General features: G+C 62.8%; 51 protein-coding genes, 2 pseudogenes and 2 riboswitches (1 of these 55 running past the window's edge). Of the genes and pseudogenes, 17 read left to right on the top strand and 36 right to left on the bottom strand.

What is annotated here, in order from left to right; all coding sequences use genetic code 11:
- Both Q4G32_RS09100 and ureG read right to left on the bottom strand, forming a co-directional pair.
- A protein-coding gene (locus Q4G32_RS09100) for an urease accessory protein UreD (protein ID WP_303350842.1) crosses the window boundary here: on the bottom strand, positions 1-78 show its start. 777 nt of this gene lie to the left of the window's left edge; 78 of the gene's 855 nt are visible here — the first part of the coding sequence; it begins with the start codon at positions 76-78; its stop codon lies beyond the left edge, outside the window.
- Positions 79-91: 13 nt separating this feature from the next.
- Positions 92-712 (bottom strand): urease accessory protein UreG, encoded by a 621-nt coding sequence (gene ureG, locus Q4G32_RS09095; RefSeq protein ID WP_303350840.1) that lies wholly within the window; start codon positions 710-712, stop codon positions 92-94.
- Between the two features lie 97 nt (positions 713-809).
- Between ureG and Q4G32_RS09090 the strand changes: the two genes are divergently transcribed.
- Together Q4G32_RS09090 and Q4G32_RS09085 are read left to right on the top strand one after the other, a co-directional pair.
- A complete protein-coding gene (locus Q4G32_RS09090) occupies positions 810-1,007 on the top strand; it encodes a hypothetical protein (protein ID WP_303350838.1) in 198 nt (65 codons plus the stop codon).
- Positions 991-1,329, top strand: a complete 339-nt coding sequence (locus Q4G32_RS09085) for a type II toxin-antitoxin system PemK/MazF family toxin (RefSeq protein ID WP_303350836.1) — start codon at positions 991-993, stop codon at positions 1,327-1,329. Before Q4G32_RS09090 ends, Q4G32_RS09085 begins: the two co-directional genes overlap by 17 nt.
- Before the next feature lie 31 nt (positions 1,330-1,360).
- Here Q4G32_RS09085 and Q4G32_RS09080 read toward each other — a convergent pair whose 3' ends face one another.
- The 4 genes from Q4G32_RS09080 to Q4G32_RS09065 are packed head-to-tail and all read right to left on the bottom strand — an operon-like array spanning position 1,361 to position 4,947.
- A complete protein-coding gene (locus Q4G32_RS09080; RefSeq protein WP_303350834.1) occupies positions 1,361-2,044 on the bottom strand; it encodes an urease accessory protein UreF in 684 nt (227 codons plus the stop codon).
- A complete protein-coding gene (gene ureE, locus Q4G32_RS09075; RefSeq protein ID WP_303350832.1) occupies positions 2,044-2,532 on the bottom strand; it encodes an urease accessory protein UreE in 489 nt (162 codons plus the stop codon). Before ureE ends, Q4G32_RS09080 begins: the two co-directional genes overlap by 1 nt.
- Before the next feature lie 44 nt (positions 2,533-2,576).
- Positions 2,577-4,301, bottom strand: a complete 1,725-nt coding sequence (locus tag Q4G32_RS09070; protein ID WP_303350828.1) for an urease subunit alpha — start codon at positions 4,299-4,301, stop codon at positions 2,577-2,579.
- Positions 4,291-4,947, bottom strand: a complete 657-nt coding sequence (locus tag Q4G32_RS09065; protein WP_303350826.1) for an urease subunit gamma — start codon at positions 4,945-4,947, stop codon at positions 4,291-4,293. The genes Q4G32_RS09070 and Q4G32_RS09065 overlap by 11 nt, the downstream gene beginning before the upstream one ends.
- A gap of 188 nt (positions 4,948-5,135) precedes the next feature.
- Here Q4G32_RS09065 and Q4G32_RS09060 point away from each other — a divergent pair, with 188 nt between their 5' ends.
- Positions 5,136-6,395 carry an ATP-binding protein gene (locus Q4G32_RS09060; protein ID WP_303350824.1) on the top strand — a complete coding sequence of 420 codons (1,260 nt, stop codon included), beginning with the start codon at positions 5,136-5,138 and terminating at the stop codon, positions 6,393-6,395.
- Between the two features lie 13 nt (positions 6,396-6,408).
- On the opposite strand, the gene urtE is transcribed toward Q4G32_RS09060, so the two are convergent.
- The 5 genes from urtE to urtA form a co-directional block, all read right to left on the bottom strand.
- Positions 6,409-7,101 carry an urea ABC transporter ATP-binding subunit UrtE gene (urtE, locus tag Q4G32_RS09055; protein WP_303350822.1) on the bottom strand — a complete coding sequence of 231 codons (693 nt, stop codon included), beginning with the start codon at positions 7,099-7,101 and terminating at the stop codon, positions 6,409-6,411.
- Complete coding sequence (gene urtD, locus Q4G32_RS09050; RefSeq protein WP_303350820.1) at positions 7,101-7,943, bottom strand: urea ABC transporter ATP-binding protein UrtD; 843 nt, start codon at positions 7,941-7,943, stop codon at positions 7,101-7,103. Before urtD ends, urtE begins: the two co-directional genes overlap by 1 nt.
- A complete protein-coding gene (gene urtC / locus Q4G32_RS09045) occupies positions 7,940-9,103 on the bottom strand; it encodes an urea ABC transporter permease subunit UrtC (RefSeq protein WP_303350817.1) in 1,164 nt (387 codons plus the stop codon). Before urtC ends, urtD begins: the two co-directional genes overlap by 4 nt.
- Entirely contained in the window at positions 9,100-9,984 is an 885-nt protein-coding gene (gene urtB, locus Q4G32_RS09040) for an urea ABC transporter permease subunit UrtB (RefSeq protein WP_303350815.1), read from the bottom strand. The genes urtC and urtB overlap by 4 nt, the downstream gene beginning before the upstream one ends.
- 72 nt (positions 9,985-10,056) lie before the next feature.
- The gene (urtA, locus tag Q4G32_RS09035) at positions 10,057-11,322 is read right to left on the bottom strand and encodes an urea ABC transporter substrate-binding protein (protein ID WP_303350814.1); all 1,266 of its coding nucleotides are present in this window, start codon (positions 11,320-11,322) and stop codon (positions 10,057-10,059) included.
- 492 nt (positions 11,323-11,814) lie between these two features.
- Between urtA and Q4G32_RS09030 the strand changes: the two genes are divergently transcribed.
- Positions 11,815-12,585, top strand: coding sequence for a CPBP family intramembrane glutamic endopeptidase (locus Q4G32_RS09030; protein ID WP_303350812.1), 771 nt, complete (start codon positions 11,815-11,817; stop codon positions 12,583-12,585).
- 88 nt (positions 12,586-12,673) lie between these two features.
- On the opposite strand, the gene Q4G32_RS09025 is transcribed toward Q4G32_RS09030, so the two are convergent.
- The 4 genes and pseudogenes from Q4G32_RS09025 to Q4G32_RS09010 form a co-directional block, all read right to left on the bottom strand.
- On the bottom strand, positions 12,674-14,284 hold the full coding sequence (locus Q4G32_RS09025; RefSeq protein ID WP_303350810.1) for a thiamine pyrophosphate-binding protein: 1,611 nt from the start codon (positions 14,282-14,284) through the stop codon (positions 12,674-12,676).
- 110 nt (positions 14,285-14,394) lie between these two features.
- Positions 14,395-15,789, bottom strand: a complete 1,395-nt coding sequence (locus tag Q4G32_RS09020) for an NAD-dependent succinate-semialdehyde dehydrogenase (protein WP_303350809.1) — start codon at positions 15,787-15,789, stop codon at positions 14,395-14,397.
- Positions 15,790-15,799: 10 nt separating this feature from the next.
- Positions 15,800-17,233 carry a purine-cytosine permease family protein gene (locus Q4G32_RS09015; RefSeq protein ID WP_303350808.1) on the bottom strand — a complete coding sequence of 478 codons (1,434 nt, stop codon included), beginning with the start codon at positions 17,231-17,233 and terminating at the stop codon, positions 15,800-15,802.
- Positions 17,230-18,680, bottom strand: a pseudogene (locus Q4G32_RS09010) (sodium:solute symporter). Before Q4G32_RS09010 ends, Q4G32_RS09015 begins: the two are co-directional and overlap by 4 nt.
- Before the next feature lie 172 nt (positions 18,681-18,852).
- On the opposite strand from Q4G32_RS09010, the gene Q4G32_RS09005 reads away from it, so the two are divergent.
- Both Q4G32_RS09005 and speB read left to right on the top strand, forming a co-directional pair.
- Positions 18,853-19,419, top strand: a complete 567-nt coding sequence (locus tag Q4G32_RS09005; RefSeq protein ID WP_303350806.1) for a helix-turn-helix domain-containing protein — start codon at positions 18,853-18,855, stop codon at positions 19,417-19,419.
- Between the two features lie 44 nt (positions 19,420-19,463).
- Entirely contained in the window at positions 19,464-20,507 is a 1,044-nt protein-coding gene (gene speB, locus Q4G32_RS09000) for an agmatinase (RefSeq protein WP_303350804.1), read from the top strand.
- Here speB and Q4G32_RS08995 read toward each other — a convergent pair.
- The 3 genes from Q4G32_RS08995 to Q4G32_RS08985 all read right to left on the bottom strand — a co-directional run bounded on the left by Q4G32_RS08995 (position 20,502) and on the right by Q4G32_RS08985 (position 23,481).
- A complete protein-coding gene (locus Q4G32_RS08995) occupies positions 20,502-21,683 on the bottom strand; it encodes an aromatic ring-hydroxylating oxygenase subunit alpha (RefSeq protein ID WP_303350802.1) in 1,182 nt (393 codons plus the stop codon). The two genes, speB and Q4G32_RS08995, sit on opposite strands and share 6 nt — an antisense overlap.
- Before the next feature lie 74 nt (positions 21,684-21,757).
- Positions 21,758-23,140 (bottom strand): NAD(P)/FAD-dependent oxidoreductase, encoded by a 1,383-nt coding sequence (locus Q4G32_RS08990; protein WP_303350800.1) that lies wholly within the window; start codon positions 23,138-23,140, stop codon positions 21,758-21,760.
- Positions 23,137-23,481, bottom strand: coding sequence for a bifunctional 3-phenylpropionate/cinnamic acid dioxygenase ferredoxin subunit (locus tag Q4G32_RS08985; RefSeq protein ID WP_303350798.1), 345 nt, complete (start codon positions 23,479-23,481; stop codon positions 23,137-23,139). Before Q4G32_RS08985 ends, Q4G32_RS08990 begins: the two co-directional genes overlap by 4 nt.
- A 138-nt stretch (positions 23,482-23,619) precedes the next feature.
- Here Q4G32_RS08985 and Q4G32_RS08980 point away from each other — a divergent pair, with 138 nt between their 5' ends.
- The 4 genes from Q4G32_RS08980 (at position 23,620) to Q4G32_RS08965 (ending at position 29,200) form a co-directional block, all read left to right on the top strand.
- Positions 23,620-24,432, top strand: a complete 813-nt coding sequence (locus Q4G32_RS08980; protein ID WP_303350796.1) for an IclR family transcriptional regulator — start codon at positions 23,620-23,622, stop codon at positions 24,430-24,432.
- Between the two features lie 136 nt (positions 24,433-24,568).
- Positions 24,569-27,202 (top strand): GcvT family protein, encoded by a 2,634-nt coding sequence (locus Q4G32_RS08975; protein WP_303350795.1) that lies wholly within the window; start codon positions 24,569-24,571, stop codon positions 27,200-27,202.
- Between the two features lie 131 nt (positions 27,203-27,333).
- Positions 27,334-28,542 carry an aminotransferase-like domain-containing protein gene (locus Q4G32_RS08970; protein WP_303350793.1) on the top strand — a complete coding sequence of 403 codons (1,209 nt, stop codon included), beginning with the start codon at positions 27,334-27,336 and terminating at the stop codon, positions 28,540-28,542.
- A gap of 121 nt (positions 28,543-28,663) precedes the next feature.
- Entirely contained in the window at positions 28,664-29,200 is a 537-nt protein-coding gene (locus Q4G32_RS08965) for a VOC family protein (RefSeq protein ID WP_303350791.1), read from the top strand.
- An 89-nt stretch (positions 29,201-29,289) separates the two neighbouring features.
- Here the strand turns inward: Q4G32_RS08965 and pdxT are convergent, their stop codons facing one another.
- Together pdxT and pdxS are read right to left on the bottom strand one after the other, a co-directional pair.
- Positions 29,290-29,859 carry a pyridoxal 5'-phosphate synthase glutaminase subunit PdxT gene (pdxT, locus tag Q4G32_RS08960; protein ID WP_368660383.1) on the bottom strand — a complete coding sequence of 190 codons (570 nt, stop codon included), beginning with the start codon at positions 29,857-29,859 and terminating at the stop codon, positions 29,290-29,292.
- Positions 29,860-29,879: 20 nt separating this feature from the next.
- Positions 29,880-30,797, bottom strand: coding sequence for a pyridoxal 5'-phosphate synthase lyase subunit PdxS (gene pdxS / locus Q4G32_RS08955; protein ID WP_303350789.1), 918 nt, complete (start codon positions 30,795-30,797; stop codon positions 29,880-29,882).
- 97 nt (positions 30,798-30,894) lie between these two features.
- Between pdxS and pdxR the strand changes: the two genes are divergently transcribed.
- A complete protein-coding gene (gene pdxR / locus Q4G32_RS08950; RefSeq protein WP_303350787.1) occupies positions 30,895-32,367 on the top strand; it encodes a MocR-like pyridoxine biosynthesis transcription factor PdxR in 1,473 nt (490 codons plus the stop codon).
- Positions 32,368-32,424: 57 nt separating this feature from the next.
- On the opposite strand, the gene Q4G32_RS08945 is transcribed toward pdxR, so the two are convergent.
- Entirely contained in the window at positions 32,425-33,390 is a 966-nt protein-coding gene (locus Q4G32_RS08945) for a helix-turn-helix domain-containing protein (protein WP_303350785.1), read from the bottom strand.
- 217 nt (positions 33,391-33,607) lie between these two features.
- Here Q4G32_RS08945 and Q4G32_RS08940 point away from each other — a divergent pair, with 217 nt between their 5' ends.
- The gene (locus Q4G32_RS08940) at positions 33,608-35,386 is read left to right on the top strand and encodes a flavin-containing monooxygenase (RefSeq protein WP_303350784.1); all 1,779 of its coding nucleotides are present in this window, start codon (positions 33,608-33,610) and stop codon (positions 35,384-35,386) included.
- Between the two features lie 92 nt (positions 35,387-35,478).
- Here the strand turns inward: Q4G32_RS08940 and Q4G32_RS08935 are convergent, their stop codons facing one another.
- The 4 genes from Q4G32_RS08935 to gcvP form a co-directional block, all read right to left on the bottom strand.
- Entirely contained in the window at positions 35,479-36,906 is a 1,428-nt protein-coding gene (locus Q4G32_RS08935; protein WP_303350917.1) for an L-serine ammonia-lyase, read from the bottom strand.
- Positions 36,907-36,916: 10 nt separating this feature from the next.
- Positions 36,917-37,294, bottom strand: a complete 378-nt coding sequence (gene gcvH, locus Q4G32_RS08930) for a glycine cleavage system protein GcvH (RefSeq protein ID WP_303350916.1) — start codon at positions 37,292-37,294, stop codon at positions 36,917-36,919.
- 95 nt (positions 37,295-37,389) lie between these two features.
- Entirely contained in the window at positions 37,390-38,547 is a 1,158-nt protein-coding gene (gcvT, locus tag Q4G32_RS08925) for a glycine cleavage system aminomethyltransferase GcvT (protein WP_303350783.1), read from the bottom strand.
- Positions 38,544-41,600: an aminomethyl-transferring glycine dehydrogenase gene (gene gcvP / locus Q4G32_RS08920; RefSeq protein WP_303350782.1), complete on the bottom strand. Its 3,057-nt coding sequence runs from the start codon at positions 41,598-41,600 to the stop codon at positions 38,544-38,546. The genes gcvT and gcvP overlap by 4 nt, the downstream gene beginning before the upstream one ends.
- A 42-nt stretch (positions 41,601-41,642) precedes the next feature.
- Positions 41,643-41,760: riboswitch (glycine riboswitch) on the bottom strand.
- Positions 41,761-41,858, bottom strand: a riboswitch (glycine riboswitch).
- Positions 41,859-42,025: 167 nt separating this feature from the next.
- Here gcvP and Q4G32_RS08915 point away from each other — a divergent pair.
- Positions 42,026-42,649 (top strand): PepSY domain-containing protein, encoded by a 624-nt coding sequence (locus Q4G32_RS08915; RefSeq protein WP_303350781.1) that lies wholly within the window; start codon positions 42,026-42,028, stop codon positions 42,647-42,649.
- 18 nt (positions 42,650-42,667) lie between these two features.
- Here the strand turns inward: Q4G32_RS08915 and Q4G32_RS08910 are convergent, their stop codons facing one another.
- Positions 42,668-43,630: a helix-turn-helix transcriptional regulator gene (locus tag Q4G32_RS08910; RefSeq protein WP_303350780.1), complete on the bottom strand. Its 963-nt coding sequence runs from the start codon at positions 43,628-43,630 to the stop codon at positions 42,668-42,670.
- Positions 43,631-43,735: 105 nt separating this feature from the next.
- Here Q4G32_RS08910 and Q4G32_RS08905 point away from each other — a divergent pair, with 105 nt between their 5' ends.
- Entirely contained in the window at positions 43,736-44,356 is a 621-nt protein-coding gene (locus Q4G32_RS08905) for a mycothiol transferase (RefSeq protein ID WP_303350778.1), read from the top strand.
- 10 nt (positions 44,357-44,366) lie between these two features.
- Positions 44,367-44,495, top strand: a pseudogene (locus Q4G32_RS08900) (PepSY domain-containing protein); the annotation flags it as partial.
- A gap of 59 nt (positions 44,496-44,554) precedes the next feature.
- Here Q4G32_RS08900 and Q4G32_RS08895 read toward each other — a convergent pair.
- Positions 44,555-44,812, bottom strand: a complete 258-nt coding sequence (locus tag Q4G32_RS08895; RefSeq protein WP_303350774.1) for a ribbon-helix-helix domain-containing protein — start codon at positions 44,810-44,812, stop codon at positions 44,555-44,557.
- A gap of 101 nt (positions 44,813-44,913) precedes the next feature.
- On the opposite strand from Q4G32_RS08895, the gene Q4G32_RS08890 reads away from it, so the two are divergent.
- Positions 44,914-46,011, top strand: coding sequence for an NAD(P)-dependent alcohol dehydrogenase (locus tag Q4G32_RS08890; RefSeq protein WP_303350772.1), 1,098 nt, complete (start codon positions 44,914-44,916; stop codon positions 46,009-46,011).
- Entirely contained in the window at positions 46,011-47,036 is a 1,026-nt protein-coding gene (locus Q4G32_RS08885; RefSeq protein WP_303350770.1) for an NAD(P)H-dependent flavin oxidoreductase, read from the top strand. Before Q4G32_RS08890 ends, Q4G32_RS08885 begins: the two co-directional genes overlap by 1 nt.
- A 114-nt stretch (positions 47,037-47,150) precedes the next feature.
- On the opposite strand, the gene fbaA is transcribed toward Q4G32_RS08885, so the two are convergent.
- The 9 genes from fbaA to Q4G32_RS08840 form a co-directional block, all read right to left on the bottom strand.
- A complete protein-coding gene (fbaA, locus tag Q4G32_RS08880; protein WP_303350768.1) occupies positions 47,151-48,176 on the bottom strand; it encodes a class II fructose-bisphosphate aldolase in 1,026 nt (341 codons plus the stop codon).
- Positions 48,177-48,452: 276 nt separating this feature from the next.
- On the bottom strand, positions 48,453-49,526 hold the full coding sequence (locus Q4G32_RS08875) for a putative glycoside hydrolase (RefSeq protein WP_303350766.1): 1,074 nt from the start codon (positions 49,524-49,526) through the stop codon (positions 48,453-48,455).
- Positions 49,523-51,445 carry a GT4 family glycosyltransferase PelF gene (gene pelF, locus Q4G32_RS08870; protein WP_303350765.1) on the bottom strand — a complete coding sequence of 641 codons (1,923 nt, stop codon included), beginning with the start codon at positions 51,443-51,445 and terminating at the stop codon, positions 49,523-49,525. Before pelF ends, Q4G32_RS08875 begins: the two co-directional genes overlap by 4 nt.
- Positions 51,446-51,586: 141 nt before the next feature.
- The gene (locus Q4G32_RS08865; protein WP_303350764.1) at positions 51,587-53,029 is read right to left on the bottom strand and encodes a hypothetical protein; all 1,443 of its coding nucleotides are present in this window, start codon (positions 53,027-53,029) and stop codon (positions 51,587-51,589) included.
- Positions 53,030-53,470: 441 nt separating this feature from the next.
- A complete protein-coding gene (locus tag Q4G32_RS08860; protein WP_303350763.1) occupies positions 53,471-54,121 on the bottom strand; it encodes a TrmH family RNA methyltransferase in 651 nt (216 codons plus the stop codon).
- A complete protein-coding gene (locus tag Q4G32_RS08855) occupies positions 54,118-54,765 on the bottom strand; it encodes an Abi family protein (protein WP_303350760.1) in 648 nt (215 codons plus the stop codon). Before Q4G32_RS08855 ends, Q4G32_RS08860 begins: the two co-directional genes overlap by 4 nt.
- Positions 54,766-54,895: 130 nt before the next feature.
- On the bottom strand, positions 54,896-55,477 hold the full coding sequence (gene pyrE / locus Q4G32_RS08850) for an orotate phosphoribosyltransferase (RefSeq protein ID WP_303350759.1): 582 nt from the start codon (positions 55,475-55,477) through the stop codon (positions 54,896-54,898).
- Between the two features lie 57 nt (positions 55,478-55,534).
- Positions 55,535-56,746, bottom strand: a complete 1,212-nt coding sequence (locus Q4G32_RS08845; RefSeq protein WP_303350757.1) for an acyl-CoA dehydrogenase family protein — start codon at positions 56,744-56,746, stop codon at positions 55,535-55,537.
- Between the two features lie 43 nt (positions 56,747-56,789).
- Positions 56,790-57,557, bottom strand: coding sequence for an SDR family NAD(P)-dependent oxidoreductase (locus Q4G32_RS08840; protein ID WP_303350755.1), 768 nt, complete (start codon positions 57,555-57,557; stop codon positions 56,790-56,792).
- Positions 57,558-57,671: the final 114 nt, after the last annotated feature.

Below are 57,671 nucleotides of genomic sequence, written 5' to 3'. Positions count from 1 at the left end.
CACGTTCTGATCCCCGCGCCGCTCCACCTCCAGCCGCAGGCCGCCGGTCAACTGGTCCGCCGTCACCTCAGAAACCACGTCAGGTGCCAAGTCACTGGGCCAGGTCCAGCATCAGCACGTCACGCCGAATCCAGTCCAGCACGGTCTCCAGACCCTCATCTGTCTTGAGGTTGGTGAAGGCAAAGGGCTTGTCCTTGCGGAACACCCGCGAATCCGCCTCCATCACGGACAAATCAGCCCCCACGTAGGGCGCCAGGTCGGTCTTGTTGATCACAAACAGATCGGACTTGATCATGCCCTGGCCTGCCTTGCGGGGAATCTTCTCCCCCTGGGCCACGTCAATGATGTAAATGGAGAAGTCCACCAGCTCCGGCGAAAACGTGGCCGACAAGTTGTCCCCGCCGGATTCCACAAAAATCACCTGCAGATCCGGGTGTTTGCTCACCAGCTGCTCAATGGCGGCCTCGTTCATGGAGGTGTCCTCCCGGATGGCCGTGTGCGGACAGCCCCCGGTTTCCAGACCCACAATCCGGTCTTCATCCAGCACGGAGGTACGCGCCAGAATCTTGGCATCCTCAATGGTGTAGATGTCGTTGGTGATCGCCGCCGTGGACACCTCACCGTCCAGCGCGCGCGTGATCCGCTCCACCAGCTGGGTCTTGCCCGCACCCACCGGCCCGCCCACGCCAATCCGAATCGGCTCAGTTGCCATGTTTGCCTCCTTGATCTGGTTCTTGATTCACGACGACGGCCGCCGCATCCACCGTTCGCTGTAGACCTTGATGTCTACATGCTCTAGGCTCAGCCACATGAGTGACACCACCACCATCCGCGTCACCCGGGCCACGCGGGATTCGTTGAATGACCTGGCCGCCGTGCGTGGCGAATCCCTGACGGACACCATTGATCGCGCCACTCGCCTGTTGAAGCAAGAGCTCATGGGACAGGACCTGTCCTCCCCCCTGCGTGACGATGAACTCGCCTGGCTTGATGCTGACGCAGGGTGACGTGGTCGAACTCAACCTCGGCATGCCATCCGGCCCCGAGGCCGGTCTGATGCGGCCAGCCGTGGTTGTCACCGCCGAACAAGTCTTGCGCGGTGAGCCCAACGTGATCCAGGTGGTTCCGTTGACCCGCACTCTGCGCGAGAGCGGCTCTGAGGTGGTCATCGAGGCGGATTTACACAATGGACTGAGCGCAGAATCGGCCGCACAATGCCAGCACATCCGTTCCGTGGCCACCACGCGGGTCTCAGCGCGCATCGGCAATGTGGGACCGGCGGTCCTGCGGCAACTGCGAGCCACCGTGGCAACTCTGATTGACGCCTGAGCCGAATACTGGGCTGTGGAGGAACCACCGTTCATGACATGAACATCCGGGCTCGTTGCCAGGCATGACGCATTTGGTCGATCTCCAACGCGGGACTGACCGCGCCCACCTGGTCCTCCGTCAAGACCTCCACCCGCTCCACAGCCCGGGCCACCTCCGGGTGCATGGCGCGCAGTACCCTCTGACCTGCGTTTTGACCGATCGGGATGCCCCGCACAGCGTTCTGCGTCAGCGCGGTCAGGGACGTGAACAGGTGCGCAGCACAGGTGTCCTGCCAGTCCGTGCCGTGTTCACGGGCCAACAGGGCCAGCACCACGGGAACGCTGCCCACCGCGTCCCGGGCGGAAACCACCCGGGCGTAGTCGGTCACGGACCGGACGGGAAAGTTCTCCGCCGCAATCTGCACGGCCCGCCGCCCCATGGCCGCATTGGCTTCCCGGATCTGAACCGGAAGGCTCATGGCGTGCAGCATGGCATCCACCGTCACGGGGTCTGCACGGTCGTGGGCCACCGCACGAATTGCCCAGCCATCGGCCGGAACCAGTTGGTGGAGCAGGAAGCGGCGCAGCCATGCGTGAAAGGTCGGTTCATCGTGGACGACGTCGTCGTTGATTGCGGTTTCCAAGCCCAACGACTGGCTGAAGGCACCCGTGGGCAGCGCGGAGTCGGAGAACTGCAGCATGGTCAGCAGCCCGGAATCCAGGGAGACGGTCATCAGTGCGTGTGCTCGGCGTGCCGGAAGGGAACGTCCATCACGCGGTCCAGGCGGGCGAACCGCACACCGTGATCGGTCAGGAAGTGCTCGGCGGTGTGGTCGTACTGAACCACCATCACACCCGCATGCCCGTCAAGCCCCGCGAACTCAGCCTCCGGCCCAAAAAATTGCGCCGGCAGGTGGCGGTTGCCCAGCGAATGCGCCACAAATGCCGCTTCCTCCACAGTTGCCGGGGCTATGGCCAGAACTTCCGTGGGCAGCGTGGACACGACGACGACGTTGCGCCCCTCCCGGTGCAGGATGTCCCCGTCGCGCAGCTCACGGCGTTCGGTCAGCCGCAGTCCCAGCTCATTGCCGTGATCGGTGGTCACCCGCTGAACTCGCTGGCGCAGGGCGGCCCCTTCCAGGGCCACGCGCTCCACGTGCAGGTCAGCCTTCTCTTCTGCGGGGAGTTCGTGCAGGTTGCCTGCAATGGACTCGATGATCAACGGTTCAACTCCTGACAGCTTTGGGGTGCAAGGACGTGGGTGGCTCAGAACAGGAAGTAGCGCTGCGCCATGGCCAATTCCTGGGCCGGTTGCGCGGTGATGAGTTCACCGTCCACGCGCACCTGGTAGGTCTGCGGGTCCACCTCGATGTGTGGCGTCTCCCCGTTGTATTTCAGATCGGCCTTGGTCAGCGAGCGGATACCAACCACGGGCAGGGTGTTCTTGGCCAGACCGAATCGGGTGCGGACGTCGTCGTCGTGAGCGGCTGCGGAGACAAAGTGCACCGAATTGTGGGCGGGCGCTTGCCCCTGGGCGCCAAAAGCGTCCCGCATGAGCTGCGGCTGCGGTGTGGGGATGGAGGCGTTGGGATCGCCCATGACGGAGTGCACAATCTGGCCGCTCTTGAGCACCGCTGCTGGTTTGACCCCAAAGAACGCCGGCTCCCACAGCACCAGGTCCGCAAGTTTGCCCACCTCCACGGAGCCCACGTGCTGAGCAATGCCGTGGCTGATGGCGGGGTTGATGGTGTATTTGGCGATGTAGCGCTTGATCCGGAAATTGTCCCCGTGCTGATCTCCGGCCAGCGCACCGGTGCGCTTCTTCATCTGATCGGCCAGCTGCCAGGTTCGTAAGATCACCTCGCCCACCCGCCCCATGGCCTGAGAGTCCGAGGAGGTCATGGAGAAGACCCCCAGGTCATGCAGGACGTCTTCAGCAGCAATGGTCTCCGGGCGAATCCGGGAATCCGCAAAGGCCACGTCCTCCGGGATGGACGGGTTGAGGTGGTGGCAGACCATGAGCATGTCCAGATGCTCTTCCGCCGTGTTGCGAGTGAAAGGCAGCGTGGGATTGGTCGAGGACGGCAGCACATTGGCCATCCCCGCCATGGAGATGATGTCCGGGGCGTGCCCGCCACCGGCACCTTCCGTGTGGAAAGTGTGGATCACCCGGCCGTTGATGGCCCGGATGGTGTCTTCCACAAACCCGCATTCGTTGAGGGTGTCCGTGTGGATGGCCACTTGCAGATCGAACCGGTCTGCCGCGGTGAGCGCTGCGTCAATGGACCCGTGGGTGGCGCCCCAGTCCTCGTGAATCTTGAATCCAAGCACACCGGAACGCACCTGCTCCTCCAGGGGAGCCTGGGCTGCGGTGTGGCCCTTGCCCAGCAGCCCAAAGTTCATGGGGTAGGCATCCAGGGCCTGCAACATGCGTTCGATGTGCCACGGGCCGGGAGTGATGGTGGTGGCCTTGGAACCTTCGGCCGGGCCGGTGCCGCCACCAATCATGGTGGTGATGCCACTGGCCAGGGCGGTGCCGATCTGATCCGTGCCAATGAAGTGAATGTGGGTGTCCACCCCACCTGCCGTGAGGATCTTGTGTTCCCCGGCAATCACCTCCGTGGCCGCGCCGATCAGAATGTCCACGTTGTCCATCACATCGGGGTTACCGGCCTTGCCGATGGCGCTGATCCGGCCATCCACTATCCCCACGTCCGCCTTGAAGACTCCGGTGTGATCCACGATCACGGCATTGGTGATCACGGTGTCCACCACGCCATCAGCCCGGGTCAACCGACCCTTGTGGCCCATGCCGTCGCGGATGACCTTGCCACCACCAAAGACCACCTCATCGCCGGCATTGGCCAGGTTGCGGTTGGTGAGGTCCTGCTCAATCTGGGCAAAGAGTTCTGTGTCCGCCAGGCGAACTTTGTCACCGACCGTGGGGCCGTAGAGGGAGGTGTATTCGGATCGGGTGAGTTCACGCGCCATGAGTTGCGCCTTCCTGATCGTGTTGCACCCCGGTGCCGATCCGCGCGATCTCTCCTGTGCCGGCAAAGCTGACCAGCTGAACCGTCTTGGCATCCCCTGGCTCGAATCGCACGGCAGTGCCAGCGGGAATGTTCAGGCGGTACCCGACTGTGGTGCCCCGGTCGAACTCCAAGCCGGGGTTGGCTTGGGCGAACGGGAAATGGGACCCCACCTGCACGGGGCGGTCCCCACGGTTGATGACTTCCACTTCCACGGTGGGCCGGTGCGGGTTGATGGTCACGGGTTCATCCCGCAGCACGTACTCACCGGGGGTCATGCTGGTTGCTTTTATGGCATCCGAGCCAGGTCGGATGGGTTCGTGAACGGTCACCAACTTGGTGCCGTCCGGGAAGGTGGCCTCCACCTGCACGGAATGGATCATCTCTGCCACCCCGTCCATGACCTCCTGGTCGGTCAAGATGGTGGCTCCCCAGGACATCAGATCAGCCACCGTACGCCCGTCACGGGCAGCCTCCAGCAGTTCTGCGGAGATCAGCGCCACCGCTTCAGGATGGTTGAGCTTCAACCCACGGTCACGACGACGCCGAGCCAGGTCACCGGCCGTGACAATCAGTAGTTTTTCTTGTTCCCGGGGTGTCAGGTACATGTTTCAACGCTAACGGCGCCACGTTTCAGGCTCGTGTCCGGTGCGCTGGAGTCCACCTTCTGAGGAAAGCCAGTCGATCGACTGAGCAGTCTGTTTACCGGGCGCCAGCTTCCGAAAATCTCCAAGTTTGGCTCCGAAAATCTCCAAGTTTGGCTCCGAAAATCTCCAAGTTGCGGCATGATGGGCTCATGGATGAGATTCCCGACTCCTACCCGCGACATGCACTGTCGCTGGTTCAGGAAGCACTCGCAGACACTCCCGTCGTGGTTCTGCAAGGTGCCCGCCAAGTTGGCAAGAGCACGCTCGCGCAGATGGCATCACAAACCATGGAAACCACAGTCGTGTCCATGGATGACGCCTACAACCGATCACTGGCCACGGAGGATCCGCAGTTCTTCGTAGAGCAAGCAGGCCAGGGCATGTTGGTGGTTGATGAAGCTCAACGCGCCCCAGAACTCATCCTTCCCATCAAGGCCTCCGTGGATCGGGTGCGCCGTCCGGGGCGGTTTTTACTCACAGGCTCCGCGGACTTGCTGCATGTGAAGGGTGTTGGAGATTCCCTGGCTGGGCGGGCTGAGACCGTTGAACTCATGACCTTGAGCCAGGGTGAAATCGCCCGCCGCAACTCCCCTGAAGATTTCGTCTCCTGGTTGCTGAGCGGGGCGCAGTCACCTGGTGCTGTCCTCCCCCTCGCCCCTGACACAGTGGTCACCGGTGGCTACCCGGAGATTCTCTCCCGTTCTGGACGCCGGAGGGACCGCTGGTTTGCCTCCTACACGGACCGATTGGCGGACCATGACGCACGTGATCTGCAATCAGGCGGTTTCGCCGACCACATGGCTGCGTTACTCCGTCTCCTTGCTTCCCAGGGTCAATCGGAACTGGTCAAAGCAAAGGAAGCCAGGACCCTGGGGATATCAGAAAGCACGCTCGACTCATACCTTCGCTTGGCTCACGTCATGCGCTTGGTGACCACCACTCAGCCGTGGCGCCGCACCCCCAGGAGCCGCCTGTCCAAACGACCGAAAATCTCACTCACGGACACAGGCCTTGCAGCCCATTTGGCAGGTTTCACCGCCGCCATGGCCACAACTGTGGGTGGACGGGAGTTCTACGGAACGCTGGTGGAGCAGTTTGTTGCTCTTGAGCTCAAACGACAACGCACGTGGTCGCAACAATCATTCGATCTTTATCATTACCGCGACCACGATGGCCCCGAGGTGGATTTGCTCCTGGAGCTCTCAGACGGACGCTTGATAGCCATTGAGGTCAAGAGTGCGAGCACCGTGAATGACCGATCATGGACTGGGCTCAAACAATTCCGTGATCATGTTCCAGACCGTGAAGTGGTGGGTGTTGTGCTGCACACTGGCACTGACGCGGCTCACCTCAATGATTGGCTTCACGTGTTACCCATCAGCTCGCTGTGGAGTCATCCCGAGCTCTAAGGGCTCACCCACCTCACACCGCCAGCGCCTCCCGGGCGGCATCCACGGCGGCCTCATCTGCACGCCCGGCCCGCACCACCCGACCGGTGGCCAGGACCGCGTATTCGTCTGCGGCGTCCAGGGCAAAGCCCACCTTCTGTTCGGCCAGCAACACCTGGGTTCCCGAACGGGAGGCCAGGCCCACGATCTTCTCTTCGATCTCCTGGACCACGGAGGGCTGGATACCTTCCGACGGCTCGTCCAGCACCAGCAAACGGGGTCCGGTCAACAACGCCCGGGCAATGGAGAGCTGCTGCCGTTGGCCACCGGAAAGCAGTCCTGCCCTACGGTCCATCAGCGGGTCCAGGGCGGGGAAGAGTGCCAGCACCTCATCCATCCGACCCCGCCCACCGGGGTGGGCTTCTGCCACCACCAGCAGGTTTTCGCGTGTGGTCAGGTTGCCAAAGGACTGCTGCCCCTGGGGAACCCACGCCAATCCCGCACGTACCCGCTGATGGGCAGACATCCGCGTGATGTCCTCCCCGTCCCAGGTGATTCGCCCGGAACGCACCGGCAGCAAGCCCATCACGGTCTTCAACAGGGTGGTTTTACCGGCACCGTTGTGCCCCAGGACGGTGGTGACGCCGTCGTCGGGAATGCTGAGGTCAATGCCGTGCAGAACTTCCGTGCGCCCGTACCCGGAGCGCACATCCTCCAGTATGAACATCAGTTCTCCTTGCTCTGTGTGCTGCCGGGAACAGTCACGGTCTCCGGGTCCAGTCCCACAAGCGCAGCTTCCACCCGCGCTTCTTTCAGGTTTTTGGTCCCGGCGGTGCCCAGGTAGATCTCCTGCACGGTGGGATCGGCCTGGACCTGCGCCACCGTGCCCTCGGCAATGACCTTCCCCGCTGCCATCACGGTCACGGACTGGGCGTATTTGCGCAGGAACTCCATGTCGTGCTCAACCACGATCACCACATGCCGTGCAGCCAGTTTTGCCAGCAGCTCCCCCGTGGCATCCCGTTCGTCCTGACTCATACCCGCCACGGGCTCATCCAGCAGCAGCACCGTGGCATCCTGGACCATGAGCATGCCGATTTCCAGCCACTGCTTCTGCCCGTGGGACAGCACCCCGGCTTTGGTTTCCTGATGTTGGGTGAGGCCAATGGTCTCCAGAACCTCCACAATCCGCGGGGAGACACCGTGACGAGCTCGCAGCATTTCCCGGGGGCGTCGTCGCAGACCGGCAGCAATGTCCAGATTCTGCAGCACGCTCAGGTCCTCAAAAACACTGGCGGTCTGGAACGTTCGCCCCACGCCGTAGCGCACAATCTTGTGAGTTTTGCGCCCCACCAGCTCATGCCCGTTGTGGTTGATGGAGCCCTGAGCCGGCGCCAACGCCGTGACAGCATCAATGGTGGTGGTCTTCCCCGCACCGTTGGGCCCGATCAGGAAGCGCAAATCCCCCTGCTCCACCCTGAGATTCACGCCGTCAACGGCCACAAACTTGTCAAACACCACGCGTAGATCGCGGATTTCCAGATAACTGGGGCGGTGGTCGCGGGTCATCGGGCAGCCTCCGGTTGGTGGGTTTCAGATTGACGACGACGCCGCAGCACTCCCGCCACGGAAGCCAACCCACCGGGCAGAAAACCAATGACCAGGATGAACAGCAGACCTTGGAAGTAGACCCAGAAGGACGGGAACGCGGAAGCAAGCTGAGTCCCGGCAAAGGACACCGCAATGGAGCCGAGCACAGGTCCAAGCCATGTGGCCCGGCCACCGATGGCCACGCCAATCAAGAACGCGATGGACGGGATCACGCCAATGTCCGCCGGGGAAATGATGCCCACCACCGGCACGAACAACGCTCCACCGATGGCTGCGAACAGTGCAGCAATCATGTAGGCCACGGTCTTGATCAGGGCCGGGTCATAGCCCAGGAATCGCACGCGCTCCTCCTGATCACGCACGGCCACCAGAAGCTCACCAAAGCGGGACCGGTAGAGCTGCCATGTCACAGCCAACATGGCCAGCAAGACCAGCGCCACCACCAGGAACAGAACGGTGCGGTTGGTGGAATCGGAGAGATCCCAGCCAAACAGGGAATGAAAGTTGGACAAGCCGTTGGACCCGTTGGTCAGCACCGGCTGGCCGATGATCAGAACAGCAAAGGCGGCGGCCAATGCCTGGGACAGGATGGCAAAGTAGGCCCCCTTGACCCGGCGGGAGAAGATGGCCCAGCCCAAAAGTCCCGCGACTGCGGTGGGCACCAGGATGATGGCCACCACCGCAACCACCGGGTGCTGCACGATTCCCCACAGCTCAGGAAGCTGCTCCACACCGTTCTGACGCATGAACGTGGGGATGGATTCACCCTCCAACGTGGTGTCCGCCAAGGTCATGTGCATGGCCATGATGTAGGCGCCCAGCCCGAAGTACACGCCCTGCCCCATGGTGAGCATCCCACCGCGGCCCCAGGCCAGCCCGATCCCAACGGCCACCATGGCCACGCACAGATACCGGCCCAGCAGGTCCAGTCCAAAGCCGCCCAGAGTCAGCGGCGCAATCACCAGCAGCAGCACCGCCCCGATGCCCAGACCCAGCAGGGCACCACGTGGCCCGGTGGTCCACACACCAGCTCCCTCCTTCACCGCCGGAAGGGTTCGGGTTCCAGTTGAGGTGGGCGGCGTCGTCGTTGTGTCTTGTGGTGAAACTGTGGTGGTCATGCCAACCCCCTGGTGCGTGTGGCCACAATGCCCTGTGGGCGAATCTGAAGGAAAGCCACCACAATCACCAGGACAATCACCTTGGCAATGGAGGCAGTGGTGCCGAATTCAAAGAAAACCTGCAGCAGGCCCAACCCTGCGGCGGCTATGACTGCTCCGCGAATCTGACCGATTCCCCCAGCCACCACCACCAGGAAGGCATCAACAATGTAAGTGGTTCCCAAAGTGGGGCTGGTGGAGCCGATCAAGGTAATGGCCACACCGGCCACACCCGCCAAACCCGAGCCGATGAAAAAGGTCAGCGCATCCGTGCGTCGTGAAGAAATCCCGGACGCCTCGGCAAGATCGCGGGACTGGACCACCGCGCGAATCCGGCGCCCCAGGGAGGTCTTGGTCATCAACAGAGAGAGCCCCGCAACCACCACAACGGTGAGCACCAGGATGAAGACCCGCGACGCCGGAACCGGAGTTCCCAAAATCATCACGGGGCCGGACAGCAGCTCAGGCAATTTCACGTCCACGGAAGGAGCGCCAAAAATATCCCGAGCCAACTGCTGCAAGATCAAACTGACGCCAAAAGTCACCAGTAGGGTGTCCAGCGGCCTGTGATACATCCGCCGCAACAACGTGGCCTCAAGAATCAGACCCAGCGTGCCGCCGATCAGGAAAGCCAACGGAAGGCTGACCAGCAAAGAAACACCCGCGCTGCCCAAGATCTGCTGAACCGTGAAAGCTGTATAAGCCCCGGCCATGATGAACTCGCCATGGGCCATGTTGATCACGCCCATTTGGCCGAAGGTCAAAGACAGGCCCACCGCGGCCAGCAATAAGACCGAGCCCAGGCTCAAGCCCGCAAAAAGTTGACTGATCAGGATTTCCACGTGCGCCCCCTTTCATAAGTGGTGATGGTGTGGTGCTCAGGGAAAAACAGAAGTGCGGTCATTCCGGACCCCTCATGCACCGGTGATGGACTCCGCCCAGGGGTAGGTCCCCAAGAAGGGGTCTGGTGTGACGGGTTCAGGGGCCTCCCAGACGGTGTCGATCAAGCCGTCTTCACGGATCTGACCAATCCGAGGGGTCTTGGAGATGTGCTGGTTTTCGCCATCCACCGTCACCTCCCCCTCCGGTGCGTCAAAGGTGATCTCGCCGGTCTCAGCAGCCTCCTGGACTGCTGCCACGTCAAAGGAACCGGCCTTTTCAACCATGGCCTTCCACAGGTAAACCGAGGTGTAGGCAGCCTCCATGGGATCCGAGGTCACCTGGTTCTGGCCGTAGCGCTCCTTGAAGTTGGCCACGAACTCATCATTGGTGGGGGTGTCAATGGTCTGGAAGTAATCCCAGGCCACGTACTGACCCTCAATGTTGTCCACCCCAATGCCCGGAACTTCTTCCTCCGCAATGGACACGGACATCACGGGCATGGTCTCCGGGTCCAGGCCCACTGCGTTGTACTGGCGGAAGAACGCCACGTTGGAGTCCCCGTTCAAGGTGTTGAACACGGCATCCGCATCAGAAGCCAGCGCCTTGTTCACAATCGTGGAGAACTCCGTGGAGCCCATGGGCACGTATTCCTCGCCCACGATCTCCATGCCATGCGCTTGCGCGTAGGCATGGATGATCCGGTTGGCGGTCCGCGGGAAAACATAGTCGGAGCCCACCAAAAAGATCTTGGTGTGGCCCTGTTCCCGCAACCAGTCCAAAGCCGGGATGATCTGCTGGTTGGTGGTGGCCCCCGTGTAGAAAATGTTGGGGGAAGCCTCCAGACCCTCGTACTGCACCGGGTAGAACAGCAGGGAGTTCTGGGCTTCAAAGACCGGGAGCATCGCCTTGCGCGACGCTGAGGTCCAGCCGCCAAAGGTGGCTGCAACGCAGTCCTGACGGATCAACTTGCCGGCTCGCTCGGCAAAAATGGTGGGCTCGCTGGCCCCATCTTCCGTGACGGGTTCGATCTGTTTGCCGAGCACACCGCCGTCGTCGTTGATTTCCTCGATGGCCATGTTCAGCGAGCGATTCACGGTGGTCTCACTGACCGCCATGGTGCCGGACAGGGAATTGAGGAGGCCCACTTTGATGGTGTCGCCGTCGGTGTTCACGCAAGACTCCCGCGGGACCTGCTCTGCGGCGGCCTCGGCCTGCGGGTCATAGCGCTGGCCACATCCAGTCAAGACCAGTGCTGCAATCAGCGGTAGAACTGCGCTCAGGGTGGTACGTGGGGACACGGCGGCTCCTCAAGAACTGGCGGGGAGGGCCCGCTGCGGTCAAGGCGCCTATGACGTTAAAGAAGCCGTGTTTCCGTGTGTGTGCCCGTATGTTTCCGCTCCACGCATGACGTGTTGCAGCTCTGTGTCGCGCGTTAACTCCACGTTTCGCGTCCCGGTGTTCTCCGTAGCGCGCGAGTGCGCCGTCGTCGTGCCCACACCCTCCACCCTCCCGCCCCATCCCGCCTAACCCCTCCTGACCCCGTGAGATCACCGCTTTGTGTTGAGATCACCGGCTACAGGCGGTGCTCTCAACAACAACCGGTGATCTCACGGGAAGGGTGGAGCGGGCCCGGGTAGCTGCAAGTGGTCCTTTAGTTGCCTTCACTCCGGCCGTTCGGACGAGGCGCACGTGCGTGGGTGCCTCCTACGGTTGGACAAAGGCCAGGATCAACAGCACCGCAACACCTCCGCCGTCCGGTCTGGCGCACCACCATCTGTCAGGAGATCCCCGTGACTCGCACCACCTTGGAGCCACCCACCATGAATCACGCTGCCCCTCACCCCCGGCCAGAGGTCAACAGCCCGGGCAAGTTGCCCCCGCTACCCACGCCCACGGGCGCAGACATGTTCTGGGGTGCAACTTCCCTGGTAACGGGGCTGATCGGTGCAGTGGCAGGAGCAATCCTTGCCGACCGGGTCATGGGCCTTGCGGGTGCGGATGTGCTTGCCGTACTGCTGATCGGAGGCGGTCTGGGCATGTGGTTGCCCCTCATCTGGGGCGTGATTCGGCGCCGGGGCTGGAGCCTGCAGGAGATTGGATTTCGCCGCGGTCGCCACAGCTTGCTCCACCTGATCTACCAGATCCCGGTGGCCATCCTGGGCTCCGGATTCCTGGCTCTGCTGGTTGGACCCGCCCTTCAGCTCACACCAGCAGGTGGATCACACACCGGACAGTCATTGGAGGCCTCTCCCCTGCTGGCTCTGGGAGCTGCGGCCATGATCGTGCTGGTTATCCCGCTGGCCGAGGAGTTGTTGTTCCGCCGCATTCTTCTGGACTGGTTGATCTCCAAGATGCCGGTGGTTGCAGCGGGGGCGATCGTCGTCGTGGTGTTTGCGGCAGCCCATCTGTCACCGCCGGTGATGCTCTACATCTTGTTCCTGGGTACGGCCCTGACGTGCATGCGCCTCTGGTACGGCAACCTGTGGGCACCGTTGATCCTGCACATGTGCAACAACGGGCTGATCACCGCCATCACGCTGCTGGTGATTTTCCTCCGGTAACCCAGCCCCCTCCGTGAGGTCACCGGTTGTTGTTGAGATCACCGGCAACAGGCGGTGATCTCAACAACAAGCGGTGATCTCACGGGCATTAGACGGTCGGAGTCTCCACCGCCTTGGAGATTGGCAAGTGAATCAGCGTGGGGCCGTCAGCTTGCAGGGCTTCCAACACAAGGTCGGCCACGTCGTCGCTAGTGGCCGAAACTCCCCGCGCTCCAAAGGCCTGGGCCAGCGCAACCCAATCCGGCTGACGCAAATCAACGGCCAACGGATCAATGGAACGGTCCTCCATGTTGGCCCGAATTTCCCCGTAGCCACCGTTGTCCACACACACGATGGGCAGGGTGATCCCCAACTCCACGGCGGTCATGAGCTCCTGGATGGAGAACATCAGGGCGCCATCACCCACCAGGCACACCACCGGGCGCTCGGGTGCAGCCAGCTTGGCCCCGATGGAGGCCGGCAGCCCGTACCCCAACGTGGCGTATGTCCCCATGTAAAGCAGGGAATTGGGCAGCTGCGCCCGGAAGAACGTGGTGGAACCCATGTAGGTGACCTGGGAGGAATCCCCACCAATGATGGTGTCCGCAGGCACCGCGTTCATGATTGCCTCGTTGAGCTCGGCCAGCTCGGGAGCCCACTTCCGGCCCTCTTCATCCAATCGCGCGAACACCTCAGACAGATCCCGCGCCTCCCGGGGCTCCACATCCCCCAGGGCTTCAATGAGCTGAGGCACCACGGCGGCCGAGTGGCCCGGTAGCTCAATGTCCGGGTCCAGGTTGCACAACATCTGATCGCGCATGATGTCCACGCGGATGATGGGACCATCCGGGGTGATGTCCCCGCCCCACAGCTCGGCTGCCCCCACCTTGGAACCGATCACCAGAAGCGCATCCGCTGAGCGCAGGAACTCATGTGCCGTCTGTAACCGCAGGTCAGCCCCCAGAGACAGCCGATGCCGCTCCGGGATGGCGCCCTTGCCGTTGGTGGTGGTGATGACCGGCGCTTCCAGCTTTTCCGCCAATTCCAGCAGCGACTCACCCGCTGCCAGCGATCCCCCGCCAGCCAGAATCACGGGGCTCTTGGCTTGTTTCAGCGCCACAGCCGCCCGTTCGACGTCGTCAATCGGCGCCGGCTGCGGGGTACCCAGTGGCCGCGGGGCCACCTGATGGTCCGTGTAGTCGAGTTCCGCTTCCAAAATGTCCAGCGGGATTTCAATGTGGACAGGCCGCGGGCGAGAGTGGGTGAAATCGCGCATGGCGTCGTGAATCATGGTGATCGCCTCTGAACCATGCGTCACCCGGCGGCTCTTACCCACAATTGAATTGACTGCACCTGATGGATCCTTGGTTTCATGCAAGTCTCCGATGTCGCGGAAGTCTTGGCCCAGCGGGCGGCCCGGGGAGAGCAGGATCATGGGGCGTGACTCCGCATAAGCAGTGGCTGCCCCGGAGAGAGAATTGAGCAACCCGGGGCCCGACGTCGTGATAACCACCCCCGGCAACCCCGACACCAAGGACCATCCGTCCGCGCCGTAAGCAGCACCCTGTTCATGGCGCGGGGTGACAGCGCGAATCCCCAATTCGCGCATTGGCCGGTAGAACTCCAGCGAGTGGGTCCCTGGGATGCCAAAAATGGTGTCGATCCCGTAGCCCTTGAGGGTTTCCAGAACGGCGCGGCCGGTGGTGCGGTGAGGATTCACGTGTGTTCCTTAATGGTGGGTCAGAGTCCGTGAGATCACCGGTTGTTGTTGAGATCACCGTCTACAGCAGGTGATCTCAACAACAACCGGTGATCTCACGGAAGGGTGCATCAGGCTTCTTGGTCAGCTATGAAGTACAGCCGCTTGTTGACAAACTCGTTCATGCCCAGCGGCCCCAGCTCGCGGCCGTAGCCCGAGCGCTTGACGCCACCAAATGGCATGTCGGCGGTTTCGGCGGACGGTGCGTTGACCGCGCTCATGCCCACATCCAGCAGCTGCGCAATGGCTTCAGCGCGCTTGGTGTCCGTGCTGTGCACTGATCCGCCCAAGCCAAAGGGGGTGTCGTTGGCCAAGGACAACGCCTCCTCGTCCGATTCCACCTTGTAAACCACAATCACGGGGCCGAACAGTTCCTCCGTGTACGCCGCCATGCCGGGCTTGATGTCAGTGAGCACAGCGGGGCTGAAGAAAGCCTCCGGACCTTCGGACAGCTCGCCACCCACATGCAGGGTTGCCCCTTCTTCAACGGCCTGGCGCACCTGGGCGTCAAGGGTCTCCGCGGCGGACCGCGATGACATGGGGCCGTAGGTCTTGGGCTTTTCCGACGCCGGATCGGCCGGCTCCAGTTTGCTGGTCAGGCGGACGAGTTCGGCCACAAAGTCATCGTAAATATCCGCGGAGACAATGATCCGCTTGTTGGAATTACAAGCCTGGCCGGTGTTTTCAATCCGGGTGTCAAAAGCCAACTTGGCCGTGGTGGCAAGGTCTTTGGCATCCAGGACAATGAACGGGTCCGAGCCACCCAGCTCCAGAACTACTTTCTTCAAGTGGCTCCCGGCAATGGCTGCCACCTTGGCACCGGCCCGCTCAGAACCCGTGAGGGACACTCCCTGGATACGCGAGTCACCAATGATCTGTTCAATCTGATCATGCGTGGCAAAAATGTTCTGGTACACGCCCTCCGGGAATCCAGCGTCCCGCATCAGGTCTTGAATGGCCAACGCGGCCTGCGGGCAGGATTCGGCGTGCTTGAGCAACAGGACGTTACCCAGCATCAGATTGGGGGCTGCAAAGCGGGCCACCTGATAGAAGGGGTAGTTCCACGGCATGATGCCCAGCAAAACCCCAATCGGCAGGGACTGGATCACGGCCGTGCCGTCTGCGCTGGAGTTGATGGGCTGCTCAGCCGCCAGCGCCGGCCCCTGCTTGGCGTAGTAGTCAAAAATTTCCGCACAGAACTCTGCCTCACCGCGGGATTCGCCCAGCGGTTTGCCCATTTCCTGGGTGGCAATTGCGGCCAGTTCATCCGCGCGATTCTTGAACAACTCGGCCAGATTGGTCACCAGCCGTGCCCGTTCTTCAATGGGCGTTGCCCGCCACGCCGCGTATCCGGACTCAGCGCGGGCCAGAACGTCCTCGATCTGGTCATCAGCCAAGCCTTCGTATTCGGCCACGGTCTGCCCGGTGGCCGGGTTCACCGTCTTGTACTGGAGTGCGTTACTCATCTGATTCTCCTCAGTGCTTTGCATCACGTACTTCTGGCCATGCTTCTACAGGCTTCCCGGACTCGCCAGGGGCGTTCGCTGCCAGATGGAGCTTCCCGTGGCATACATCGGGGGCGCTCCGGGCGCCTGTGGCCCACGCCCACAGCAGATACCCCGCAGCGGCCACCAGGAAGGTGGGAACACTCGCACCCACGGGGCTCGGCACCCAATAGGTCAGCACCAGTGAGGTGCCAGCCGCCACCACCCACACAACGACGGCGCCCGCGTTGACCCCGTTCCCGTACCAATAGGCACCGCCCTGACCACGCAGAATGTCAGCCGTGTAGCTACGGCGCTTCACCACGTAGTAGTCGATCAGCATGATGGCGAACACTGGGATGAACAGGGAACCGATCAGGGAGAGAAAACTGGTGAATTGGTCCAACAGGGCCAGCCACGTGGAGCCAAGAATGGAAATACCACCCAGAACAAGGGCCGTGGGCAGGAACCGGATCCGATGGGAGGGGGCTGCATTCACCACGGAGGAAACCATCCCGTACACCACCATGGTGTTGGTGGCCATCACGGACAGGAACACCACCAGCGCAACGGGAGCGCCAAAGGCATCCACCAGGACGGTGGGATCAAAACCCACCGCCTCACCGCCGTCCAGCACCACGTATGTGATTGCGGTTGCCCCCAACGTCATGGCGGAGACCGTGGACAGCAGATAGCCCGCGCCGGAGCCAGCCACTCCTGCACGTTGCGACCGGGCCAAGCGGTTGAACTCAGCCGAGAGCACCGTCCAGGAGATGGCTGTGGCAATCACTATGTCCAGTACGCCCACCTGGTCCAGTCCAAGGGAGGGATCGGCTGGCACCGCCAAGAAGTCCCCCAGGGGAAACGCAGTGAGGGCTGTGACAAAAATCCACCCCATGACACCCCGGATCACCAACGCGAACCAAGGTTCCACTCGCGCGATTCCAACATGTCCAAAGATCGCCAGCACCACCACCAGGCTCTGACACAGGACGGAGAACAACACCGGGTTGGAGAATCCGGTGGCTTGGAAGACCAGGTGGTTGACGGTGACCCCAGCCAACATGGCCTGAACCCAACTCCATCCCATGAGGATCACCACATTGGACACCATGGGCAGAATCGAACCCCTCAGACCAAAGGCCCCTTTGGTCAAGGCCATGGTGGGCAACCCTGTGCGGGTCCCCATGTTTCCCACCAGAACCAGTACCACCGCACCCACGGCGGTACCCACCACGATCAGCCCCACAGCGGTGGGCCACGCAACGGCGGGCACGAACAGGGTTCCGGTGAGCAAAGTGGTGACCACCAGGTTGGCGGCCAGCCAGATCATGAAGATGCGCGGCCCGGCCAAGGTTCCCTTGATCGGCCCAAATCCCTCCGAGTTGGCGTCCAGGTGATCGGACAGCCGGGACCAGGCACTCACGTGTGCTCCCCGGGAGTTGGTGCCTGGTTGATTTCGCCCGCCAGTCGCCGGTCCCATGCGGTGAGCACCTGGGCCTCCGTGGGGCGGGTGACCAGAGAAACCACCACGTACACCACCGCGGAGACTCCCAAGCCAATGTAGATGGGGGCGTTGGCCGTGACCCCAAAGACCAGCATGCCGATCACAACGCCAACGGAGCCAGCCACCATGGACCAGGCAGCCCCCAGCGAGTTTCCGCGCCGCCAGATCAACCCGCCCAGAATGGAGACCAACAGCCCACCCACCAGAATGCCGTACGCAATGGTGAGTGCCGTGACCACACTGGTGACCAGCACGGAAGCCACCGTGACCACCACCCCCAGGGTCAGCAGGTAGATCCGGTCTCCCAGCAGGGAAGGCTGGTCATTATTTCTGCCAGTCAGCAGGCTGCGGAGCAGGGGAACGACGTCGACCCTGGCCACCGTTGCGGAGGCGATCAAGGCACCCGAAGCGGTGGACATCATGGCGGCCACACCTGCGGCCAGCACCACACCACCCAAACCTGCGGGGACATGCAGTTGCGCCATCTGAGCAAAAGCGTCCTCGGCATTGTCCAAGGTGGGCAGAACTGCTGCCGCTGCGGTACCGATCAGGGCACCAGCCACACCGTAGAGACCCACGTACACCGCCGCGGCGGTGCCACCCCAGCGCGCCACCTCCGGCGAGCGGGCGGTGAAGACTCGCTGCCAGATGTCCTGCCCGATCAGCATGCCGAACCCGTAGACCACGAACATGGTCATGATCGACTCGAATCCCATGGCTCCCGGGGCAAAAAACGTGGCATCCAACCGTTCAGAGAGACCGGAGAAGCCACCCGCTGCGGCCAGGGAGAACGGGAGCAGGATCAGGAAGATGCCCACGGTCATGAAGATGAACTGCATCATGTCCGTCAGGGTGATGGACCACATGCCACCCAGCACGGAGTAGGCCACCACAACCAGTCCACCCAGCAGGATGGCTCCGGTCCGGTCCACGGGGAACAGCACGGAGAAGATGGAGGCGTAGGCAGAGGTGGAAGTCACCGCCAGCATGAGGGTGTACGCCAGCATGACCACGGAGGAAACTCGGGAGGCAATGCCGGCCCCGTAACGCAATCCCAACATCTGGGAGACGGTGTAAATCTTCAACCGGGTGAGCCGTCCGGCAAACACCAGGCTCAGAATCAACAGTCCAATGGCAATGGCCATGACCAGCCACATACCGGAGATTCCCCAGGTGTAGCCCAGTCCGATTCCACCCACCGTGGAAGCCCCACCGAGCACCACGGCAGACATGGTTCCGGTGTAGAAGAACGGTCCCAGGCGCCTACCGGCCACCCGGTAGTCCTCGGTGCTGAAGGCCCGGCGGGCGGCCCACAGTCCGATGGCCACCATGGCCACCAGTACCCCACGATGATGGCGACGTTCACGGTTACCACTCCTCAGACATTGACTGATTGTTGACACAGACGAAACAAAAGTTTCTCCATAGTGTAGGTACAGTGTGACTCATGGCATAGTTCTTGGCGATGTCCACCGTGTAAATCCTTGAACACGGCACCACCACCCCGGCTGCCACCCGGCCCTCACTGGAGGTCACGCATGAAAGCTCTGCCCGTGCACAGCGGTGCGGGTGACCCAAGGATTGGGATGCGGCTGCGCAACCTCCGGCGTCGTAATCACATGACCGTGGAACAGCTGGCCGCTGCCGCAGAACTGTCCAAGGGGTTTGTCTCCCGTGTTGAGCGGGACCTCACCTCCCCCTCCGTGGACGCGCTGGTGCGACTGTGCCGGGTGCTGCGCGTGGAGGTGGGGGAAGTTTTTGCCCCCGAATCCGCCGTGGACGTGGTGCGATTGGCCGATGCCCCGGAGGTTCATCTGGGGGGAGAAGGCATCCGTGAGCAACTGGTCACTCCCTCCGGGAACCGGGCGCTGCAGATCATCCGCGCCACCGTGGCACCGGCCGGCCGCAGTGAGGACGAGCTCTACAGCATGGACTGTCGGCATGAAGCCCTGCATGTGATCACCGGTCAATTTGTGGTGAGCACCCCGGACCACAGGCTGGAACTTGCCGCCGGGGACACCGTGAGTTTCCCGGGTTCTGAGCCCCACGGGTGGGAGAACCCCGGTCCCGAACCCGCCACCGTCCTGTGGATCATGGCCACCTGAGAACCAGCAACCCGATCACAAGTCCCAGTAGCAAGGAGAATCTGATGGAACCCGAACGCGTGACCCACACCGGAGATGACGGCCGCACCCTGGTGGGCCCGGTCAATGCCGCCAAGACTCCCCGATGGGCGGGGGTGGGCACCTTTGCGCGCTTGCCGAGGACAGACCAGGTGGAACACACCGACATTGCCGTGTTGGGCATTCCGTTCGATGCGGGGGTTTCCTACCGCTCCGGGGCACGGTTTGGGCCCAACCACGTCCGGGAATCCTCCCGCCTTCTGCGCCCGTTCAATCCCGCGCAGTCTGCATCGCCCTTCACCTTGGCCCAGGTGGCCGATGCCGGGGACCTGATTGGCAACCCGTTCGAGATCACGGAGGCCATTGAATCCATTGCTGCGGGCGCCTCCCAGCTGATGGCTGACGGCACCAAACTGGTCACCATTGGGGGGGATCACACCATCGCGTTGCCGCTGCTACGTGCACATCACGCGATTCACGGGCCGGTTGCCCTGCTGCACTTTGACGCCCACCTGGACACCTGGGACACCTATTTTGGTGCCGAGTACACCCACGGAACCCCCTTCCGCCGCGCCCATGAAGAAGGTCTGATCGACCCGGAAGCCGTGATGCACGTGGGCACCCGCGGGCCGCTCTACGGGACACAAGACCTTGACGACGACGCCCGGTTCGGCTTTGGCATTGTCTCCTCCGCCGACGTCATGCGCCGCGGGGTGGACGCCGTGGTGGAGGTGCTGCGCCAGAAGGTGGGGGATCGCCCGCTCTATGTCTCCCTGGACATTGATGTGCTGGATCCAGCACACGCCCCGGGAACCGGCACGCCGGAGGCCGGCGGCATGACCAGCCGGGAGGTCTTGGAAATCCTGCGCGGTTTGCGCGGACTCAACATTGTGGGGTGTGACGTGGTGGAGGTCTCCCCCGCCTATGACCACGCGGAGCTCACTGGTATTGCCGCCGCGCATGTCACCTACGAGATGATCACCCTGCTGGCTCTGGGTGCCGACGCCGAACCGGGCAGCCCCGCCTACGGGATCACCGGCAACACCTATGGGACCCCTGCGGAGTCATGACGCCGGTACGGCCGCCCCAAGGCGCTGCATCCACCAGGCGTGGAACTCACCGATGTGGTGTTCGCTGGGGACCAGTGCGCCTCCTGCCCTGTAGGCGCGGGAGTGCATGGAAGGCTGCGTCAGTTCGCAGGCCTCAAAGTCCTGCTGATTCACACGGTGGAAGAGTTCCACTGATGCGGTGATCTCCACCTCCCCGGTCTCCACACGCTCCACCACCTCCGGCAGGAACAGCCAATCGCACACCACAGTGGTGCGCGATTCCGAGAGCGGAAACATGCGGTGGATGATCACGTGATCGGGCACGGTGTTGATGAACACCTGCGGCTTGACCGTGATGGCGTAGTACTTACGGTCTTGGTCAGGGGCAATGGAAGGTAGCTCGGTGACACCTTGGGAACCATCCACCGTGAAGCCCTTGATCTGCTCCCCAAAGGTGGCACCGTGCACCTCACCGTTCATGCGCTGGGACGCCAGGCCATCAGCGAACTCCGGGATGACTTCCGTGAGTTCGGGGTGGATGGTGGCGCAGTGGTAGCACTCCATGAAGTTCTCAATGATGAGCTTCCAGTTCGCGGCGACGTCGTAGGTCTTGGACTCACCCAACCGCAGGTTTTCGATCCCGTAATTGTCAATGGATTCAACCTCACCGAACCGGGTCTTGACCTCCCCCAGCACGGTTTCTTGGAACGACGGCGGCTGCTCACCTGCCGCTGAATCTGCCAGGCAGACCCACACATAACCCAGCCATTCCTCCACGGCAACAGGCTTCAACCCGTACTCTTGGCGGTCAACATCCGGCATGGAGGTGAGATTAGGGGCTGCAATCAGTTCCCCTTCCAGTGCGTAGGTCCAGGCGTGGTAACCACACTGCAAGGTTTTGTTCTTGCCTTCCGCCCCCGTGCACACCCGCATTCCACGATGCCTGCACACGTTGTAATACGCCTTGATCCCGGCACGGCGGGTGCGCACCACAATGATCTCTTCGCGTCCCACCGTGACGGTTTTCCACTGTCCGGGCGCATTCAGGGAGTCGGCACGCAGGACGCAGTTCCACATTTTTTCAAAGATCTCTGCCTGTTCACGCTCAAAGATCTCCGGGGACGTATAGGCGTCACCCGTCAGCGTGGGGTGCAGTGAGGAGCCGGGAGCGGGGGCATCCAAGTGGTCGATGATCAAGTGCTTCCCCAATCAGTGGATGCGGTCCCGGATGCTGCACGGTGAGCATCCGGGAGCCTGCTGAGAATCTTTGGTCAGGCCATGACCATGTGGGCCCGGCCGGAACGGATACGGCGCTGCTTGCGCCAGCGGGTGACATCACGCAGACGGTTGATGCCCAAGATGCCCACCTCTTCGCCGTCGCGCAGATAGCGCACCAGCAGATTGTGTTCCTCCGGGGTGCCCGCCAGCACCTCAACCTCATTGGCCAGGTGAATCCGCCCCGCGCCCTGAATGCGCAGATCGAATTGATCTGACCAGAAGTAGGGCTCCTGAAGCGCCACTTCATCCGCACCCGTGAGCGCTGCAGCCACCACCGCTGCTTCTTCCACGGCCTCCTGCCAATGTCCCACGGGACGCAAGCCACTGGAATGGGAGGCCCACTGGGCGCAGTCGCCTGCGGCATACACCCCGGGAATCACGGTGGCACCGGAGTCATCGCAGAGCACCGCATGGGTATCGGCGGTGAAGGTCAGTTGGGAGTTGACCAGCCACTCCGTTCGGGGCTTGGCTCCGATGGCGCAGATGACAATGTCGCCCGTGAGCACGGTGCCATCTGCCAGGAGCACCTGATGTCCATCCACCCCGGAACGCACAGCCTGAGCGCGGGCCGGCGGCGCCATCCGGATGCCGCGCTCCTGCAGCGCGGAACCGATGGCTTGCCCTACCGGTAGACCCAGCCGGCGAGCGCCCGGGAACTGTTCGGAGGCGGCAACTGTGACTGAGGCGGCCCCGCGTTGGATGCACGTGGCGGCTGCCTCCAGGGCCAGGAATCCACCTCCCACCACCACAATGTCCGCGTCACTGAGAGTGGCATCCCGCAGGGCAAGTGCGTGTTCCATGTCCCGCAGAACGTAGGGTTCAACGTGGGGGATGGTGGCATCCGGCGCGGCGGGCAGAGTCAGCGCGGAGGCGCCGGTGGTGATCACAATGGCATCACCGGCGTGGAACTGGCCGTCCGCGGTGTAGATGCCCAGGGGCTCTCTGTACTGCTCCTCTGGAAACTGCGGATCTGATGTTGTCCGGGCTGACCCGGAGAGGCCAACCACCTCCACGCCGCTGACCCAGGTGACATCCAACGGATCTTCCGGGTCATCCAGGTGGAGATCTTCTTCCGTGACGGCGCCGGTCAAGTAGGCCTTGCTCAGGGCCGGGCGGTCATAGGCCGGGCGGTTCTCTTCACCAAAGATGGTGATGGGGCCGGTGTGCCCGTGGCCGCGCACACCGCGGGCCACGTGGTACCCGGCCAGCCCAGCTCCCACGATCAGGAGGTGGCCATCGGCCGGCAGAGCAGGTGCTGCCGTGTTCGCCGGCGCGTTCGTCAGGCCAGGATTACTGGCCAGCCCGGCGTCATTCGGCCGCTCAGCGTCACATGTCAGTCCTGCGCCACTGGTCAGGTTGGTGCTGTGTTCGGTCATGCCGTCACCCCCGGAGGCAAGTTGGGTGCGTCCTGAGAAAGCTCGATCAGGACGTCGTCGCCATCAATGACCACACCGTGAACCCGGACGCCGCGCTTGGCCGGCGGCTGATCCACTTCCCCTGTTGTCAGGGAAAAAGTGCTTTCGTGCAGCGGGCATTCCACCCGACAGTCCTCCACCCAGCCAGCCGCCAGAGAGGCGTCCTGATGGGTGCAGGTGTCATCCAGCGCGTGAACAGTTCCTTCTTCGGTCAGGAACACGGCAATGGGCGGGGACACCGAATCAATGCGCAGCCCTTCACCGGGAGTCAGGTCCTGAAGGGAGCAAGCTCTGAAACTCACTTGCGATCACCAACCATTCGTACCTATGTTGCTTTATGTGCAACAGTGGTCACATCCCACAACACGCGGGATAAGGAAAGTATGACCGACCGCATGCAGTGCGCGTCAATAGGTTCAGGGCAAGTGATGGGAAATTTAATGACGGAGAAACAAGACCAAACCACCATCCAGTCCGTGGATCGAGCTGCGCGAATCCTTGAGATTCTGGGTGAAGAAGCCCCCTTGAGCATCAGCGAGATCGCCCGCCGCCTCGGTGTCCACCGCTCCACGGCACTTCGCCTGTTGGCAACACTGGAGACACACAATCTGGTGGAGCAGGTGGCCGCACGCGGCTCCTACCAACTGGGATTTGCCCTCTTGCACCTGGCCAACTCGGTGACCCACCGCATCGACTTTGCCCGGGACGCCCAAATCTGCTGTGACACCGTGGCCGCCCACCTCAATGAGACCGTGAATGTGGCCGTGATGGATGAGGGCTACGCCATGACCATCACCCAGACCACGGGCAACCGCATGGTGGGACTCACCAGGCAGTACGTGGGCCAGCGCGGGCCGCTGCACGCCACGTCCACCGGCAAGATGCTGCTGGCACACGCCGACCCCTCCGCCTTGGAGCAACTTCTGGAACGGGGACTGGAGGGATTCACCAGCATGACCATCACGGACCCGGAGGTGTTGCGTTCGGAGTTGGAGGCGCTGCGGGAACGCGACTGGGCGTCATCGGTAGCCGAATGGGAGGAGGGAATCAACGCCTTGGCGGTACCCGTGCGCAACGCCGATGGGCGCGTGGTGGCAGCGTTGGCCGTCAACGCACCCGCCTTCAGACTGCCTGAATCCAGTTTTGCGGACGTGGCGGAAGTCCTCCACCACCACACCCCGTTCCTGGAATCCCGCCTCAGCCTTGAAACCTCCGTGGCCGGCTCTCCCCGGGCCATGTTGCCGGCGCACTAAATCCCCGTTTTGCACAGTTTTTACCTACCCAATGTGAGTCATCTATTGCTCACAGCGCACCCGGATTCGTACTGTAGTTGCACAATGCACCATACCGTTGCATAGTCTGCAACACATGCGCTGTGGAGGTGTTCTCATGACAGAACTCCAAACGGGGGCTGACTCCCGCGTGGTGATCATCGGCCTGGGTGTGGTGGGGGCCGCCCTGGCGGATGAGCTGGTCCTACGGGGGTGGCGCAATGTCACCGTGGTTGAACAGGGGCCGCTCTACGTCACCGGTGGTTCCAGTTCCCATGCCCCCGGGTTCGTGTTCCAAACCTCTCCCAACCGCACCATGTGTCAGCTGGCTCAGCGCACCCTGGACAAGCTGGATGGGCTGCAGATCAATGGCGACTGGGTGATGAAGCGCGTGGGCGGCTTGGAAATCGCCACCACTGAAGAGCGCCTGCAAGAACTGCAACGCCGTCATGGCCTGGCTCAGGCTTGGGGGGTGCCGTCCAGCCTGGTCAGTTCGCAAGAAGTGGCTCAGTTGTGGCCAGGACTGGATGTCTCCCGGGTGTTGGGGGGATTTCACACCCCCACAGATGCCGTGGTCAAGGGAGTCCGCGCCGTCGAGTTCCAAGCCCGCCGTGCCCAGGAGGGTGGGGCCACCATCCTGGCGAACACCGAGGTCACGGGCCTGCAGTACGACGACGGCCGCGTCACCGGGGTACAGGTCCGTGCCGTGAAGCCCGCCGCGGAGCAATCGGTCTCGGCAACCCCGGAGCCCACACCTTCCAACACACCGGGATCTTCCCCATCCGGTCAGCCCGGTCAGGATCAGCCGGAGGATGCCACCACGGTGATCCCGGCGGACGTCGTCGTTGCCTGCGCCGGACTGTGGGGACCCAAGATGGCGCGGGAGATGCTGGGAGTCGACATCCCCATGCTGCCCGTGGAGCACGGTTTCGGATTCAGCACGCCGGTGGCTTCCCTGGCTGACATGGATGCAGCCACGGAAGTGGTCAAACCCATGCTGCGCCACCAGGACCATGCCATGTACTTACGTGAGTGGGACAACCGGATGGCCATCGGGGCCTACGAACATCGCCCACTGCCCGTGGCGGATGCGCAGATTGCCAGTGCCCAGAGCTTTGCGGCCACGGGAACTCACCCCGCAATTCACGAGTTCACCCGGGAGGACTTTGACCCCACCTGGCGTGAGGCCCAAGACCTCCTACCGGAACTGCGTGGCAGCCAACTGGATGAGGCCCTGTGCTTCAACGGAATTTTCTCCTTCACCCCGGACGGCGGCCCTCTACTGGGACCGGTTCCGGGCGCACCCGGGCTGTGGATGGCCCAAGCCGTCTGGGTCACCCAGTCCGCCGGCGTGGGTCAGGTGATGGCTGAGTGGATCACCACCGGGGACCCCGGGATCGACACCCACAGCGTGGAGCTCACGCGGTTTGACCCCGCCATCACCTCCCAGCAATGGGCTCGTGAGCAAGGTGAAGAGTCCTACGACGAGGTCTACGACATCGTCCACCCCAAAGCCACCACCCTGCGCATGCGCGGTCTGCGGACCTCCCCGTTCCACGACCGGCAACGTGCGGCAGGAGCGCAGTTTGCGGTGGCCAACGGGTGGGAACGCCCGCTGTGGTACCAGAGCAACCAAGACCACGGGCAACCCATGCTGGGGGATCAGCCCCTCCCCGAACGCGACCCCTGGGCTGCCAAACATTGGAGTCCCCTGGCAGCGGTGGAGGCACACGGGCTGCGCAATTCCGTGGGGCTGGTGGACATGACGTCGCTACCCAGGCTGCGATTGTCCGGAATCGGCAAACCGGGGCGCAACGCCACACAGTTCCTCAACTCCCTGGCCGACGACGGTCTGCTGAGCCGTCCCGTGGGCAAAACCCCCGGCAGTGTGGTCTACGCGCTGATCCTCAATGCCTCCGGAGGCATCCTCTCTGACATCACCATTGCCCGAATCGGTCCGGACACCTATCACATTGGCGTCAACGGCCATCAAGACCAGGCCTGGCTCCACGGGCGCATGCGTGAACGCGGGGCGGACCTGGATCTCATGGATGTCACCTCCGGACACTGCGGTCTGGGCCTGTGGGGACCCAATGCACGGCGAACCTTGGAACAGCTGGTGGACACGGACATCAGCAATGAAGCGTTCCGGTTCTACCGCTGCGGTCAACTCAGCATTGCGGGGGTCTCCACCCTGGCGCTGCGCCTGAGCTACGTGGGTGAACTGGGGTGGGAGCTCTACGCCCCGGCTGAGTTCGGTGGCTACCTGTGGGATCAGATCATGGCCGCAGGTGAGCCGCACAACATTCTCCCCGTGGGGCGCCGCGCCTTTGAAAGCATGCGTCTGGAAAAGGGCTTCCGCCTATGGGGTGCGGACATGGACCGTAGCCATACCCCGGAAGCAGCCGGACTTGGCTTTGCGGTCAAGGGGGTTGCCGCCGAACAGATGGCCGCCCGCGGTGAGCCAGAAAAAGTCCTGGTGTGCCTTCTACTCCATGACCCGTCTGCGGTGGTGCTGGGCCATGAGCCCGTCTACGCAGCCGGATCGGAAGCCCAAGGCCCCGCACTGGGATACGTGACCAGCGCGGATCAGGGCTACACCATTGGCCAATCCATCGCTTATGCCTGGTTGCCTGCGGCCCTCAGCGCAACGGGCACGGAAGTGGAGATTGCCTATTTTGGCACCCGCCACCCCGCAACTGTGACGGCGGAACCGCTGCTGGATCCAACTGCGGAGCGGATGCGCAGCTGAAACTGCCTGTTGTGTCCGCAGTGATTACCCCTTGACCGGTGCAGTCACTGCGGGCACGCTGGTGCTCGCGTGTGCACGGCCAACATCCGGGCAGCGCTCAAAGCCCCTACAACGGATCGAGATGACCCCCGATGCCTGGCCCTGACACCCATTCCGCCCTCACCCCGGGTTTTGCCACACGGTCCGAAGAGTTCCGCCCTTCACCTGTTCGAGCCGTCTTTGAGACGGCCTTGGACCCTTCGGTGGTCTCCCTGGCGGGCGGCAACCCGGATTTGAGTACTTTGCCGGGGGGCTCGGTGGCCCACCTTGCGTCGTCGTTGTTGGCCGAGCGCGGACCTGAGATTCTGCAGTACGGCTCCGGGGCTGGGACTGAATCCCTGCGCGCCCTGGTGGTTGGCCTGATGGCGCGGCGCGGCTCCACGGTCACCGAGGCTGAGGTGCAGCCGTTGGCCGGCTCCCAGGCCGGGCTGGATCTGGTGACCAAGCTCTACTGCAACCCCGGGGACGTGGTTGTGGCGGAAGGCCCTACGTACGTGGGTGCCCTGGGGGTGTTCGGCAGTTATGAAGTTGAGGTGCGCCACGTGGACATTGATGCCCACGGCCTGGACCCGGAGGCCGTGGCTGCGGCCCTGGATGCAGCGCAAGCGGAGGGGCGGCGGGTGCCGTTCGTCTACACCGTGCCCACCTACCAGAACCCGACGGGCGTCACGTTGTCCCAGGAACGACGTCGCGCGCTGGTGGAGGTGTGTGCCCAACGCGGCGTGATGATCATTGAGGATGACCCCTACGGGCTGCTCGGTTTTGACCGGGCTGCAGGCCCGGTTGCCACGCTGCATTCCATGGCCCCGGAGCAGGTGATCCACCTGGGTAGCGCTTCCAAGATCTTTTCCCCGGGTTTGCGTGTGGGATGGGCGGTGGCGCCGACCGAGGTTCGCGCCCGCATGCAGATCGCAGCGGAAGCGGTGCTGATCCACCCTTCGGTGCTGTCCCAGGAGTTGGCGGTGGCCTGGCTGGGCTCTGCGCAGTGGGGACCGGTCTTGGATCAAACGGTGGAGCTCTACCACCAGCGGGCCAAGGCCACCACGGCAGCTTTGCAGGAGCATCTGGGAGACCGCGCGGAGTGGACCGATCCCACGGGTGGTTTCTTCACCTGGGTGCGCTTTCCCGGGGTGGACCTGGGCGACGTCTTGCGGCGCGGGATCGCCGAAGGTGTGGTGGTGGTCCCCGGTGCGGCCTGTTACGCAGATGGGCGCCGCTCGGATGCGGTGCGCTTGGCCTACTCAGGGGTGGCCCCGGACCGGGTGGCGGAGGGTATCCGCCGCTTGGCCCGCGCCGTCTAACTCCGCCGAAAACATGGTTTGCCTCAATTTTTCGGCTTGAAATTGGGGCAAACCATGTTTTCGGCGGAGGGTAGCGTGGGATGTGTCCCTGGTCCCGCTTCTAGCCACTGGAGAATTGCACATGAGTACAGATCAACCCTTACCGCGCGGCATCAACCACATTGGCATCACCGTGCCGGATCTGGATGACGCCACCAGATTTCTCCGGGAGGGCCTGGGCGCCAAGGTCGCGTATGACGGCCTCACGCTCGACGACGAACCGCGTTGCGGCGCCCAGACCGAGCAACAGTTGGGACTGCCATCCGGCGCCAAAATCAGGCGTCAGCGGATGATCGTGGCCGGAACCGGGCCTTCTCTGGAAGTCTTTGAGATCGAGGCCGACCACGCACCAGCTGCCGGGCTGGCCGACTACGGATTGAACCACCTGGCGTTCTACGTGGATGACATCCAAGGTTCGCTGGAGCGGCTGGTGGCCGCAGGCGGACGGGCCTTGTCCGAGGTGCATGGCAACAGCCGCTATGAGGATTCGCCGGGCAACGGCAGCGTGTACGTGCTGGCGCCGTGGGGCACCATCATCGAACTGCAGACCATCCCGAATGGCCACTACTACCCGGAAGACAGCGAAGCAGAGGTCTGGACTCCCCCGGCACAGTCCTGAACTGCCTATCTCCGACAGCTTGAAATCATGGGGTACGTACGGCATTGAGGCGGAAACCGTACGTGCCCCATGACCTCGGCGCAGAGGGCTCAAAGCCTGCTCAGGAACCCCCGGTGGAACGTGGTGTCCCCCGTCAGTTCCGGGTGAAAAGACAGCGCCATGGCCGGGCCCTTACCCACCGCCACCACGGGGCCTTCCCCATCCGGAGAAGTCCCACGCCGGGCCAGAACCTGCACGCCGTCGTCCGCGCAGATCACTTCCGGGGCCCGGATGAAGGCGGCGCTGACCGGCCCGAACACGGATTCCAGTACCTCCGTGGCCGAGTCCAACTGCCGCCCAAAGGCGTTGCGCCGTACGGTCACCGGCAACACTCCCAGCGACTCCTGCGCCGGGGCAGGGTCCACAATCTGCTCGGCCAGCAGAATCATCCCCGCGCAGGTCCCGAGCACCGGTAGCCCGTTGCCCAGCATCTCCCGCAGCGACTCCCGCATGCCAAATCGCCTGAGCAACCGGTCCACAGTGCTGGATTCCCCACCGGGCAGCACCAACCCGTCCAACGACGACGACCTCAGCGCACCTTCCGTACGCACCGGAACCACCCGAGCCCCCAACCCCGTGAGCATGGCCGTGTGTTCGGCCACCCCACCCTGGAGCGCCAAGACACCTACCGTAGGAGCCGTCACCACCCGCGCTCAGCCAGCCGATGCGGGGCAGGAAGATCGGCAACATTGATTCCCACCATGGCTTCCCCGAGCCCGCGGGAGGCTGCGGCAACCGCAGCGGGATCGTCGTACTGCGCGGTGGCGGCCACAATGGCTTCTGCGCGCTGCGCCGGGTTGCCGGACTTGAAGATTCCGGAGCCCACGAACACGCCGTCGGCACCGAGCTGCATCATCATGGCGACATCTGCCGGGGTGGCCACACCGCCGGCGGTGAACAGCACCACCGGCAGTTTTCCAGTCTCGGCCACCTCCCGGACGATGTCGTACGGAGCCTGCAGTTCCTTGGCGGCCACGAACAGCTCGTCCGGGTTGGCCCGGAACGTGGCCTGGAGGTCGGCGATCTGTTTACGGATGGTGCGGATGTGCTTGGTGGCCTCTGAAACGTCTCCGGTGCCGGCCTCTCCCTTGGAGCGGATCATGGCCGCACCCTCCGCCAAACGGCGCAGCGCCTCCCCCAGATTGGTGGCACCGCATACAAACGGGACGGTGAAGGGGTGCTTGTCAATATGATTGACGTAGTCAGCGGGGCTGAGCACCTCGGATTCGTCAATGTAATCCACACCAAGTTCCTGCAGAACCTGCGCCTCCACAAAGTGCCCAATACGCGCCTTGGCCATGACGGGGATGGAGACAGATTCAATGATCTGGTCAATCAAGTCGGGGTCCGACATACGCGCCACACCACCTTGCGCACGAATATCCGCAGGTACCCGCTCCAGTGCCATCACCGCGACGGCGCCCGCATCCTCCGCAATGCGTGCCTGTTCGGCGGTGACAACGTCCATGATCACCCCACCCTTGAGCATTTCGGCCAGGCCGCGCTTGACCAGCGGGGAACCGGTGGTGGACGTTGGATGTGTTGCGTTCTCAGTCATGTGGAGCATCCTTCCCGCACGCACTGGACCATCACAAGATCCATTTTGCACTAGTTGGAGTAGACCAGTTGTTGATGGTTCAGCCACAATGAGCTGCATGACGGCGCGCACTCTGACCGACTTGATCGTGACCCTGGATCGCACAGATCCCCGGTCCCTGCCGGTCCAATTGGCGGACGGAATTCGGGCGCAGATCACTCGTGGCACGCTGGGCCCCGGCGACGCCGTACCATCCACCCGCCATTTGGCGCAGCGCCTGGGAATCTCCCGGGGTACAGCTGTCGCGGCCTTTGACCAGCTGCTTGCCGAAGGCTACCTACAGGCCCAACAGGGCAAACCCACCACGGTGCACCCCGGCCTGGAACGCATCCACCCGCACCGCTCGGAAACGCCACCATCAGCCCCCACACCGACTCACCACCCCGGAACTACGACGACACCGCACCAACTCGTCGCTGATCTTCGCCCGGGGCAGCCGGATTCCTCTCGCGTGGCTGGGTCCGCCTGGCGAGCAGCCTGGCGTCACGCAGCCGCTCAGAACGTGGAGCCCTCCGGGGACCCGCAGGGACTTCCGTCCCTGCGCGCCGCAGTCGCCGAACATTTACGCCTGATGCGCGCCCTGCCCGTGACTCCGGAATCCGTCATCGTCACGGCCGGAGCTCGTGAAGGGCTGACCCTCTTGTTGGCTGCCGCTGCCCAACGCAATGGGCGCAGCCACCTCCGCGTCGGTCTGGAATCACCGGGGCACCCCGGACTGCGCGATGTGCCTGGTGCTCACGGACACTCAGTGGTCCCTTGTTCTGTAGATCAACAGGGACTTCGAGTAGACCTGTTACCGGTGGGACAGGATGCCCCGGACGTTTTGATCGTGACCCCCAGCCACCAGTACCCATTAGGCGGCTCCCTGACCCTGGAACGCCGCCTGGAACTACTGGAATGGGCCAAGCGCTGGGACGTCTTGGTGGTGGAGGACGATTTCGACTCCGAACTTCGTTATGTGGGCGCACCCCTACCCACCCTGTCAGCGCTGGACACCACCGGCCAGCAGGTGGCCCTACTGGGCACATTCTCCACCGTGCTGACTCCAGCCTTGGCCACAGGCTACGTGGCCGTCCCCGAAAACTTGCGGGGCGGCGTCGTTGAATTGCGCACCACGCTGGGAACCCCGGTGGCTGCGGTGACTCAGTTTGCCGTGGCCCACCTCCTGACCTCCGGGCACGTCCGCCGCCATACGCAACGGATGCGCACGGCGTACAGTCGGCGCCGGGACACGGTGCAGGCAGCGTTTGGTCAGACCTCGTGCGCTCGGTTGGTTCCCATGCACGGCGGGATTGACGCCGTGATTCACACCGAGCTTTCGGAGGACCTGGTGGTCCAACGCTGCGCTGCAGCGGGGTTACGAGTGGGGCGGCAGTCGAATTATTGGGCGTGGGAATCGTCCAGCAGCAGTGAAACTGTCAGCGCGGATGGACCGCACGGAATTGTGGTCGGTTTTGCCCAGGCTGATGACAATCAACTCCGCAATGTATTGCCCAAACTCCTGGCCGCATGCACCCCTGATCAGCCGTAAGGTGCGCCTCACGGCTGTGCCGCCCAGCGACCCCAGCCGGCCCGGACCAGGCCCGCTTCAGGGGCAACCGATCCGCGCCCACTGGCACCGCCGTACCTGCTGCGGATTCCCGCGTTGGGCCACCACGCCAGCCACCAAGGCGTCAATTTCCTCCCGCCACCTGGCAATGGACGGTGCGGTGGAGCGGGGAAGCAGTCCGCCGTGACGGAGGTTCAAACACTGTTCGACGTCGCCCGTCACCACAGCTTGACGCAATCGCCCCAGGTCAGATTGAACGTGCGTGGGATCAGCCCACCGATAGGGGCCAGCGGCAATGCGCGGCCCCAGAATGCGACGGAGACGGTGGACTTCCGTGCGAACTGTCACGGCATTGCCGTCGAATCCATACACCTCAATGGCTAATTCCTCAGCACTCCAACCGCCCGGACGCTGCTCCAGGAGGGCCAAAATTTCCGCGGCACGAGTCCCGATTTTCCGCCAGGCGCCATCCACCCGCACGGCGGGTTGCTCCGCCAGGAGTCGCAATTCCACAACATCAGAGGTGTGTTCCCCTTCAGTGCTGCAATCCCAGCGGGCCATCAGCAGGCGCGCCGCCAGTTGCACCAAACGGGCAGTGTCCCGGGTTGTGGTGCCAACCGGTGCAGACACGTCAAGCACCCCGGCCAGTTGACCGCTGCTCGGGTGATGCACCGGAACGCTCAGGCAATCCCAGGCGGCATGACTGTGTGCAAAGTGATGTTCCCCTTGCACTATGGCGGCACCGCCCGTCACAAGAGTTTGCCCAATGGCATTGGTCCCTACATCGTTGTCAGCCCACCTGGCACCTTCGTAGAACCCAATGCCATCGGCGCGGCTGAGCGCCTTCTTGGACCCATCACGCCACAGCACCGTGCCGGAAGGGTCGGTGAGGATCAGAAGACGGGCGGCGTCGTCGTGCATACCCAACATTTGGCTGAGCATGGGTCCGGCGGAGGCCAACGGTGACTGGCGGCGCAGTTCCTGCACACGGTCTGGTTCGCTCAATGGGCCCGGACCAACCATCTCCGGACGCAAGCCGATACTGCGGCAGCGTGCCCAAGATTCGCGCACCGCAGCAGGCACAGTCGCTGAACCCAAAACCATCCCCTTTGCAACGGATTTGCAACCCCTCTGGCATCACAATAGTGACCCACACCACATCTGACACGTTCAGCGAACCCACTACGTGCAGACACAGCGAATCCGAGATCAGAAGGCCCCGATGACACGCACTCCCGAGCAATGGCTCCAAGAATTCAACGCCGCCTTAGCCGCCGAGAACGCCACTGAGGCAGTCGAGCTGTTTGAGGCTGAGGGCTTCTGGCGCGACTTTGTGGCCCTGACCTGGAATCTCAGGACTGCAGAGGGCCGGGAACAGATTTTGGACCTACTCACGGCCACCATCCCCGCCACCCACCCGCGCAACTTTTCCCTGGCGGAGGAACCCACGGTCACGGGGGACGACGCCGAAGCTTGGCTGAACTTTGAAACTGACGCCGGCCGCGGCTGGGCACATCTGCGGCTGCGCAACGGGGTGGCTTACACACTGCTGACCACCCTGCAGGAGCTCAAAGGTTTTGAGGAACGCAAGGGCCCGCGGCGCGACCAAGGCGTGGTGCATGAAATTGTGCAGGAACGTCAGACCTGGCTGGAGAAACGACAGGACCGTGAAGCCCGGTTGGGATACCAGGAGCAGCCGTACGTGGTGATCGTGGGTGGCGGCCAAGGCGGTATCGGTCTGGCAGCCCGGCTGGGGCGGTTGAACGTGCCCACAATTGTTGTGGACAAACACCCCAAGCCGGGGGACGCTTGGCGCAATCGTTACAAATCCCTCCACCTGCACGATCCCGTCTGGTACGACCACATGCCTTATTTGCCGTTCCCTGACGACTGGCCCGTGTTTCCCGCAAAGGACAAAGTAGCGGACTGGTTACTGCATTATGCGGACATCATGGAGCTGAATTATTGGGGCAGTACGGAATGCACCTCCGCAACCTGGGATGCCGAGACCGAAACCTGGGTTGTAGAGGTGAACCGTGCGGGTGAACCCGTCCGGTTACGTCCCACGCACTTGGTTTTTGCTCTGGGTGTTTCTGGCTATCCGCAAATCCCCGAGTTCCCGGGGCAGGATGTATTTGCCGGAGACCAGCACCATTCCTCCGCCCATCCCGGCGGTGAGACGTATCGAGGCAAGAAAGCAGTGGTGATCGGTTCCAACAACTCCGCGCATGACATTTGTGCTGACCTGTGGGCCCACGGGGCAGAGGTCACCATGGTTCAGCGATCTTCCACTCACATTGCACCCAGTGCCGCCCTGATGAAATTGGCGCTGGGTTCCTTGTACTCAGAGGAAGCCTTGGCCAACGGTGTGACCACGGAGAAAGCGGACATGTTGTTCGCCTCACTGCCCTACCGGATTCTTCCGGAGGCACAGATCCCGATTTACGAACTCATGAAGGAAGAGAACCAGGAGTTCTATCAAGCGCTGGAGGATGCTGGATTCAAGCTGGATTTCGGCGAAGATGGTTCCGGTTTATTTGTGAAGTATCTGCGGCGAGGTTCTGGCTATTACATTGATGTGGGCGCGTCTCAGTTGGTCATTGACGGCCGGGTTAAATTGGCCACGGGTCAGGTGGATCACCTCACCAAGGAATCAGTGGTGCTGGCAGATGACACAGAACTACCTGCAGACCTTGTGGTTTATGCCACCGGCTACGGTTCCATGAACCAGTGGTTGGCCGATCTGGTGTCACAGGATGTGGCCGACCGAGTGGGTAAGTGCTGGGGCATGGGATCAGAGACCACGCGTGATCCCGGGCCGTGGGAAGGCGAACTGCGCAATATGTGGAAGCCCACCAACGTGGACAACCTCTGGATTCACGGTGGCAACCTTCACCAATCCCGCCACTATTCCAAATACCTGTCCTTGCAGTTGAAAGCGCGCATGGAGGGATTGGAAACCCCTGTCTACAAACTCCAAGAGTCCCACCACCCAAGCTAACTCCCCTCCGCCGAAAACATGGTTTGACCCAATTTCAGGGCCAAATTTCTCGCCAAACCATGTTTTCGGCGGAGTTGGAGGGAGGGGAGGGGTCAGCACTCCACTACGTTCACGCCCACACTCACAGCCAGGCCCCCACGGGCCGTCTCCTTGTACTTCTCGGACATGTCCGCACCGGTGGCCCGCATGGTCTGCACCACCTGGTCCAAACTCACGTGCGTGGGACCGTCCTCGAACAGGGCCATCCGCGCAGCATTCACAGCCGTCACCGCGGCAATCGCGTTGCGCTCAATACACGGCACCTGCACCAGACCACCCACCGGATCGCAAGTCAACCCCAGGTGGTGTTCCATGGCGATTTCGGCAGCGTTCTCCACCTGTTCAGCCGTCCCGCCCATCACCTGGGCCAGTCCGGCCGCAGCCATGGACGACGCCGACCCCACCTCACCCTGGCACCCCACCTCCGCACCCGAGATGGACGCCTGTTCCTTGATGAGCGCCCCTACTGCGCCGGCCGCCAACAGGTAGTCGGCCACGATCTCTGCCCGGGGCCGGGCATCATGGCCCCGGGCTGCCGCGGTGTAGTGGGTGGCGTAAAACATCACGGCCGGCACAATGCCTGCCGCACCGTTGGTGGGCGCGGTGACAATCCGCCCGCCGGAGGCGTTTTCCTCGTTGACCGTCAGCGCCACCAGGTTGACCCATTCCACCCAGTACTGGGGGTCGAACGTGGTGTCCATGGCTTTCAGGCGCGCGTACCAGTCCGGTGCACGACGCCGCACCGCCAGTCCCCCGGGCAGACACCCCGTCCGGCGGAGATTGGAGTTCTTGGATTCCTCCATCACCGCTGCGATCTGCGCCAACCCGTCCAGCACCTCTTGCCGTGATCGGCGCGCGCACTCGTTGGCCATGGCCAGTTCGGCAACGGTCAGCCCATGTTCAGCGCACAGGGCCATGAGCTGATCCGCTGTGCGGTAGGGATAGGGCAGTTCAACGTTGTCATCATCAGCCATGGGATCGGCACCATCTGGCGGGTCCACCACCACAAAACCGCCGCCGCATGAGTACGCCGTGCGCTCGGCCAACAGTTGACCGTCACCGTCAAAAGCGCGGAACAACATGCCGTTGGGGTGATACGGCAGCAGTGTGAGAGGCCGTTGGACAATGTCACTTTCGTGGAAATCCAACTCCACCGGGCCCGGGGAGTTCTCCACCGCGCCACCCAGCAGTAGCGGGGCGCCCGATTCCAGAGCAGCGCGGCGTTCATCAATGGTTTCCGGGGACACTTCCTCCGGGCGGTGTCCCTCCAACCCGAGCAGCACCGCCGTGAACGTCCCGTGCCCCTGCCCGGTGGAGGCCAGGGAACCATACAGGTCCACCCCCACCGAACTCACCTGAGCCAGCTGCCCGTCCGCCACCAGGTCGGCAACAAAATCAGCTGCGGCCCGCATGGGGCCCACGGTGTGGGAGGACGATGGCCCCACTCCGATGCTGAACAGGTCAAAAACACTGACCACCATGGCGGATGGCCTAGGCATCGTCGTCCTGCGCGGCGGCGTATTCCTCCGGGGTCAGCAACTCCCCTTCAGCCTCCACGTCCACGGTGAACAACCAGGCGGAGCCGTAGGGGTCCGAGTTCAGCGTGGCGGGGTCATCCACCACGGACTCGTTGACTTCCACCACGGTGCCGGTCACTGGCGAGTAAATCTCCGAGACGGACTTGGTGGACTCCACCTCTCCGCAGACTTCACCCGCGGTCACGGTGGCGCCGGCCTCCGGGAGGTCCACATAAACGACGTCGCCCAGGGCGTCCACAGCAATCTGGGACAGGCCGATCTTGGCGGGGCTGGCTGAATCCACCCATTCGTGTTCGGCGGAGTAGCGGTAGTCCTTGTTGACCTTGTCGATGGCACTCATGGATGGGGTCCTTTCGGTTCATGGCTTCTGATGGAAAGCCGCTGGCTGGTTGGAGAGGTGGTCGTCCGCGGGTGCGGCAACCACATTCAGCGTTGTCGCTTGTAAAACGGAAGTTCCACCACGGTGAACGGCGTGGCTTTACCGCGCAGGTCAACAGCCAGCTCGGTACCCACCTGCGCCAGATCCGGCCGCACAAAGGCCAAGGCAATGGCGTGTCCCAGGGTGGGGCTGGGCGCACCGGAGGTTACCTCCCCCACCACTTCACCTTCGTGCACCACTTGGTAGCCCGGCCGCGCTGCACGCTTGGTGTCATTGGCCAGCCCCACCAGTTTGTGCGCCGGGCCACTGTCCTTGATGGCAGCCAGAGCCCCGCGCCCCACAAACGATTCCTTGGTTTTCAGAGCCACCACCGGACCAAGACCCGCGCTGTAGGGGTCGATCTGTTCGGAGAGTTCATGCCCGTGCAGCGGCATGCCCGCCTCCAAACGCAGCGAATCCCGGGAGGCCAAACCACACGGCACCAGCCCGTGGGACTCACCGGCTGCCTCCAACACGGACCACAATCGTTCGGCAGCCCCGGGATCAGATTCCACATCCACGTAGATCTCAAACCCGTCCTCACCGGTGTAGCCGGTGCGCGCCAGTTTGACGGGCAACTCACCGTCCGGGGTATGCACGACGACGTCCACGATCGCGTAATACCGCAGGTCACGAACATTCTGGGTGCTTTCCGGGGTGACAACCTCCACCAAGAGGTCTTCCGCAGCCGGACCCTGCACTGCAATCAGAGCTGTAGTTTCCGTGCGGTCAGTGATGGTGACATCGAATACTTGACCGCTGGGCGTCGTCGTTCGCGCCTGGAGAGCCGCGAGCGCTGCGGGAGTGTTGGCCGCGTTGGGCACCACCAGGAAATCATCCTGGCCCAGGCGGTAGGTGATCAGATCGTCGATCACGCCGCCCTGCTCATTGCACAGAAGGGAGTACTTGGCCTTGCCGATCTCAATAGCAGACAACCGACCCACCAGCGCGTGGTCCAGGAAAGCTGCGGCATCCGGACCGGTCACGGAGACTTCTCCCATGTGGGAGAGATCAAAGATGCCCGCTGCCTCCCGGACGGCCCTGTGCTCGGCAACATCCGATCCGTAGCGCAACGGCATCCACCAGCCGCCGAAATCGGTGAAGGAGGCGCCCAAACGCTCGTGGACCGAGGTCAGGGGGGTGGGCTTGGAGTGTTCGGTGCTCATCGCGGGGTCTGCTCCTTGGTGTTGGTGGTGGCCTCGCGGTTTTCGCTGGCGGCGGCTTCTGCGCCGTCAGCAGGTTGCGCGGAATCGGCGGGCGCGGCGACGTCGTCGTGCTCCCGGGAATCTGCAAAAGCCTCCGGCGGTGGGCAGGAGCACACCAGGTTGCGGTCCCCATGGGCACCGTCAATGCGGCCCACCGGGGGGAAGTACTTGTCCACGCGCAGACTGGGCAGTGGGAAGGCCGCTTGCTCGCGGGTGTAGGCACGGTCCCAGGCGTCCGCAGCCAGAACTGACGCGGTGTGCGGAGCGTGGCGCAACACGGAATCCGCCGCTGCAACCTCACCGTTGGCCACGGCTTCGATCTCCGCGCGAATGGCGATCATGGTGTCCACAAACCGGTCCAGCTCCGCCAGATCTTCCGATTCGGTGGGTTCCACCATCAACGTGCCGCTGACCGGGAAGGACTCGGTGGGGGCGTGAAAGCCATAGTCGATCAACCGCTTGGACACATCAGCCACCGTGATCCCGGAGCGGGCCGTGAGCTTGCGGAAGTCCAGAATGCACTCGTGGGCCACCAAGCCGTTGTCTCCCGTGTAAAGCACCGGGAAATGATCGTTGAGCCGCTTGGTCAGGTAGTTGGCATTGAGCAGCGCCACCGACGACGCCCGGGTCAGCCCGTCCCCACCCATCAGGGCCAAGTAGGCCCAGGAAATCGGCAGTACACCCGTGGAACCCCATCGGGTGCTGGACACCGGCAGGCCGCGACCCACGGAGGCGGCATCCGCAGCGGTGTCTCCCGTGGAATCTGCACCGCCCACGGTGGGGCGCCCCGGGTCCCCGGCCAGGGGGTCGCCCGGCAGGAACGGCACCAGGTGCTCGGCCACGGCAACCGGGCCCACACCCGGCCCACCACCACCGTGTGGGATGCAGAACGTCTTGTGCAGGTTCAGGTGGGAGACATCCCCGCCGAATTTGCCCGGCTGAGCCAGACCCACCATGGCGTTGAGGTTGGCCCCGTCCACGTACACCTGTCCACCGGCGGCGTGGACCGTTTCACACACCTGGCGGACCTCTGACTCAAACACCCCGTGAGTTGAGGGGTAGGTGATCATGATTGCCGCCACGCGACCATCGTTCTCCGCAATGGCCTTGTCCAGATCGGCGGGGTCAATGGTGCCATCTGCGGCGGTCTTGACCACGCGCACGCGCAGGCCCGCCAGCACCGCGGAGGCCGCATTGGTGCCGTGGGCGGAAGCCGGGATCAAACACATGTCCCGCTGATCGTCACCGCGGGAGATGTGCCACCGGCGAATGGCCAGCAGTCCGGCCAGTTCACCCTGGGAACCTGCATTGGGCTGCACGGAGACCTTGGCGTAACCGGTGATCTCAGCCAGCCGGTCTTCCAGGTCCGTGACCAACTGCTGCCAGCCCTGCATCCGCTCGGCCGGGGAGTACGGGTGCACGTCCGCGAACTCGGGCCAGGTGATGGCAGCCATCTCCACCGCCGCATTGAGCTTCATGGTGCAGGAGCCCAGCGGGATCATGGTCCGGTCCAAGGCAAGGTCACGGTCCGCCAGACGCCGTAACCAGCGCATCATCTGAGTTTCCGACCGGTATGAATGGAAGTTCGGGTGGGTCAGGAATTCGCTGGTTCGAGCCAGTTCTGCCGGAATCTGCGCGGCCGTGAGTTCCACCTGCGCGGAGGGCACGCCAAAGGCTTCCAGTACCGCGGCCACATGTTCAGCCGTGGTCTTCTCATCCGTGGAGACACCCACGTGGTCGTCATCCACGCGGCGCAGATCAATGCCGTGTTCGGCTGCCGCCGCCAGAACTTCATCCGCGCGGCCGGGAACGTGAGCCACCACGGTGTCAAAGAACTGCTCGGCCACAAGCTCGATCCCGGCCGCTTTGAGCGCCTTCGCAAGCGCCCGGGCGTAGCCGTGAACTCGCTCGGCAATGGCCGTCAGTCCTTCCGGGCCGTGGTAGGCGGCGTAGCATGCCGCGGCCTCAGCTAACAGCGCTTGAGCGGTGCAGATGTTGGAGGTGGCCTTCTCCCGGCGAATGTGCTGTTCGCGGGTCTGAAGGGCAAGGCGGTAGGCGGGGCGGCCGGCGTCGTCGTGACTCACGCCCACCAAACGCCCGGGCATGGAGCGCTGCAAACCTTCGGACACGGCCATGTAGGCGGCATGCGGCCCGCCGGCGAACAGGGGCACACCAAATCGCTGGGAGGTGCCCACTGCAATGTCCGCCCCCATTTCCCCGGGGGACTTCACCACAGTCAGCGCCAGGAGGTCCGCCACCACGGTGACCAGCGCGTTGTTCTGGTGAGCCCAGCCGATCAACTCGGTCCAGTTGTGCAAGCGCCCGGAGGCCCCGGAAAGCTGCACGATCATCCCGGCAATGGGCTCGTTGATCTCAGGCGCTCCGGCCGTCAGGTCAACAATGCGCAGGTCCATACCCACGGCGCGCGCACGGCCAGGCAGTAGCGCCAACGACTGCGGGAAAAGATCCTGGTCCACCAGGATCACACCGTTTTTGGCCTTCCGGTTGGCCCGCGCCATCAACAGCGCAGCTTCGGCCACCGCGGAGGCTTCATCCAGTAGGGACGCATTGGCAATCGGCAGTCCGGTGAGGTCCTGGATCATGGTCTGGTAGGTCAGCAGAAGTTCCAGCCGCCCCTGGGAAATCTCAGGTTGATAGGGCGTGTAAGCCGTGTACCAGGCCGGGCTCTCCAGCAAGTTGCGGGAGATGGCGGGCGGGGTGATGGTGCCGTAGAAACCCTGACCGATCATGGGGGTACCGGGCTGGTTACGGTCCGCGATCTTGCGCAATTCCGTGAGAACCTGCGCCTCCGTGAGTGCTGCCGGGAGGTTCAGATCACCCTCCTGGCGGATGCTGGCCGGAATTGCCTGATCCACCAGTTCTTCCAGGGAGGTCACGCCAACTTCAGCAAGCAAACGGTGGAACTCAGCCGCCCGAGGGCCAATGTGCCGATCCACAAACGCGTGCTCATCGGCACCGAACGGGGTGGCTTGTTGCGGGCCTGACAAACTCATACGGGACTCCTGATTCCTGGGACGCGTGTGCCCCAACCGGTTCCTCCCCGCTCTGTCATGGGACCTGAGAGATTCCACAGGTTGGCTTGCGGCCACCCTGTTTGCCCCGTCGGTGACGGCTGCCGCGCCGTGTCAGAGCGGTCCGTTCTTTCCAGAGTTGCCGAGCGACCCGGTGCAGGTGCCTGAGAGTTTCCCGGGGAGGGATTGCTCCTACGGCGCCCCACGTAGCTTCCGCGGGGTCTCTCCCGGGGTGCTCGTCGGCATATTCGTTTGTGTACGTTCTGCTGCCAGAGCCTACCGTGACGCAACTAACTTGACCAAGGTCATCTCGATCATTCGTGTTCAGGGGTCTGTGAGTTCTGCTTGGGCAGTGGACACGGGCCAACTTTCTTGATCGGGCCACACACCGCGCCTAGTGTCGAATCATGCGAAACAAGCGTCTTGCCACCACCACCGTCCTCACCTCCGCCGCGCTCGCCTTGGCCCTGTCCGGCTGCGGTACTCAACCGGGGGCTGACGACGACGTCGACGGCGCCAACAGCGGCACCCCCGTCCCCACGGCCGAGCAAACCACTGCGCAGGCCGATCCAACCGCCACCACTGCCACGGATGAGGCCACGGCCGGGGCTGCCACCTCCGGCGGGGATGCCAACTCGGCCCAGAACGCCATTGAGAATGCACAGAGCCAGGTGGGTGGGGAGGCCACGGAGATCGACTTTGACGATGACAACGAGTGGGAGGTCACTCTGGTCAGTGACGGCCAGTCCACGGAAGTCACCCTCAGTGCCGATGGTGGGGACATTGTCAAGCAGGACGATCCCGACTCCCTGGACTCCGACGATCAACAAGAGTTCGACTCCGCGCAGATCAGCTTGGCGGATGCCATCACCACCGCAACGGATCAGCACCCCGGCAACATCGACGAAGCCGAGCTGACCACGGAAGATGGCACCGTTGCCTACAAGGTGGACCTCTACATTGGTGCTGACAACTCTGAACTGACCGTCTACGTGGACGCCTCCAACGGAGATGTTCTCAAGACCAGCTGATTCTCCTGCGGCGGGGCGTCAGGGATTTCGGCTGGCCTTCAGCACGGTCTGCAAACGTGTTGTGAGGTCCTGCATGGCCGCCAGCAGGTCCGCGGGTTCCAGTACGCGGAGGTCGTGATCCATGGCGGCCAGGAACCCCGCCAACCAGGTGAGGTCATCGGCCCCGGTGGTCCAGATGCAGGCTTGTGCGCCGTCGTCCTCCAAGATGCCTGAACACTTGGGCAGATGTGGTTCAACCTGCGCTCGCGGCACCATGAATCGGACCCTGACCACGTGGTGATAGGGCTCCGTGGTGACCGCGCGCTGGATGAAGTCTTGGATGTTGGGAGTCGGCCTGGGCTGAAAAACAAAAGTGGAGAGGCGGGCTGACTGGATTCGGTCCAGCCGAAAGGTTCGCCAGTCCTGCCGGTCCAGATCCCAGGCGAAGAAGTACCACCGGTTGCCGAACACCAGGACTCGGTACGGCTCCACGCGACGGCGGGTTTCCGTATGGTCACGAGCCACGTAGTCCATGCGCACTTCCAGGGACTCACTGATTCCCTGGGACAGGGTCCAGAGGATTTCGACATCAGCGGTCGGGCCGCCGTCGCTGACCACCTCCACGGCCTGGGCTATGGTTCGGATTCGTTCCCGCAGAGGAGCATGTACCAGCTGCTCCAGGCGTTCGGTGGAGCGGGCAGCAACCTTGTCCACGCCTGGCATACCTGTGGAGGATGCCAGGCGCAGTCCCACACCCACAGCCACGGCCTCATCTGGTTCCAGCAGCAGGGGCGGCAGTTGATTTCCCTGCCCCAGCCGGTAACCACCCGCATGGCCTCGATCTGCGCTGACGGGATAGCCGAGGTCACGCAACCGTTGGACGTCCCTGCGGACTGAACGAACCGTGATGTCCAGTTCCTGGGCCAACTCGGCGCCGGTCCAGACTTGGCGTGACTGCAGCAAGGCCAAAAGCCGCAGTGTGCGGCGGGTGGTGTGGCTCATGGGTGAATACTGCCGGATTCAGAGGACAGAAACTGACCTACTCCCAGAGCATGCTCTGGGAGTCAGCACAAATTTCCTAGTCGCATACTCACACCAGGAGCAGTCATGCCATTCTTCACTCGCCAAGTGACAACAGAAAATGATGCCTTGGCTGGATACTGTGCCCAGCAGATCCATCAGATCTCCACAACCTTGCAGGGACTCAGTGACCAGCAAATTCGAGCCACCCCCACCGCAAGTGGCATGAGTCTGGCTGCGCTGGCCCGCCATTGCCTCTACGTCGGCAACTCTGGCGTGTTGGCCACCGCTGCTGACCCCGGCAGACTTCAATCCCACGGGACCAGCGATTACTCGGCGGGGGAACCGGTAGCAGAAGCCGTGCAGGATCAAGACACAGCGGAATCCCTCATGGGAGCTCTTGAGGACATGGCGCAGTGGATTGAGACGCTGGTGCCCACCTTGGACTTGGACGCACGAGTGAAAAAGCCTGATGTCCCCTGGTACCCGCAACAACTTGAGTCCTGGCCCATGCGTTGGGTGATCCTCCACTACATCGAGGAATACGCCCGGCACGCCGGCCACGCGGACATCCTGCGGGAGTCCATTGACGGTAAGGGTGCCTATGAGCTCAATGCCCTCGCCGACGGTGAGCCCTGGCCCCCGGTGGACTGGGATGAGCAGTGGGACGAGTGGGTGACAAAGCAGAGCGAACCGAAGGAGGGCTAAATCCGCTGGAGCTGGGGTGGAGCTGACCGCCGAAGATGGCACCGTTGCCTACAAAGTGGACCTCTACATTGATGCTGACAACTCTGAACTGACCGTCTACGTGGACGCCTCCAACGGGGATATTCTCAAGACCAACTGATTCTCCTGTGGCGGAGCGTCACCGCTTGATGCCGTGTTTGCGCGCCGAGGGATGGACTCTCACGCGGAAGCCAGGGCTTCTCGGATCACCTCTGAGCGCGACTTTCCTTCACGTGCGGCCCGGGCGTCAAGGGTGGCAATCTCGTCGGCGGTCAGGCGCAGGGCAACAACCTGTGATGGTTCCGCCCCACGCCCTGGGCGACCACGACCACGTTTCTTCAACTCCTCGGTGTTATACCCTTCCTCGGCCTCAGCTGCCCACTGCGCAATCTGCTGCTCGGTGACGGGAACTCCGTTGATCGTTTCGCGCTCAGTCATGCGGTTTATGTTATACGAAAATGGACTCCCGGCTTGCTGCTGATGCCGTGCCGGCGCACACATAATGGTGAACACGTGCACCGCATCAAGGGAGATGGGCCATGAGAATCACCGCAGCACTTGCCACAGCACCGGATACTCCGTTCGAGATCGTGAACCTGGATTTGACCGACCTACGCCCGGATGAAGTTCGGGTGCGGATGGTGGCCACCGGCGTGTGCCACACGGACGCCATTGTCCGGGACCAGTGGTACCCCACCCCGCTCCCAGCAGTTCTTGGACATGAAGGTGCGGGGGTGGTGGAGGAAGTGGGTGGCGCCGTCACCCACTTGAAAGAGGGGGACAAGGTTGTCCTGAGCTTCAACAGTTGCGGAAACTGTAAGTTGTGCCTGACGGGACATCCCGCCTACTGCCAGGAGTTCTACGCCCACAACTTTGCCGGTCGGCGCGCAGACGGCTCTTCATCACTGTCCAAGGACGGGCACCCCTGTTCCTCACACTTCTTTGGTCAGTCCTCTTTTGCCACCTACGCCAACGTTGCTGCCCGCAGCGTGGTGAAAGTGGCGGACGACGCCCCGCTGGAAATCCTTGGGCCGCTTGGCTGCGGTATCCAGACCGGAGCCGGAGCAATCTTGAACGTTCTGAAGCCGCGACCTGGTTCCGCCGTCGTGATTTTCGGAGCCGGGGCGGTGGGGCTGTCGGCGGTCATGGCCGCCAAGATTCGCAATGCTGGGACCATTGTGGCCGTGGACGTGGTGCCCAGCCGTTTGGAGATGGCCAAGTCTCTTGGCGCCACGCACACGATCAACGGGCGCGATCACGATCAAATCCAGCAGATCAAGGACCTCACCGGCGGTGGCGCAGACTACGCCCTGGACACCACAGGTGTGGCTGCGGTGTTCAGGACCATGACTGACTGCATGGGCATCTTGGGCCATGCCGCACTGGTGGGAGCCAGCGCACTGGGCACAGAATCCACCATCGACATCGGCACGCAGATGCTCTCCGGGCAGAAAATCTCCATGGTGATTGAAGGAGATTCCATGCCTCAGGTGTTCATCCCTGAACTGATCCAACTGCACAAAGCTGGATTGTTCCCCTTTGACCGGTTGATCAAGTCCTACCCGTTGGATCAGATCAACCAAGCCTTTGACCACAGTCATTCAGGTGACACGCTCAAGCCGGTGGTGATTTTCTGATGGTGGATTTCGCACAAGCTCTAGGTATGTCGGTTCCGGTGGTCGCAGCCCCCATGGCAGGCGGACCCTCCACCCCGGAGCTGGTGATGGCCGCAGCTGAAGCGGGCGGTCTAGGTTTCCTGGCCGCCGGGTACAAGACACCGGCACAGTTGGCGGAGCAGATCAGCACGGTGCGGGCTGCAACAGACCGCTTTGGTGTGAACCTGTTTGTGCCCAACAGCATCGCGCCTGCACCGGGCGAATTCGAGGCTTACGTTGAATCCCTGGCCCCTATCGCCTCAGAGCTGGGGGTGGAGCTGACCACCGAACCCCGGGATGACGACGACGCCTGGGCGGCCAAACTGGAGCTCCTGGTCACCGACCCCGTACCGGTGGTGAGTTTCACGTTCGGGCTGGCACCGGCCGACGTCGTTCATCGACTCAAAGCCGCCGGAACCCTGACGGTGCAGACGGTGACCAACGGTGAAGAAGCCCTCCAAGCCCGCGAGCGTGGTGTGGATGCCTTGGTCGTACAGGGAGTGGACGCCGGTGGACACTCCGGAACCGTGAACCCACAGGAACCGATTGCTGAGGTGGCGCTGCCGGAGTTGGCGCAATCCATCACCACCCAGGTCCAGTTACCGATCTTTGCTGCTGGTGGTATCAGCACGCCTGCTGATGTGCGGGCTGTCCTAGGGGCCGGGGCGGTAGCTGCCGTGGTGGGCACGGTGCTGCTGCGTTGCCCGGAAGCCGGGACCTCCGCGCCGCACCGTGCGGCCTTGGCCGATCCCGAGCGCACGGAAACGGTCATGACCCGTGCCTTCTCCGGACGCCCGGCTCGCGCTTTGCGTAACGGGTTCACGGACGAGTTCACGGACAGCGCCCCGCTGGCTTTCCCCGCCGTGCACCACCTGACGGCGCCGCTACGCAAAGCCGCCACTGCCACCAATCAGACCGAGTACATCAACCTGTGGGCCGGTACCGGTTTCCGGCATGCCGTGGCGGAACCGGCTGCCGCAGTGATCCAGCGATTGGGTGGGAGCTGAACCAGTCCGTCACGGTTGGACGCAGTCACAACAACGACGGCGAGTCGCCTCCCCAGGTAAGGGAGGTGACCCGCCGTCGTTGTTCAGTGAGCTACACACCCACCAAAACCAAGATCACGCAGAGACGGAAGTACCTGCAGAACCGAGGTTCTTGCAAGCCTCCACCACGCGGGCAGCCATGCCGGTTTCGGCGGAGGCGCCCCATACTCGGGGGTCGTAGTCCTTCTTGTTGCCGATTTCCCCGTCAACCTTCAGCACGCCGTCGTATTTGGAGAGCATGTGACCGGCCACGGGGCGGGTGAAGGCGTACTGGGTGTCCGTGTCAACGTTCATCTTGATGACGCCATAGGACACAGCATCCGCGATCTCCTGCTCCGTGGAGCCGGAGCCGCCGTGGAACACCAGGTCAAACGGACGATCCTTGCCGTACTTGGCACCAACCTCATCCTGGATCTGCTTGAGCAGTTCCGGACGCAGCTGGACGTTGCCGGGCTTGTAAACGCCGTGGACGTTTCCAAAGGTCAGCGCCGTGATGTAACGCCCCTTTTCGCCCAGGCCCAGGGCCTCAACAGTCTTGATGGCGTCATCCGTGGTGGTGTAGAGGGTGTCGTTGATCTCGCCGACCACGCCGTCCTCTTCACCGCCAACAGCACCGATCTCAACTTCCAGGACAATCTTGGCCTTGCCCGTGCGCTCAATCAGCTCGGCGCCGATCTTCAAGTTCTCATCCAAGTCAATGGCGGAGCCATCCCACATGTGGGACTGGAAGATGGGGTCTTCACCGCGGGCCACCGCAGCTTCCGACTCGGCCAACAGCGGCAGCACAAAGCCTTCCAGCTTGTCCTGCGGGCAGTGGTCGGTGTGCAAAGCAATGTTGACGTCGTAGTTCTTGGCCACCTCACGGGCAAAAGCCGCCATGGCCAGGGAACCGCGGACCATGTCCTTGACGGAAGCGCCGGACCAGTAGGCGGCACCACCGGTGGAAGCCTGGATGATGCCGTCGGAGCCGGCCTCAGCAAAACCGCGGATGGCGGCGTTCAGGGTCTGGGAGGAGGTGACGTTGATTGCCGGGTAGGCAAATCCCTGCTCCTTGGCCCGGTCGAGCATCTGGCTGTAGACCTCGGGGGTTGCGATGGGCATGCTGGCTCCTTCTTGATCGAGTGCCTTGGACTGCCACCTGCCACGTGTGCGCGGTGGCACTGCCCACCATTCTAGTAGCCGCCCACCGCTCACGGCAGAGTGGATGCCAAGAGGTGCCATGACTACGACGTCGTACGCGTAACGTTTCGCCGCGCCCTCGGCACCTGCAGCACCTCACCGCCATTTGAGATCACCGGTTGTTGTTGAGAGCACCGGCTACAGGCGGTGCTCTCAACAACAACCGGTGATCTCACGGAGCAGGGAGGCAGGGAACAGTCACGCCCTGCGCAGCACCAACCCGTGATGGGCGTGGAGAACCTGTTTGCGTGGAACCGGCTGACCACCCGCGTCCACCATGCCGCGTGGAACTTTGATTTTGCGCCGCATACGCCGGTCCTTGGCCAGGTTGGCGGCTGCAAACCCGTGTTCAAACTCCCGCGTCCAGGCCTCCCCCACCTGGTGCGGGGGCCCCAGCGGTGCGCCCAGTTGAAAGTCCAGTTCCGGAACAAACTGCAACTGCGAGTAATCATCGTGCCCCGTGGCCGAGTACGCTCCGGGGCCTTCACCAAAGATCCAGAATGCAGCCAGTCCGTACAGAAAATTGGGGTGATCGTCCGAGCCGTGTGTGGGCACCCGCAGGATCGAAATACCGGGTCCACCTGCCTGGACCAGTTGCTGTTGGGCGGTGTATGGCTCGAACAGCTGATCCGGGTCCCAGCCCAACCACACTTCCTCGAACCCGCCGCCCCATTGGGCGTGTGCCTCCCAGCGTCCGGGCTCACGGCGTGACTCCGCGATATTTGGCACCAGAATTTTTCCGTGGGCCTGCAGTCCAGCACCCGCCGCAGCCACCAGCTCTCCCAGGGCGGCCCTCAAATCGGCCACCGATTCCAGGTCGAACAGAGGAAGACCCAGACCGTAATAGTCATCAAACACATCGTTGTCCGCCATCACGCCGTCAAACGGTGAGTCCGCCAACTCAGTGGTCACGTTGTGCACCCACCGGGCTCTGTACGCGGGATCCCACACCCGCATCTGCCAGTGCTGTGGATAACGTTCCCACTCAATCCGGGACCCGTCCCGGCGGGTGGCAAACCAGTCACCACCCACCGATTGGGCCTCGGCAAAACTGACACCGGAGGTGTAGATGGGGCCGGGTTCGTACTCCCGCGTGGAGGACAGGCACTTGTAACACAGCACCGTCATGTCCGGGCGGCGGCGCTTGAGTTCCGCGGCAGCCTCCAACTCCCACGGCTGCAAGATGGCAGCCCGGTAGTGCTCCACGGCAAAGTCGATCTCATGCGCCTGGATGGGATCCTTGTAGCGAATCCAGGCCCCCACCCCGGTCATGAACGACGCCGGTCCCCACCAGTGCGCGAATCCTCGGAGCTCTCAACGCGGTGGGCAGCCAGGTAGGCCTCCAGGTCCATCCACTGGTCTCCTTCATGCACCGGCTCTACTTCCGGCATGTCTGCGGCAGCCGTGCGGGCCTGCTCCATGCCGGTCGCCGTCGTGGATTCCACCTGTTCTGCGGAGATCACCATGAGGGATTCCGTGATGGGGTCCACCCGGCGGTGAGCAACTTCAGAGGCACCGTCATACCGGGCGTTGCGCTCACCAGCGGTGTCCCCGAGCATGCGGTAGAGCTGGTTGTAGTTGGCCATGACCTCATGCAACTGGAAGAAGTTTTGCACGCGCTCACGTGAGTTCACGGAGTACGTCTTGTAGAGCTCAGGGTTGGAGACCACCCGGTGGATTCCCTCCGCCATCATCTTGATGTCCCCGGCCACCACCAGCTCTCCGCAAGCCTCATACACGCGACCATCCGCGGTGGTCAGATCATCGTGGATCAGCTGCTTCATGCCGCCCACGTCCGTCCCCACCGTGGGGATACCGGCGGCCATGGCCTCCAGCACCACAATCGGTTGGCCTTCGTTGTAGGACGGTAGGACCAAGAGGTCGTATTCGTGCAGGTGTTCGCGCACGTTGACTGTGCCGTGGATGGTCACCATGTCCGCCAGGTCCAGTTCAGCGATCTTGTCCACGCAGGCCTGGTGATAGGCGGGATCATGCTCGGTGGGGCCCAGCACGTTGAGGTGGACGTTGGGGTAGCCCATGTCACGGAGCATGGCCATGGACTCCAGAAGATCCAGCAGGCCCTTGATGGGCACCAAACGGGCAATGTAGACCAAGCTCCACCGGTGCTCATGAGAGTTGGCAAAGATGGACTCCATGGCCTGGGAGCGCGCACGGTATGGGCGGTCGAACTCCTCAATCACCATGCCGTTGGGTACCACCACGGACTTGTTGACATCGGTACCCAGCAGGGATGCTTCCGCAATGGCGGAGGGGTACAGGTACGTGATGACCTGGGCAGACGGGTAGCAGAAGTGCCCCATTTCCGTCCACCATGCCATCCATGCACGCTGTTCGGCGGTGACGTCAAAGGTCCGGTAATCATCCGAGGTCAGGGGCAGCGCCATGTTGCGCCCCAGCAACGTGTTCACCGTGTCACGCACGTACAGGTTGTGCTCGGTCAGCAGGAAGGACGTGTCATGTTCACGGGCGGCGGCGGCTGACATCAGTGAGGCGTAGCCCGTGGTGTGTGCGTGGTACACCTTGGCCCGCGGCATGGTTTCGCCCAGCACGGCATGCGCCAGGGAGAAGAAGTTGCGCAGCGTCCAGAAGGCTTCGGAGAGGGAGAGCCCCAGCTCAGGCAGGTGACGCCCCACACCCATCATGAACTCGCGCGAGCCCAGCAGTGCCCACAGCGGGTAACGACGGGTGGACTCCAACACACCCTCATCCAACAGTTCCCACAGCGCATCCACCTCGCGCTTGTCCGGATCTGTGGTGGCCAGGACTTTGAGCGCACCGAACAGACGGTCGGTCAGTTCGCGGCGCTCCCGTGAGGTCATGTTCAGATCAGCCACCCGCGCCGAACTGAAGTCGTGACGGTGCTCCTCCATGGACAGATACACCATGCGCACCCACTTGACGTTGGCAGGCATTCCGTACAGGTCCTCATGCGGAGCCTTGGAATCCCACGCAATGTGGATGATGCCGAACTCCACGTCCGGGTTCTCCACCACAATGTCGTGCACCACCGCGGAAACCCCGCCTTTGAGGTACGGATAGGTGGACTCCATCACGATGGCAACATCCACCTCCGGATACTCACCGTTGTGAGCAATCTGGGCCGGGTTCAATTCCACGGCGGTGGAAGTGGGCTTCTTGAACTGCTGAGTGAACTTGTTGAAGAAGGTCATGGCATGTAATCCGTTTCAGGCTGTGAAGATGATTCAACGCAGGCCCACTGCACCCCAGACAAAGAGGGGATGGGCTGGGAGGCGGTGAGCGGCGTCGTCAGCTGCGGCTTTGTTCTCCCAACAGCGACGACGCCCGCGGGCTCACCACGTGACGGCGTGCCGCCAGAAGAGGGTGTATTCGGGCTGCGACCAGGCGCGCTTGTAGAGCCACCAGGCCACGGCCACCAGGAGGATGTCCCCCACCACGATCACCAGGTAAGCCCCCACGCTGGGCACCAGTGCAAACGCTGCAATCATGATGATCAGGTGTGCGGCAGCCAACCACTGGGACAGGTGACGCTCGCCGATGTAATCGAGTTCGTAACTGAGCATGGTCAGCATCATGAAAGCCCAGGAAGCCAAGGCGATCCCCACAGCCAAACCGGCCTGTTCGGGAACCAGGACCTCCAGAACCAAGGAGCAGGCCAAGGTCAGCAACATGCCCAAGGCACCGGTGCGCAGTACAGAACGGTCAATCACCCGGGACAGCTCGGCTGAGGTGTTGACCAAGTCCTTGATGGGTTCACCCTGGATGGCGGTGTGCAATCCGCGAATGTTGTTGTCCACGGCCGGGGCCAGGTTCACAAAGTAGAAGTTGTACGCCAGCACCGCGGGAAGCATGGCCATGAAAACCACGATCACCTGGAACTGCCCGTCAGTGACCAGGAAGAGAATGAACTTGTCACCCCACAGCACGGAGCCCAGGAGCAGGCCACGCAACAGGTCTTTTGCGACGTCGCCGTGCGGCAGCCGGACCAGCGCGGTGGCGTTGCGCAGGTGCCCGCGGATGAAGAACAACTGGGTCAGCGTGGCGGCAACCGGGGGCAACCACACCCACGTGGGAGCCACAGCCAAGGCGGCAGCGTAGGCAATCCAAGCGACCGCCCAGTGACCGCGGCGCTCGCCGATGTTGGCGATCACCAAGGACTGGACAAACACCAGGTGCAGCACGCACAGCAGGGCGTAGAGGCCCATGGCCTGCATGGACCATCCGCTCACCAGCCACAGCGGCACGGCAAACACCACCACCAGCGGGAGCGCCTGGACCAGCATGGGAATCCAACCCTGGACAAAGCGGGGGACGATCTGGGACATGTTCTTGTCCCCCATCAGCTGCGCCAAGCCACGATAAGCCGGCATACAGGCAGCCTGCGCCAGCCAAGGTGTGGTGATGGAGCTTGCCAGCACAATGTAAGTGAGGGTCACACCCCCCACTTCCTGGCTGTTGATCGCCGGTGTGACCAGTGGGAACACCAGGTTCAGCAGCACCAGCGGGGAGAGGTAGAGAGCCAGAGCAATACCCTGCCCCAGGGTTCCCCGGGTATCGCTGCGACCCGTCACCGCAGCGTTGAGTCGCTTGTTCGGCATCAGCAGCACAGTGATCACACCGATCACCGCACCGGTCACAATCAGCAAGCCCCGCTCCGTGGATGGGACAACTCCCACCAGAGCGGGTACGGCAAGGGTGGCAACCAGTGCCGCAGCAATGATCAACGCTCGACGGCGACTGTAGGTGTCCCGTAGGACGGCGGCAAAAGAGCCCATAACTCATCTCCCCAATGAATGCTCCGGGGCGCCCCACAAAAGTTCCCAACCCGACCCCCGTCGGATTCAAACTCGGCTGCAGTAGAGAACTGCGCGCCTGGATACGCCCGAACTTGATGGTTTCAGTGTGGATCGCTGCGTTCACGATTGCACTATGTGGGTGCTGTGATTCAGGTCAAAGCACTCTGGATAGAAAGTTGAATCAGTGTTGCTCCTGGTCAATGGCTGGTTCATGCCGCACCCGTGAGGAAGCTCACTCAACTGTGCCGTTACCCTGCCTTGGCAATTACGTGAAACATGACGCGGAAATAGCCCACACGGTCCCAACTTGGGTGCGCGGCGAACGTCGTCGTGACTCAGTCCGTGCCGTAGGTCGTGAGATCACCGGTTGTTGTTGAGAACACCGTTTGTAGCCGGTGTTCTCAACAACAACCGGTGATGTCAGCGCGGGGACTGACCGAACACATGCCTCCGGATCCAGGCGTGCATGGCCACAGCAGCCGCGGCACCGGCGTTGATGGACCGCGTGGAACCGAACTGGCTGATCTCCAGGAGCGCATCAGCACCATCCGTGACATCGGAGGAGAGCCCCGGTCCCTCCTGGCCGAAAACCAGAACGCACTTTTCCGGCAGCTGGTAGGTCTCCATGGCCACAGAGCCCTCCACATTGTCGATGGCCAGCACAGACAGTCCAGCGGCCCGAGCCCAGGTCAGAAATTCGGCCACAGTTGCATGATGGTGCACGCTCAAATAACGATCCGTGACCATGGCGCCGCGTCGGTTCCACCGCCTGCGCCCGATCACGTGCACACCCCCGGCATTGAACGCATTGGCGGTGCGCACCACGGAGCCGATGTTGAAATCGTGCTCCCAGTTCTCAATGGCCACGTGGAAACCATGACGCCGGGTGTCCAGCTCAGCCACGATGGCATCCATCCGCCAGTACCGGAATTCATCCTCCACATTGCGGCGATCGCCGTCGCGCAGCAGGTCGGGGTCCCAGTGCTCGCCGTCGGGCCAAGGACCTTCCCACGGCCCCACGCCTATCTCAGGGCGTGACCCCGAAAACTCCGATTCAGTCAGATCGCTCATGCCAGCCTTTTCCCCAAGAGCTCAGGCACACGGCTCTGGGCATCAATCCACCAGCCAAGGTCGGCATGGACACGTAAGGAGGCGCTGAGAAGCGCCTCGTATTCCGCTCGACAATCAAGGTGGATGAGCGGTTCATGGTGGGCGGCACGATTTCTCAAGCGTTGCAAACGTTCCAAGGAGGCATGAAACTTTTTCCGCTGAGTGTTCGGAACCATGGCCGACTTGAGCGCTTCTTTCCACAGCGTGCTTGAGTAGCCGGTGTCGAAGAGCCTCACCCAGAACCCGAACATGACCTCGGCGGTCATCTGGCCATCTGTCTCGCTCTTCCCCTTGACAGCAAGGCGTGATTTGGCCCGTTGTATTTCTTGACGCGAGCGCCCATCCCAGGGCACCAAATTTTCGTCATACCAATGGTCATCAACCTGGGGGCACCAACGACGACGAACAGCCTCCACGACTGTGTTGCGCAGCGCGACTTCAAAGTAGTGCTGGCTTTCAAGGAATGCACCCGAAATATCGGTGTTCCACTTATAGAGAGCCAGGGCGTGGTCCAGTTTGCCCGAGCTGGCAGTTTTGTAGGTTTCGAGGCGCGGCGCTGAGAGGAGCCGGGTCATCGACTCCCGCACTGGCCCATAAAGGGTCATGGCTTCTGGTGTTTCCTTCCCCTATAATTGACTGCATTGCCCCCGTGGATTCATCGGTGACTCGGCTCCGGCTAGACGATCCGCCCGGGGGCACCGCTATGCCCCAGCCGGGACACATCAGAGCCAGGACTCAGTCAAGACCGAGTTCATCCTTGCCGTAGGCGTACAGGCAGGGAACCCCGGCGGTTTCCTCGATCCGCTCCTTGGCTCCGGTGGCGCGGTCAACAATGATGGCCACAGCCACCACGTTGGCGCCCGCCTTCTGCAGCGCCTCCACGGCGGTCAACGCAGATCCCCCGGTAGTTGAGGTGTCCTCCACCACGACGACGTTGCGCCCCTCCACGGCAGGGCCTTCCACCTGTCGCCCCATGCCATAGGACTTCTGTGCTTTACGGACCACAAAGGTGTCGATGGCCCGGCCCTGATCCCCAGCAGTGCGCATGATGGCGTTGCCCACAGGGTCGGCGCCCATGGTCAACCCACCGGCGGCATCACAATCAACGCCCGCTTCATCCAGCATGCCCAGCATGACCTGACCGACCAGTCGGGAGGCTTCATGGTGCAAGGTCACGCGGCGCAAGTCCACGTAGTAGTCAGCCTCTATCCCGGAGGCCAGGGTGACTTTGCCGCGCACCACGGCCAGGTCCACGATCAGTTCACGCAACCGCTCGCGTGCGGTGGCCAGGTCCGGGGCGTTCAGCTCGGTGGTCATGGGCACCATTCTAGTGGCGGCCCCATCCCGAACTGCAGTGATTGGTGCTCCACCCGCTCAGGCGAAGGCGCTGTACCCCGTCAGCTCACGGCCCAAGATCAGAGCTTGGACGGATTCGGTGCCTTCATAGGTGTGGATGGCCTCCACATCCAGCAGATGCCGAATGACGTGGTTCTCCAGAAGGATGCCGTTGCCACCCAGCAGGTCACGGGCGATGCTCGCAATTCGGCGGGCTGCTCGCGTGTTGTGGTACTTGACCAGGGAGGCCTGTTGGGGCCGCAGAGTTCCCGCGGCTTGCAGGCTCGTGGCTTGGACGCATTGCAGTTGCATGTTGGTCAGCTCTTCGAGCATCTGCGCCAACCGCTCCTGAACCATCTGTTTGGTGGCCAGGGGTTTGCCGAACTGAACCCGCTGTTTGGAGTAGTTCAAGGCGGCCTCAAACATGGCAAGACCGTGCCCCAGGGCTGACCACCCCACGCTCAACCGAGTTTCGGACAGTACCTTGGAGACGTCCTTGAAGGACTGCACGCCAGGCAACTGATGTGAGGCCGGCACGCGCACATCTTCCAGGGTGATGTCCGCCTGATGGATTGCGCGGATTGCACCCTTACCCGCAATGGGCACACCCGTGTACCCGGGGGTGTCCTGCTCCACGATGAACCCCTTGACCTGGTTGTCACCTACATCCCGAGCCCACACGATCGTGATCCCGCCGGAGGCGCCGTTGCCGATCCAGCGTTTGTGCCCGTTGAGCACCCATTCGTCACCTTCACGCGCGGCGGTGGTTTCCAAGGACACGGAGTCGGAGCCGTGATCCGGCTCGGTCAGCGCAAATGACCCCAGCACCTCGGCGGTGGCTACAGGCAGCAGCCACTTTTCCTTCTGCTCGTCACTGGCAAAGAAGGCCAGCGAGCGCAGCACCAGACCACCCTGAACCGCCGCTGCCGCACCCATGGAGCCATCCGCACGGGAGATCTCCATGGTCACCAGACCTGCGGCCAACGCAGACATGGGCTCCAGACCGGGAATCTCCAAACCATCCGTGAACAGGTGCAGCTCCCCCATGCGCTTGACCAGGTCCAGCGGGTATTCGGCATTGTGCCACGACTCCCCGATCACCGGGATGGTTTCCTCCGCAAACTGCTTGGCCCGGTCCCAGTGAGCGCGGTCGGCCTCGTCAACGTCTGTGAACACCCCGAGGAAATCTGTCTCCAAGTATTCATTCAGCCGGTAGTTCTGCGGTGCACCCACAGTGTTCTCCTTGTCCACGGGACTCACTCGCTGCGTCGTCGTTGTTGGTGTGGGGGTTGGCTCAGCGCGGCGGCATGCGTAGAGCGCCGTCCATGCGAATGGTCTCCCCGTTGAGGTAATCGTGCTCCACAATCATCTGGACCAACCGGGCGTACTCGGCCGGTTGCGCCAGACGCTTGGGCAATTGCACGTTGGCTTCCAGCTCCGCGCGGAACTCCGGGGTGATTCCAGCCATCATGGGCGTCTCCACAATCCCGGGGGCAATGGTGCAGACCCGGATCCCCACTCCCGCCAGATCACGCGCGGCAGCAATCGTCATGGAGTGCACACCCCCCTTGGACGCCGCATACGCCGCCTGCCCCACTTGCCCTTCAAAGGCAGCAACAGAAGCCGTATTGACGACGACGCCGCGCACCCCATCTTCCAGCGGATCATTCAGCGCCATGACCGCCGCAGCACGAGTCATGACCGTGAACGTGCCGATCAAATTGACCTCCACAACCTTGCGGAACAAGTCCAGATTATGCGTGCCCTTGCGACCGACAATGCGCGCCGACGGTGCGATTCCTGCGCAGTTGACCACCGTGCGCAGCGGGGCCAGCTCTTGAGCCTTGGTGACTGCCGCATCTACGGCGGTCCCATCCGTGACATCTGCTGCGACCAGTTCAACGCCATCCGGTATCGAGCCCGCCTCAGAGGCCTTTGCAATCCCTGCCTCCAGGTCGATCCCGACCACATTGATGCCTTGCGTAGCGAATGCTGCCGCCACCTGAGCACCGAGCCCAGAAGCAGCGCCGGTCACGATCGCACTCGAATTGGACTGATCCATGTCTCTCCTTGAGTTCCTGTGTGGTTCATCTGCCGCCGGTCGGTGAGTTCTCCCGCCCCCGAGCGCAGTCCTCCGGGGGTAAAACACCCCCCGCGGGGGGGCGGAGGTGACACA

It is taken from the genome of Kocuria sp., assembly GCF_030538595.1.
GTDB lineage: Bacteria > Actinomycetota > Actinomycetes > Actinomycetales > Micrococcaceae > Kocuria.
This window is presented reverse-complemented; position numbering and strand designations above follow the sequence as displayed.

Bases quoted from the DNA above. Each gene is read 5' to 3' on its own strand.
- Q4G32_RS09080 (WP_303350834.1), bottom strand. From the start codon at position 2,044: ATGACCGTCTCCCTGGATTCCGGGCTGCTGACCATGCTGCAGTTCTCC.
- Q4G32_RS09090 (WP_303350838.1), top strand. From the start codon at position 810: ATGAGTGACACCACCACCATCCGCGTCACCCGGGCCACGCGGGATTCG.
- pelF (WP_303350765.1), bottom strand. From the start codon at position 51,445: ATGACCTTCTTCAACAAGTTCACTCAGCAGTTCAAGAAGCCCACTTCC.
- Q4G32_RS09020 (WP_303350809.1), bottom strand. From the start codon at position 15,789: ATGAGTAACGCACTCCAGTACAAGACGGTGAACCCGGCCACCGGGCAG.
- Q4G32_RS09005 (WP_303350806.1), top strand. From the start codon at position 18,853: ATGAAAGCTCTGCCCGTGCACAGCGGTGCGGGTGACCCAAGGATTGGG.
- Q4G32_RS08875 (WP_303350766.1), bottom strand. From the start codon at position 49,526: ATGACCGGGGTGGGGGCCTGGATTCGCTACAAGGATCCCATCCAGGCG.
- ureG (WP_303350840.1), bottom strand. From the start codon at position 712: ATGGCAACTGAGCCGATTCGGATTGGCGTGGGCGGGCCGGTGGGTGCG.
- Q4G32_RS09065 (WP_303350826.1), bottom strand. From the start codon at position 4,947: ATGTACCTGACACCCCGGGAACAAGAAAAACTACTGATTGTCACGGCC.
- urtC (WP_303350817.1), bottom strand. From the start codon at position 9,103: ATGACCACCACAGTTTCACCACAAGACACAACGACGACGCCGCCCACC.
- Q4G32_RS08890 (WP_303350772.1), top strand. From the start codon at position 44,914: ATGAGAATCACCGCAGCACTTGCCACAGCACCGGATACTCCGTTCGAG.
- gcvP (WP_303350782.1), bottom strand. From the start codon at position 41,600: ATGAGTTTGTCAGGCCCGCAACAAGCCACCCCGTTCGGTGCCGATGAG.
- pdxS (WP_303350789.1), bottom strand. From the start codon at position 30,797: ATGACTGAGAACGCAACACATCCAACGTCCACCACCGGTTCCCCGCTG.
- pdxR (WP_303350787.1), top strand. From the start codon at position 30,895: ATGACGGCGCGCACTCTGACCGACTTGATCGTGACCCTGGATCGCACA.
- Q4G32_RS08980 (WP_303350796.1), top strand. From the start codon at position 23,620: ATGACGGAGAAACAAGACCAAACCACCATCCAGTCCGTGGATCGAGCT.
- Q4G32_RS08910 (WP_303350780.1), bottom strand. From the start codon at position 43,630: ATGAGCCACACCACCCGCCGCACACTGCGGCTTTTGGCCTTGCTGCAG.
- gcvT (WP_303350783.1), bottom strand. From the start codon at position 38,547: ATGAGCACCGAACACTCCAAGCCCACCCCCCTGACCTCGGTCCACGAG.
- speB (WP_303350804.1), top strand. From the start codon at position 19,464: ATGGAACCCGAACGCGTGACCCACACCGGAGATGACGGCCGCACCCTG.
- Q4G32_RS09085 (WP_303350836.1), top strand. From the start codon at position 991: ATGCTGACGCAGGGTGACGTGGTCGAACTCAACCTCGGCATGCCATCC.
- Q4G32_RS08860 (WP_303350763.1), bottom strand. From the start codon at position 54,121: ATGAGCGATCTGACTGAATCGGAGTTTTCGGGGTCACGCCCTGAGATA.
- Q4G32_RS08885 (WP_303350770.1), top strand. From the start codon at position 46,011: ATGGTGGATTTCGCACAAGCTCTAGGTATGTCGGTTCCGGTGGTCGCA.
- pyrE (WP_303350759.1), bottom strand. From the start codon at position 55,477: ATGACCACCGAGCTGAACGCCCCGGACCTGGCCACCGCACGCGAGCGG.
- Q4G32_RS08970 (WP_303350793.1), top strand. From the start codon at position 27,334: ATGCCTGGCCCTGACACCCATTCCGCCCTCACCCCGGGTTTTGCCACA.
- Q4G32_RS08895 (WP_303350774.1), bottom strand. From the start codon at position 44,812: ATGACTGAGCGCGAAACGATCAACGGAGTTCCCGTCACCGAGCAGCAG.
- Q4G32_RS08975 (WP_303350795.1), top strand. From the start codon at position 24,569: ATGACAGAACTCCAAACGGGGGCTGACTCCCGCGTGGTGATCATCGGC.
- urtE (WP_303350822.1), bottom strand. From the start codon at position 7,101: ATGTTCATACTGGAGGATGTGCGCTCCGGGTACGGGCGCACGGAAGTT.
- urtD (WP_303350820.1), bottom strand. From the start codon at position 7,943: ATGACCCGCGACCACCGCCCCAGTTATCTGGAAATCCGCGATCTACGC.
- fbaA (WP_303350768.1), bottom strand. From the start codon at position 48,176: ATGCCCATCGCAACCCCCGAGGTCTACAGCCAGATGCTCGACCGGGCC.
- Q4G32_RS08915 (WP_303350781.1), top strand. From the start codon at position 42,026: ATGCGAAACAAGCGTCTTGCCACCACCACCGTCCTCACCTCCGCCGCG.
- Q4G32_RS08840 (WP_303350755.1), bottom strand. From the start codon at position 57,557: ATGGATCAGTCCAATTCGAGTGCGATCGTGACCGGCGCTGCTTCTGGG.
- Q4G32_RS08905 (WP_303350778.1), top strand. From the start codon at position 43,736: ATGCCATTCTTCACTCGCCAAGTGACAACAGAAAATGATGCCTTGGCT.
- Q4G32_RS08990 (WP_303350800.1), bottom strand. From the start codon at position 23,140: ATGACCGAACACAGCACCAACCTGACCAGTGGCGCAGGACTGACATGT.
- Q4G32_RS08940 (WP_303350784.1), top strand. From the start codon at position 33,608: ATGACACGCACTCCCGAGCAATGGCTCCAAGAATTCAACGCCGCCTTA.
- Q4G32_RS08935 (WP_303350917.1), bottom strand. From the start codon at position 36,906: ATGGTGGTCAGTGTTTTTGACCTGTTCAGCATCGGAGTGGGGCCATCG.
- Q4G32_RS08865 (WP_303350764.1), bottom strand. From the start codon at position 53,029: ATGGGCTCTTTTGCCGCCGTCCTACGGGACACCTACAGTCGCCGTCGA.
- Q4G32_RS09070 (WP_303350828.1), bottom strand. From the start codon at position 4,301: ATGGCGCGTGAACTCACCCGATCCGAATACACCTCCCTCTACGGCCCC.
- Q4G32_RS09060 (WP_303350824.1), top strand. From the start codon at position 5,136: ATGGATGAGATTCCCGACTCCTACCCGCGACATGCACTGTCGCTGGTT.
- Q4G32_RS08855 (WP_303350760.1), bottom strand. From the start codon at position 54,765: ATGACCCTTTATGGGCCAGTGCGGGAGTCGATGACCCGGCTCCTCTCA.
- Q4G32_RS08965 (WP_303350791.1), top strand. From the start codon at position 28,664: ATGAGTACAGATCAACCCTTACCGCGCGGCATCAACCACATTGGCATC.